Consider the following 57317-nt stretch of genomic DNA (forward strand, 5'->3'; position numbering starts at 1 on the left):
AGCGACGCATCTGACCGCACATAAAGAACTGGCCGAACAGTCCGGCATTTCCATTGTGCCGCGGGTTCGCAATGGCGACATATTGCGACTGGCTCCGGGTCCTGTAGAGGTGATCGGCGAGGCGCCGCATGGCCGTATCTTCAAGGATGGCACGCTGATCGGCGATTTCGACGAGATGGGCATTGGCGAGCGCAAGAAGCTTTCCTATGTCGGCCATGTCGCTGTGAATGTCGTGCTCGATGCCCGTTATGATATCGTCGGCGATCCCGATCTCGTTGCTATCGGCCTTCCGGCCTATGACGATGAGGGCGAGGACATGGAAGACACGCTCTTCGATGCCATCGTCAGTGCCATCGAAAGCATCCCGCGCGCCCGCCGCAAGGATATCGACATGGTGCAGGAAGCCGCGCGTCGGGCTGTGCGCGCTGCGGCCAACCATGGCTGGGGCAAGAAGCCGGTCGTGACCGTGTTCATTACCCGCGTAACTGGGCAATAGCGTTACTATCTGGTCGGGGAGGAGGGACGCCATGCTCGGGCGCATCAACCATATCGCGATTGCCGTTCCGGATATTGCCGCCGCTTCCGCCACCTATCGTGACACGCTTGGCGCCAAAGTATCGGCGCCGCAGCTCTTGCCGGAACATGGCGTCACCGTCGTCTTCATCGAATTGCCGAACACCAAGGTCGAGCTACTGGAACCGCTTGGCGACGCCTCGCCCATCTCGGCATTTCTCGCGAAGAATCCCGACGGGGGCATGCACCATATTTGCTATGAGGTGGATGATCTTATGGCTGCGCGTGACCGCCTTATCGAGGCCGGCGCTCGCGTGCTCGGCAATGGCGAACCGAAGATCGGCGCCCACGGCAAGCCGGTGCTTTTCCTGCACCCGAAGGACTTCTTCGGAACCCTCATTGAACTTGAGCAGAGCGCTGATGTCAGCACAGCAGTGTGACATTAGAGCGCTGAGCAGCACTTTGAAACGCGGAGGCTTTGGCTCTATAAGCGGGTTAGGGCGAGGAGCGCGCAGGCCGGTTTGAGGCCTGTCTTGAGGAAGCATAATGGTCCAGCAGATTTTTTCGACATGCGCTGTCTATTTCGTTGTCTGGTGGATCACGCTCTTCGCCATCCTGCCTTTCGGCATGCGCACCCAGGCTGAAGACAATCAGGTGGTCCTCGGCACCGTCGAAAGCGCGCCGACGAAATTCCGCGGTTTGAGGGTGGTGCTGATCACGACATTGGTATCCGGCGTGATCTACGCTGCGTGGTACATCAGTTCGCACTATTTGGGTTTCGGCTTCGACTCGATCCCGCCGATCATTCCGCGCTACGATGGCTGACGTTTATTTCCAAAAACTCTTTTCAACCTGTAGATGAAAATCATGCGCTATTGAATAGCGTGCAATCCGTCATACCGTTGTCATCTATTTGAGGCAAAGAGGCGGCGCGACGGTGGTGATTCCGTTACGTCAGCTTGGCTGCGGTAGAAGAAGGATTCAAAGCCTTCCCGCTTAAAAAGCTGATGGTTAAATGAGGTAGAAAAGCAAAAAAAAACAAGGCTGTAAGCCTTGTTTTTAAGTATCGCGTGATCCTTATCCGTTGCCGGGGCTGCGAACGAGCGCGCCTAAGATCTGATCCTCCCAAGACTTGACCGCGAAACGACAAGAATTAACCTTCTTGCCTCTTTTGTGAGCTAAAATTAGCTCAAAGATTGAGCTTTGTCATCTGTTTTTTTGCATTTTTGCTACAGTCGCGTAGAATTTTTCTGTTGACAGATTTCCCCGTCAAATACTTATAAACGTGCATTTTTTCGAATTTATAGAAACATATGAGGTTCGCCCGCGTTTGTGGGTGTTCGCCCGGTTTACTCGCGTTAAATGCGGGTTTCTTTCCTGCGCCGAAGCAGTTATGAACGCCTCCAGAAGTTAATTTCTAACGATTCCGCCGGTGCGGAACGTCAAACCATCTGGAATAAGCCCATGCGTCTGTCTCGTTACTTCATGCCCATTCTGAAGGAAAATCCCAAAGAGGCTGAAATTGTTTCTCATCGGCTGATGCTGCGTGCCGGCATGATCCGCCAGCAGTCGCAAGGCATCTATTCCTGGCTGCCGTTGGGCAAGCGTATCCTCAACAAGGTCAACAATATCATCCGCGAGGAACAGAACCGCGCCGGCGCCATCGAGCTCTTGATGCCGACGCTGCAGTCGGCCGAGCTCTGGCAGGAAAGCGGCCGGTATGACGCTTATGGCAAAGAGATGCTCCGCATCCAGGACCGTCAGGAGCGCCCAATGCTCTACGGCCCGACCAATGAGGAGATGGTCACCGACATCTTCCGTTCTTACGTCAAGTCCTACAAGGACCTGCCGTTGAACCTCTATCATATCCAGTTGAAGTTCCGCGACGAGATCCGTCCGCGCTTCGGCACCATGCGCTCGCGCGAATTCATGATGAAGGATGCCTATTCCTTCGATCTGACGCTCGAGGGTGCCGTACACTCCTATAATAAGATGTTCGCCGCCTATCTACGCACTTTCAATCGGCTGGGCCTTAGAGCCATTCCGATGCGCGCCGACACCGGCCCGATCGGCGGCAATCTCAGTCATGAATTCATCATTCTCGCCGACACCGGCGAATCCGAGGTCTTCTGCCACAAGGATTTCGTCAATTTCGACATCCCCGCGGAAGACACGAATTTTGACGATGTCGCGGGCATGAAAGCCGTCTTCGACAAATGGACGTCGGTTTATGCGGCGACCTCGGAGATGCACGACGAGGCGGCCTTCAACGCCATTCCGGACGGCGAGCGTCTGTCGGCCCGCGGTATCGAAGTCGGCCATATCTTCTATTTCGGCACCAAATATTCAGAGCCGATGGGCGCGAAAGTGCAGGGTCCCGACGGCAAGGAACATGCCGTCCACATGGGTTCTTACGGTATTGGCCCGACACGCCTTGTTCCCGCCATCATCGAAGCATCGCATGATGAAAACGGAATCATCTGGCCGGCCTCGGTCGCGCCCTTTGATGCCGTCGTGATCAACATGAAGGCTGGCGATCAGGCCTGCGATGCAGCTTGCGAGACGATCTATGCTGCGCTCTCGAAGGCCGGCAAGGATGTCCTGCTTGACGATACGGACGATCGCGCCGGAACGAAATTCGCCACTGCCGATCTGATCGGCGTGCCCGTGCAGATTATCGCCGGGCCGCGTTCGGTCGCGAACGGCGAAGTGGAAGTCAAGGACCGCAAGACCGGCGCCCGCGAAACGATGACCATCGAAGCGGCGATCAATCGGCTGGCAGGCTGATAAAACGATAGGATGAGAAGCGAATGGCGGCAGACGCGGCAGTGAAGCAGCAGGGTAAGGCTTTCAAGACCGGCCCGTCATCGCGTCCGTTCTCCGGCTTCGAGCGGCTTGTCGCCTGGCGCTATCTGCGCGCCCGGCGCAAGGAGGCGTCGATCTCGGTCATCGCCGGCTTCTCTTTGGTCGGCATCATGCTCGGCGTCGCGGCATTGATCATCGTCATGGCGGTCATGAATGGTTTTCGCGCCGAGCTCTTCAAGCAGATTCTCGGCTTCAACGGCCATGTCGTTGTTCAGCCCGTGGATACGCCGCTGAATGACTATGCCGTGCTGGCGCAGAAACTCGCTGCCGTTCCTGGCGTCACCATGGCCTTGCCGTTGGTTGAAGGCGAAACACTTGCCTCCGGTCGCGGCGGTTCCGGCACCGGTGCGCTCGTCCGCGGCATCCGGCCCGAAGACTTCACCAAGCTCAAGACGGTTTCGGACCATATCGTCGATGGCAACATGGTGGGCTTCACCGCCGGCCAGGGCGTCATGGTCGGTTCGCGCCTGGCACGGCAACTGGGTCTGACGGTCGGCGATCAGATTACACTGACTGCGCCGGATGGCGACGTGACGCCCTTCGGGGTTAATCCGCGTGTCAAGGCCTATACGATCTCCGGCATCTTCGAAGTCGGCATGTCGGAATATGACGCCTCCGTGGTCTTCATGCCGCTGGAGGAGGCGCAGCTCTATTTCAATGTCGAAGGGATCGTCGAGAAGATCGAGCTTTTCGTCAGCAACCCGGATGATGTCGACGAACTCAGGCCGCAGATCGAAGCGGCCGCGGGACGGCAGGTCTTTCTGACCGACTGGCGGCAGGTGAACGAGACCTTCTTCTCGGCATTGCAGGTCGAACGCAATACCATGTTCATGATCCTGACGCTGATCGTTATCGTCGCTGCGCTTAACATCATTTCCGGCCTGATCATGCTGGTGAAGGACAAGGGAAGCGATATCGCCATTTTGCGCACCATGGGCGCGACGTCGGGGGCGATCATGCGCATCTTCTTCATGACAGGGGCGGCGATCGGCGTAGTTGGCACTGTCGCCGGCGTTGCGCTTGGCGTTATTGTCTGCCTCAACATTGAATCGATCCGTCAGTTCTTCTCCTGGATTTCCGGCACGGTGATCTTCAATCCCGAGGTCTACTTCCTCAGCAAGTTGCCGGCGCAAATGAATCTCGGCGAGACCATCTCCGTGATCGTGATGGCGCTGACGCTGTCCTTCCTTGCCACGATCTTTCCGGCCTGGCGTGCCTCGCGGCTCGATCCGGTGCAGGCGCTACGGTACGAATAAGGAATTCCACATTTGATCAAACGCAACGTCGTTCTCCAGCTTACGGGCGTGGAGCGTCATTACGGGCAGGGCGAAACGCGGCTGTCGATCCTGAAGGGTGCCGATTTCGCCTTGACCAGCGGCGAGATCGTTGCGCTGGTTGCGCCGTCGGGAACGGGCAAGTCGACGCTTCTGCATGTCGCCGGCCTGCTCGAGCATCCTGATGGTGGCGAGGTGACGATCAACGGCCAGGCCTGCGAGGGTCTGTCCGATGAAAAGCGCACCGCCGTCCGTCGCAGCGAGATCGGCTTCGTCTATCAGTTCCACCATCTGCTGCCTGAGTTTTCCGCGCTGGAAAACATCATGATGCCGCAGTTGATTTCCGGCCTCTCCAAGAAAGAGGCGAGCGCTCGCGCTGCCCAGCTTCTCGACTATATGCGCATCGGTCACCGTGCCGAGCATCGCCCGGCCGAGCTTTCCGGCGGCGAGCAGCAGCGTGTCGCCATTGCCCGCGCCGTCGCCAACGCACCGCTGGTGCTTTTGGCAGACGAGCCGACCGGCAATCTCGATCCCGATACGGCGCATTATGTCTTCGACGCGCTTGAGGCGCTCGTGCGCCAGTCCGGGCTCGCAGCGCTGATCGCCACGCACAATCACGAGCTGGCGGCACGCATGGACCGTCGTGTGACTATCCAAGACGGCAAGGTCGTCGAATTCTGACGGTGTAATTACGGGACGATCAGCCCGCCGCGGTAATCCAGCTCATACGCCTTGCGCCCGTCCACCAGGATGACCTCATGGCCAATGAAATGATCGCAGCCACCGGTGCTGCGATCGACATAATGGCCAAATGAATGCGCGAATTCGTAACCGCCGAGAAAGCGTTTCTCATCCAGGTAGAGCCGCATCAGCGCCGCCTTGATGACCATCCCGGCAGCCGTGGCGTCGATCAGATCACGCTCGACGATCCGCCCGAAATAGTTCATCGCCCAGACCGGTTCGTCGTCGAGCCAGATCAGCTCCTGTCCGGCGAAATCCGTGCCGCCGAAATAACTGTCGAGATAGCGCCAGCGGCCACTGGCATAGCCGATATCATGCGAACCACTGCGGCAGGACGGCAGTCTCTCGCCATCGCCGACATAGGTTTCCGCCTTCGCGGCAACAATAAAATCGTTCAGCTCGGCAAGATCCGGCATGGTCCTCTCCATCCATGATGAGGGATCAAAATGCCACGCTTTTGATAACAAGTAAAGAACAAATAGTGAACAAATGGCGCTGCTATGGGTTTTGCCCACAACCCTTGTGGCCGATATCGTCGTTCCAGTCCTCGATCCTGATAGTCTTGGCTTCGGCCGTGAGCTCCCTGCCGCCCTTCGTCGCCTTGCCCGTCAGGACATTGTAGTCGCAGCTATAGCTCTCCTCGGCCTTGAGATTGTCTCGCAAATCATAGGTGTAGCCGGCAACGACGAAGGCATTGTTGCGGAAGGCGAGGGTGAGCGTCTGATGCCAGCGGTAGCGCCCGTACCCATCGTTCTGGGACATAACTGCGATCGAACCGTTCGGCATAGCCGCGATCGACGGTTCCTGGCCGAAGATACCGCCCGGCTCACCGCGGCCCCATACCTTGTCGGGTGCGGTCGTCACCAGCTTGAGCAGCTCATGTTCTTTGTCGCGGAGATAAATATAGATGCCGATCGTGGTCTCGTCGTCTTGCGGGGCCAACGCCAGCAATGCGAGGTCCGGCTTACCGTCCTTGTTCCAGTCGCCGACCGCTACGTCGATGATGCGGTCCGGCGTGATGGTATTTTCCGCATGAGCCGCTGATGTAACCGAAAGCAGAATGAGAGCGCAGGCAAGTGGTTTCATGGTGATCCCTTCCTTCGCGTTTTGATAGCTTAGGGTTGTGCTTCCGTCCATTGATACCCTTCAAAATACCGAGGATGAAAATTATTGATGCAGCTATTGACTCTCGAACATAAATAGAACAAATAAGAAACATAACGAGTAAGGAGCGCGTAAATGACCGATATCATTCGAGACGTTGCAGCATTCACCTCCATCGTCATGTTTGTCGCCAGCTTTTCCCTCATCGTGATGGCGATGTGAATCTTATCCCCACGGGTGTCGCGATGCGCCCGTGATTCATGAGGTCAACTTCTGGACTTTATCGTCCGCTATGCCGAGAATGCAGCCGATTCATTTGGGCATGCGGAAGGGCATATGATGGCGGATATGGTGAGCAGCGGCGCAACAGGTGCGCCGGTCGGAGATACGCCGGAATTCGTGCACCTTCGCGTCCATTCCGCCTATTCGCTGCTCGAAGGCGCGTTGCCGCTGAAGAAGATTCTCGCGAAGGCGGCCGGCGATAGCCAGCCGGCCATAGCGATCACCGATACGAACAACCTTTTCATCGCGTTGGAATTTTCCCAGAAGGCGATGGATGAGGGCCTGCAGCCGATCATCGGCTGCCAGGTGTCGATCGACATGGAAGATGGTGTCGAGGGCGAAAAGCGCGGGCCGCAACAGGCGCTTGCCAAGCTGCCGTCCATCGTGTTGCTCGCCGCCACCGAGCGTGGCTATGAGCGGCTGGTCGATCTTGTCAGCCGCGCCTATCTCGGCGGCGAAGGCAATCAGGCAGTCCATATTACCGCCTCCTGGCTGAAGGAGATCGGCACGGACGGCATGATCGCGCTTACCGGCTCGCTCGGCGGTCCGGTCGATATGGCGCTGAAGGAAGGCCACGCGCCGCAGGCGCTGTCGCGGCTGCTGACGTTGAAGAGCCTGTTCGGCGACCGCCTTTATGTCGAATTGCAGCGTCACGGCACCTACGATCGCCGCCACGAACAGAAGATGATCGCGCTCGCCTATGAGCATGAATTGCCGCTGGTCGCGACCAACGAGGCCTTCTTCCCGACGCGCGATGATTACGATGCCCATGATGCGCTCATGGCGGTCGCCCACAATGCCATCGTTTCGGACGATACCCGCTTTCGCCTGACGCCGGATCACTATTTGAAGAGCCGTGCCGATATGGCGAAGCTCTTCGCCAATCTGCCGGAAGCGTTGGAGAACACCGTCGAGATCGCACGGCGCTGCTCCTTTGTTCTGAAGACACGCAAGCCTATCCTGCCGCGCTTCACCGGGGCCACCGCCGATCCGGAGGAGGCTGAACGCGCCGAGGCGGCTGAATTGCGTGCCCAGGCGGTCGAAGGTCTCGACCGGCGTCTCGCCTCGCTCGGCATGGCGTCGGGCTATACGGAGAACGACTATCGCGAGCGGCTGGAATTCGAGCTCAGCGTCATCGAGCGCATGAAATTCCCCGGCTACTTCCTGATCGTCGCGGACTTCATCAAATGGGCCAAGCAGCATGACATTCCGGTCGGCCCAGGCCGCGGCTCGGGCGCAGGTTCGCTGGTCGCCTATGCGCTGACGATTACCGACGTCGATCCGCTGCGTTTCTCGCTGCTGTTCGAACGCTTCCTCAATCCGTCGCGCGTGTCGATGCCCGACTTCGATATCGATTTTTGCCAGGATCGCCGCGAAGAGGTGATCCGCTATGTTCAGGCCAAATATGGCCGCGAGCAGGTGGCGCAGATCATCACCTTCGGTTCTCTTCAGGCGCGCGCCGCCCTTCGCGACGTCGGCCGTGTGCTGGAAATGCCCTATGGCCAGGTCGACAAGATCTGCAAGCTGGTGCCGAACAACCCCGCCAATCCGACACCGCTCAGCAAGGCGATCGAGGAGGAGCCGCGTCTGCAGGAGGAGGCCGACAAGGAACCGGTCGTCGCCCGTCTGCTCGATATCGCCCAGAAGATCGAGGGCCTCTATCGCCATGCCTCGACGCACGCCGCTGGCATCGTGATCGGCGACCGGCCGCTGTCGAAGCTGGTGCCGATGTATCGCGACCCGCGCTCCGACATGCCGGTCACCCAGTTCAACATGAAATGGGTGGAGCAGGCCGGCCTGGTGAAGTTCGACTTCCTCGGCCTGAAGACGCTGACGGTTCTGAAGACAGCTGTCGATTTCGTCGCCAAGCGCGGTATCACGCTTGATCTCGCCAGCATTCCCCTCGACGATAAGACGACCTACGACATGCTCTCGCGCGGTGAGACGGTCGGCGTGTTCCAGGTGGAAAGTGCGGGCATGCGCAAGGCGCTGATCGGCATGCGCCCCGACTGCATCGAAGACATCATCGCGCTGGTGGCCCTCTATCGTCCGGGCCCGATGGAAAACATCCCGGTCTACAATGCTCGCAAACATGGCGAAGAAGAGATCGAATCGATCCATCCGACGATCGATTATCTCCTGAAGGAAACGCAGGGCGTTATCGTCTATCAGGAGCAGGTGATGCAGATCGCCCAGGTCCTCTCGGGCTATTCGCTCGGCGAAGCCGATCTTCTGCGCCGTGCCATGGGTAAGAAGATCAAGGCCGAGATGGATCAGCAGCGCGAACGCTTTGTCGACGGCGCCGTCAAGAATGGCGTATCGAAGGGCCAGGCGGACGTCATTTTCGACCTGCTCGCCAAGTTCGCGAACTACGGCTTCAACAAATCGCACGCCGCCGCCTACGCGATCGTCTCCTACCAGACCGCCTATATGAAGGCGCATTATCCGGTGGAGTTCCTTGCGGCCTCGATGACGCTCGATATGGCGAATACCGAAAAGGTCAACGATTTCCGCCAGGATGCCAAGCGTCTCGGCATCGAGGTCATCGCGCCGTCGGTCCAGACTTCGTTCCGCCATTTCGAGACGGGCGAGAACCGCATCTATTATGCGCTGGCCGCCATTAAAGGCGTCGGCGAATCCGCCGTCGACCACATTGTCGGGGTGCGCGGCGACCAGCCTTTTGCCGGCATTGAGGATTTCTGCCTGCGCATCGATCCGAAGCAGATCAATCGCCGTGTGCTGGAAAGCCTGATCTGCGCCGGCGCCTTCGATTGTTTCGACATCGATCGCGCCCAACTGATCGGCGGGCTGGACCGGGTCATGGGCTATGCGCAAGTTGCGCAGGAAAATAAGCGAAGCGGTCAGTCCGACATGTTCGGAAGCGCAGCCTCGGGACCTGAGAAGATCTCATTCCCGCCTTTCACCCCCTGGCTCGCCTCGGAGCGGCTGCTGCGCGAATTCCAGGTGCTGGGCTTCTACCTCACCGCCCATCCGCTCGACACCTACAAGACCGTGCTGAACAAGATGCGCGTGCAGACCTTCGCCGATTTCTCTGCGGCGGTGAAGCAGGGGGCGAGCAATGGCCGCTTGGCCGGCACGGTCATTTCCAAGCAGGAGCGCAAGACGCGCACCGGCAACAAGATGGGCATCTTCGTTTTCTCCGATGCCTCCGGTCAGTTCGAGGCCGTGCTGTTTTCGGAAGTGCTCAATCAATATCGCGACGTGCTGGAAGTCGGCAAATCCTTCGTCATCACCGCGCAGGCTGACGAGCGGCCGGAAGGCATCAGCCTGCGCCTGCAAACGGCGCAGTCGCTGGAGGAAAAGTCGCTGCAGATGCAAAAAGCGCTGCGGGTCTACGTCCGTGATTCCGGCCCGCTGAAAGCGGTCGCCGCGCACCTCAACGCCAAGGGCGACGGCCTGGTCTCCTTCATCGTCATCAAGGAGGAGGGCAAGCGCGAGGTCGAGGTGGCGCTGCCGGAGAAATACCGCATCACACCGGAAATCGCGGCCGCGCTGCGCACCGCGCCGGGCGTGATCGACGTCGAGCTGGTCTAAAGCTCGTCGCGATCTTTCAGATTCGCTCCCACGCTTTAGCTCCTTGTTTTTGCATATCGTTTTCGCAAAACCGCCGCACACTTTTGCGCGACATGCATTAGCCGTTTTTCCCAAGGGCGCCGCGGTTGGTGATGGTGATGAAATCAGTGCCGTCGCCGGTTTCCGGGCCGATGCCGGTGTCGGAAATTGTCAGCGAGGAACCTGCGGTCAGCAGGTCCTGGATCTTGCGCCTGGCGTCATCGGGTATGGTGATGCGGTCGAGCGCACGGTCGGCGGCGTCGAGTGATTCGGCTTGTTCCTCGCTGGTGATGCCGAACCGCTTTTTCGCATCCCTGGAAAGATCGTCCTCCAGCGTCACGCCGAACCAGTCCGCCTTGCCGTTCACTTTGTCGATCGTATGGGCGGTAAAGAAATGCGTGCCGAGGGCTTCCTGCGGCTCGGCGATGATGGCTGGCGCTTCAAATAGCGGTTTGAAATTCTGCCGAACCATGATTTCGCCGTTCGCCGGCTCGCCCTTGCCAGCGAGGATATAGACAGCCTTCATCAGCGCCGGGCTGACGAGGCCACCCGATGTCGTGATGTTATGGGCCTTCTTGAAATCCTCGATCGCCTGCACCGTCGCAGGTCCGAGCATGCCGTCCGGCGTGCCTGTCGCAAAGCCCATGCTGTTCAAGATGCCCTGTAGGTCGCGGACATTTTCCCGCAGGCCCCGACGGGTGATGAGGATGCCGAGCGGAGCCTGATCGGCTGATGGTGCTTGTATGGCCTTTGGCATGGGCAGGGAGGCGACATCGTTTGTGGCGACCTGCACCGATTGCGCCTGCGGCAGGAAGGCCGCCGTCGACGGGCGCAGTTCGATATCGGAGAACAGAGCAGCGGCGGGCGCGACTTCAGGCTGGAACAGCATGGCATGTTCGAAAGGTTGTGGCACCAGCGGCTGGTCGGCGATGACAACATGCACGCCGCGTTCCGTCATCTGATAGAGCATCTTGGCAAAGGCCTTGGGCATCCGCACGCAGCCATGCGAGGCGGGATAGTTCGGCACCGAATTGGATTCGTGCAGGGCGATGCCGGACCAGGTCAGCCGCTGCATGAAGGGCATCGGCGACGCCGAATAGAGGTTGGACTCGTGATAGACCTCTTTTTCCAGAATGGAAAAGATGCCGCTCGGCGTCGTATGGCCGCGCTTGCCTGTCGAAACCTTCGATGTCGCCACCACCTTGTCGCCGTCATAGACGGCAAGCGATTGCCGGTCCTTCGATACGACGATCTGCAATGTGCGGGCATCTTCCTGGCCGAAGGCAGGATGAACGAGAGCTGTGGCCGACAGCAGGCCAAGCCCGAAAAGGAAACGCGGCTTCATATACACATACCAAAACGCAATACTCGTATGGCCGGACGTTAGACTTCGAAGTTTAAGGAAGACTTGAAGACGAGCCGTCCACTTGAATTGCTCTTTTGCAGCTTCATCAGCAAAGGCCTGTCCGATAGGCGCAATTGCGACAGGAAGTATTTTATGTAAATCTTAAATTGTAGGATGCGGAGCCGGGCGGGCGTTCGACATGCATGTGGACGTGATCGAAAAGCTGGAAGATCTGCGGGGGCTGAAAGACAACTGGGATCGGATCTATGAGATCGACCCGGAAGCACATTGTTTTCTATCCTGGACCTGGATATCGAGCTGGTTTGCCTCTCGTTCCCTGGCCTGGCTCGTGCTGGCGGCAAGGGAAGATGAGGGCGGTGCCTATGTGGCCTTCCTTCCAATTCAGCTCGGTACGGGGCTCGATAGGGGCAACGGCTTCTACAATACCATCGTCCTGGGTGGCTCCTATTTCGCCCCTTATACGGGTATTCTCTGCGATCCGGCCCATGCCGGTGGTGCGGTCTCAGCCTTTGCCGATCACATTCGCACCCTTCATTGGTGCAGTCTGCATCTCGACGATATCGATCGATCGTCCACGCGCATCGAGTCCTTCCTCGACCGCTTTCCACCAGAGGACTTTGTCGGCGACAGGGTCAAGCGCCCGATACAGATATCGGATGCGGCCGAGAGGATCGATCCGGAGATCCACGTCCATGTGACGCTGCCTGCGGATTTCGATTCGTTCCTGCACGAGAAACTGCATTGGCGGGCGCGGCGCAATATCCGCCACTGCCTGCGAACGCTCGAGGACTCGGCGGCACTGCGGATGACGCATGCCGACACATCAACCATCGAAGAGAATCTTGCGACGCTGCTGAGCCTCTGGTCGAAGCAATGGGGATGTCGCAATCACGGCTATATGCGTTACATCCTTGACAATTCGCGGTCGGTTCTGCCGGATTGCTTTCGCAGCGGTGATCTTTTTCTGCCGGTTCTATGGCAGGACGGGGTAGCGATTGCCGCTTCCGCCGTTCTTCTCGATCGTCCCAGGAAGAGCCTGATCTGTTTCCTCAGCGCCCGTGATGTCTCGATCCGAGATCTGTCCCCGGGCTTGATGCTGCATGCCTATACGATCCGCTGGGCGATAGAGAACGGCTTTCGGATCTACGATCTCGGTGCCGGCGATTATCCGCACAAGTATATTTTCGGCTCCGTCAGCCGGCGCATCGAGCGCTACCGGATCAACACACGGACAGGGCGGAACCTTGGCGAGCGGCTCGACGAGCATTGCCTCCCCTTTGTGTTCGCCCGCATCAAGAACCTGTATTCCGCCGGTGATCTGAGCGATGCCGAAATCGGCTGCCGGCAGGTTCTTGCCATCGAGCCGGCACAAAGTGAGGCCCTGTCGCTCTACCGCGAAGTCGTGGCGTCGCGGACGCTCTGGCAGGCGATCTCGTCCGATGCTGCTGAGGATATCAGCTCGGACGACCAAGGAGTGATCGACCGCGCCGAGGCGGAGAAGCAATGTCGCGCTACCATCGCCGAAAACCCGGGAGATTTCGATGCTGTGCATCGGCTGAGTATACTTCTTTTGCTGCGCGGCGAGGCCAGGGAGGCGGAAGCCGAGATCGGACGGGCACTGGAGCTGCGTCCCGACTCCGCTGCAGCCCATTGCACATATGGCAATATCCTCGCCGCGGTCAGGGATTTCGAAGGCGCCGTCGTCCGCTACGAACGCGCCATCGCCTTGGAGCCAGCCCATGCGATTGCCTATAATAACAAGGGCAATGCGTTGCGCCGTTTGGGGCGCACGGAGGAAGCGCTGGCGAGCTATGAAAAGGCGATTGCGATCAGGCCGAACTACGAGCAAGCAATAGCCAATCGCACGGCACTTTTCGACGAAGAGACGGACATGCTGCCGGCCATAATTCAGCTCTCGCGCTTGCCGCCGAATGTGTAGCCGGTTTCGACCGTCTTGTTGCCGAATTTTTCCCTGAGCTTGTCCATCGCCGCTTCCGCTGCGGCGCGACGGGTCGCCTGTTCGTCGATCAGATCCGGCGGGTCGGCGCGGGCGGCGTCGCAGAGATCGGTAACGCCGATGCCGATCAGGCGGAATTTCGTACCGTCAGTCTCGTGTTCGAGCAATCGCAGGCCGGTCCGGAAAATGCGGTCGGCAAGCTGAGTCGGGTCTTCCAGACGACGGTTGCGAGTGCGGCTTTTGAAATCGGCCGATTTCAGCTTCAACACGACGGTCTGCCCGGCAATGCCGCTGCGCTTCAAGCGGCGCGACACTTTCTCCGAGAGATCGCGCAGGATCGGCACTAGATCGTCATGGCGGGAAATATCGTCGAAGAAGGTCGTCTCCGACGATACGCTCTTTGCCGCTTCGTTCGGATGCACCGTGCGATCGTCGATGCCGCGCGACAGGCGAAAGAGCCGCTGGCCGATGACGCCGTAGCGGCGCATCAGGTCGCCTTCTTCCATGGTCTGCAATTGGCCGATGGTGCGGATGCCGTCGCTTTCCAATGTCGCGGCAAAGGCCTTGCCGACGCCCCAGATGGTGGTCACCGGACGCGGCTCCAGAAACGACAGCGCCTCCTGCCGTCCGATGACGGAAAAGCCGCGCGGTTTCTGCAGGTCGGAAGCGACCTTGGCCAGGAATTTGCAATAGGAAAGGCCGACCGAAATGGTGATGCCGATTTCGCTTTCGATGCGCTTGGCGAATTTCGCCAGGATGCGGGCCGGCGGATCATGGTGCAGGCGCTGCGTGCCTTCGAGCTCCAGAAAGGCTTCGTCGATCGAAAGCGGCTGCACCAGCGGCGTCAGCTCCTGCATGAGCGCGCGCACTTCGCGGCCGACGCGGACATATTTCTCCATATTCGGGCGGATGACGATTGCTTGCGGGCAAGCCTCCAGCGCCTTGAACATCGGCATGGCCGACCGGACCCCATGAATGCGGGCGATATAGCAGGCTGTGGAGACGACGCCGCGCTTGCCGCCGCCCACGATGACCGGCTTGTCGGCCAGCTCCGGATTGTCGCGCTTTTCGATCGAGGCATAGAAGGCGTCGCAATCGATATGGGCCAACGTCAGGCCATAGAGTTCGCGATGATAGACGAGGCGTGGACTGCCGCAGGCCCGGCAACGCGTGCGCTCAGCCGATTGCTCGCTCAGGCAATCGCGGCAGAAACCGGAAACTTTGTCGGGCGCGCTGGTCATGAAAATAGAACAAAAATTGAACATCGCCACCTTATGTTTTAAGCTCGTGAGTCTCAAGACGGAAAAGAGCGGGGAGGAGATGTTGGAGGAGTTGAAAGCGGTGCCTTTGACGGCGGAACGCTGGGGCGATTTCGAAACGCTCTTCGGGCCAAGCGGTGCCTGTTATGGCTGCTGGTGCACCCATTTCCGCGTCCCGACATCCGACCGCAAAACGATGGATGGCGGAGCGAAGAAAGAATTCATGCAAGCCCGCGTCGCCGCTGGCCCGCCGCCCGGCCTTCTCGGCTATATCGGTGCGCGCCCGGTTGCCTGGACGCAGGTAGGACCGCGATCGGAACTGCCGCAATGGAATTCGCCGAAAACCGTATCGCGGCCGCTCGATCCGGACGATGCCGAAGACAGCTCGGTCTGGGCCGTTAGTTGCTTCTTCATGAATTCGCGCGACCGCGGCAAGGGGTATAGCCATCGGATGCTGTCGGAGGCGGTGAATTTCGCCAAGGCTTCCGGTGCACGCATTCTCGAGGGTTGTCCGATTGAACGGACGAAACAATCGAAATCCGTCGGCCTCTATGTCGGCTCGCTCAACATATTCGAGGCGGCAGGATTTTCCGAGGTCGCCAAACGAAAGGACGGGCGCCCTTTGATGCGCCTTGTTCTCTGATGCCGGGGCGGGCGAGCTTAGCGGGCAATATGGGCGCGGATCAATGGCGCCACCTCTGCCCAATCGTTCGCCTGGGGAATATCGGCCGCCACAGCCGGCGCCATGCTATGGACGATCGAATCCGGCCTCAGGTTGATCAGAAGGCAGCTTGCGACATGCTCGCGGACCGAATGCAGATTGTGCGCCATATCGTCGACGAAGGCGACGGGCAGGGTGCGCTTGCCATGCAATGCCTGCACAATCGGCCCCTTCGGCTGCAGCGAGGCGAGCAGCGGATAGGCAAGGCCCAGCCTGTCGAGAAGACGGCGGCGCTGCGCCCAGAACTGCGGCGGCATGGCGGTGAGAAAGACGATGTCGGCATCCCTGGAGAAGCCGTCGAGGGTATCGATGACGCGATCCAAGGGCGTCTGCCACTGCTCCTGCGCTTCGAAAAAGGCGTCGATCAGGCGATGGACCTCTTTTTCCTCCAGCGCCGCGCCACCCCTCTTCGAAATGATATTGCCGGTCAGCCGGAAGGACCGCGGCAGGAATTCATGGCCTTCACCGTCAAGAAAGATCAGGAAAGGCGCAAAGAAATGCAGCACGACATCATCGACATCGCAGACGATCAGCGGCCGGTCTCCAAGGCGGACATGCGATGTATCAAATTCGATCGGGGCATCCATCGTCAATATTCCCCCGAGGAAAGGCCGGGCGGCGAGAAATGTGCCGAGGCGGCAGCAACMGTTTCCGGCGCGATGCCGCTTGCCTGGCAGAATGCGAGCAATGTCGGCTCGTGGTTCATCAGAAAATCCAGCATGCCTGCCAGGAAAGCGGGTTCGTTKATGGCGTTGCGCACCTGTGCCGGTTCGACACCGGTCAGCGCCAGGAAGCGGCCGAACATATCAGGCTCATTGGCCAGCCAGCCAAGTACGGCGATCGCGGTTTCCTGCGGATCGGCGGCCGCCACCTTCGAGTTCTTGAAGTTACTTTGCATTTTGAGGGGTAAGTTACCTATTTTTCAACCAAATGCCGCTAGCGTCGGATTCAAGTATTTCTGGAATCGATTTCTCGCGACGTTATATTTTCATAGAATGGATGCAATACCGGATGCAGGGACAGCTCTCCATGCCTAAGCAGGTGATGATTGTAGAAGACAACGAGCTCAATATGAAGCTCTTTCGCGATCTTATCGAGGCGTCCGGCTACACCACGATCCAGACCCGGAACGGCATGGAAGCGCTTGATCTCGCTCGCAAACATCGCCCGGACCTGATCCTCATGGACATCCAGCTTCCGGAAGTTTCGGGGCTCGAGGTGACGAAGTGGCTGAAGGAGGATGACGATCTGCACGTCATTCCGGTGATCGCGGTCACCGCCTTCGCGATGAAGGGCGACGAGGAACGAATCCGTCAAGGCGGCTGCGAAGCCTATGTCTCCAAGCCGATCTCGGTCCCGAAATTCATCGAGACCATCAAGACTTATCTGGGCGACGCCTGAGCGCGGGGAAAGACTAATGACCGCGCGTATCCTGGTGGTTGACGACGTACCCGCAAACGTAAAGTTGCTCGAAGCACGGCTGCTGGCCGAATATTTCGACGTGCTGACGGCGGAGGACGGCTTGAGAGCGCTCGCCATCTGCGAAAGCACCCAGGTCGACCTCGTCCTGCTCGACATCATGATGCCCGGCATGGACGGTTTCGAAGTCTGCGAGCGGCTGAAGTCCGATCCGCGTACTTCGCATATTCCCGTGGTCATGGTCACCGCGTTGGATCAGCCGGCCGATCGCGTGCGCGGCCTGAAGGCCGGCGCCGACGATTTCCTGACCAAGCCGGTCAACGACTTGCAGCTCATTTCGCGGGTCAAAAGCCTGCTGCGCCTGAAGACGCTCAGCGATGAGCTGCGCATGCGCAACGAGACGGCGCGCAACTTCGGCATCGACGATCTCCTGCGCTTCGGTGAAGGCCGCGCCGACGAGAGCGGCCATGTGTTGCTGGTCGATGGCCGCGCCAATTCGCAGGAGCGCATCATCCGCGCCCTGAAGCCGATCGCCGAGGTGACGGTGACGTCCGATCCGCAGGCGGCCCTGTTCGAGGCTGCCGAAAAGCCGTTCGAGCTTGTCGTCGTCAATTCGAATTTCGATGACTACGACCCGCTCAGGCTTTGCTCGCAGCTCCGCTCACTGGAGCGCACTCGGTTCCTGCCGGTGCTGCTGGTGACGGAGCAGGGGGCTGACGAAATGATCGTCCGGGCGCTCGATCTCGGCATCAACGACTATATTATCCGCCCGCTCGATCCGAACGAGCTGGTTGCCCGCTGCCTGACGCAGATCCGTCGCAAGCGCTACAACGATCGTCTGCGTGCCAGCGTGCAGCACACGATCGAGCTTGCCGTGACCGATGCACTCACCGGGCTCAACAACAGGCGCTATCTCGACAATCATCTGAAGATCCTCTTCAACCGTTCGCTGACGCGCGGACGGCCGCTTTCGGTCCTGATTACCGATATCGACCGCTTCAAGCAGGTGAACGACACCTATGGCCATGACGCCGGCGATGAGGTGCTGAAGGAGTTTGCCGCCCGTATTCGCTCCACCGTGCGCGGCGCCGATCTGGCCTGCCGCTATGGCGGCGAGGAATTCGTCGTGGTCATGCCAGATACGCCGCCTGATGTTTCGGCCGCCGTTGCCGAGCGCCTGCGCGCTGCCGTCGAGACCATGCCCTTCACGCTGCGCGAGGCAGGGATTGCGCTGAATGTCACCGCCTCGTTCGGCATTTCGTCGCGTTTGGAGACAGTCGAAACACCCGAGCAGTTGATGAAGCAGGCCGATCGCGCCCTTTACGAAGCTAAACACGGTGGCCGCAACCGGGTTGTCGCGGCGGCGGCTTGATCAAAATGATGCTGTCGAGGCCCATTAATATTCATGGGCTTTTGCAAGTTTTGAACAGTGATTACAAATTTGTAATCTTTGTTCCCGGACCAGGCATGCCGATTTCCACAGGAGAATAGGCTCTATATTTGCCACAGTAAGCTCACAGAAAATACTTGTTATATTTGATAGAAAATCGATGTATAGCGTGTATTTGTTGTGATAATTTTGCCATGTATAAAGTTGAAATGGCGAAAAACTGTGAGTATTCCATGAATAACATGACTGTCATCATGGTATGAAAAGGCGCCTAAATATCTGTAGTCAAACTTTGCTATGCATACGATCATTACCTCTTTATTTTTGAGATCTACTCGCTTTCAGATTGTCGTTTTTTCAAGCCAACAAGACTGAATGACAGCAGGAATTTTAACCATTCGGGCAGACGAGAACTTTTTATCATTAAGAATTTGTTGATTTTCTTTCGATTTCGCGCAAATTTAGTCTCGTACAAGGACAGGCCCGCAAGGGCGTGGCAATACCCCATGATGCTCAGGTCCGCCGCATCTCCTGGGTCGTGGGGTCGGTCGGCTGGCAAGCAATTTTAAGCGGTTCCTCGTGCCGTTTTGCAGGCTAGCCGACCCCCAATTCGAAACGCCGCCTTCCAAAGGAAGTGCGGCGTTTTTCTTTGTTAATATCAGAAAGTTGAGTTTTAGCTTTTTCTGTTTTTCCGGCGCCTTGATGAGGTTTTGCACAGAAAAAGAAAGCCGCCAAAAGAAAAAGGCGCTAACCTTATGGTTGCGCCCTTTTGTAATCAGAAGTTTAGGAAACTTACTTGATCTTCGTTTCCTTGAATTCGACGTGCTTTTTAGCAATCGGGTCGTACTTCGTCTTCGTCATCTTATCCGTCATCGTACGGCTGTTCTTCGTCGTGACGTAGAAGAAACCGGTGTCGGCCGTCGACAGCAGCTTGATCTTGATGGTGGTAGCCTTGGCCATGGTCGTCCTGCCTTTAAGAAAAATGAAAGCCGTGGACGGCCAGTGCGGAGGTCCACGGCAAATTCTGGCGCGAAACTACAAATCGCGCCCGAAAAGTCAACCCCTGCTGCCCATGAAAAGCAGCCGTATCGCCGAAAGCAGGACATATAGTCCAAAGAAAAAGGCGATTGCCCAGGCAAAACCGCTGGGATTGACCAAATCCATGGCGGTTCCGATCGTCGGTGGACCGAGAACCATCCCGACGGCATAACAGAAAACAAAGGCGGCATTGGCGGCGACAAGGTCCGCGCCCGTCAGCCGCGTTCCGAGATGGCTGAGGCCGACCGTGTACATGCCGGAGACGCAGCCGCCCCAKAACAACAGGATGACCGCCAGAAGTATCCAATTCCAGGCCAGAGAGGGCAATAGGAGCGCTCCGACCAGCCCGATGGCGGCCATGATCGACAGCAGCGGCCGCTTGTCGCGCAGGCGGTCGGCAAGCAGCCCCAGGGGGATCTGGAAGACGAAGTTGCCGACGCCCATCACGGTCAGCAGCAATGCCGCCTGTGATTCGTTGAAACCAAGCCGGGTCGCATAGCTGGTGAACAACGACCCGCCGCCGACGGTCACGGCGCCGAATACGAAAACGGCGGCGGTCGCCGTGGGCACCAGGAAGACATAGCGGATGAAGTGCAGCTCCGGCTTTTCGTCGACGATGGGGCTTTCGTTGCGGGCAATGAAGATCGGGATTGTCGCCGCCAGAATGATGCAAGCGCCGATGATGAAGGGCATCAGCCCTTCGCTGCCGACCAGCGAGAAAAGCAGGGGACCGGCCGCGAAGCCGAGCGAGAAGACAGTGGAGTAGAGGCCGAGTACGAAACCGCGCTTGGAGGGCGGGGAGGCGGCGTTGATCCAGAATTCCGACAGGATGAAGAGGGTAGTGGTGGACCCGTGGAAGATCAGGCGCAGCGGAAACCAGAGCAGCAGGCTTTCCGCATAATAGAAGCCGAGCGAGCTCAGCGCGGAGAGCACGACGGCCCAGATCATCGTCTGCACCACACCGAATCGGTGGGCGAGCTTCGTGGTGATCAGCGCCGCTATCATCGCGGCGATCCCCATCATTGCCGTGTTGAGCCCGATCAGGCTCGAGGGAATGCCGCGTTTTTCGAGGATGATGCTGAGAAGCGGAAGGCCGAGGCCGATGGCGATGCCGACAGCGGAAACGGACGAAATGGCGGCGACGAGCGAAGGCCAATGAATTTCTTCGACATGGCCGGCCTTGCCGTTCGTCGGTTCAAACATGAATTGATCCTTAGAGCATGTGGCGAACGAATCGTTCGCAACGCGGAAGATAGAAAGGCACGGCTCGGCCAAATCCAGGTGACGGGTCGGCTTTCATGGGATCGATCATGTCCTCCACAATGCTCCTTTCGACGCCCGGCATGTTCAGACAAGAAATGCCGCCGATGTCAAGCCATTGGAGATCAAGCAATTCCCGCGAATCATGAATATATGGCGGATCGATACTGGTTCCATCCGAAGGGAGTAAGGGCGCACGCTCGCTCCTGCCGGCCGGCAAGGCTGGTGATCTCAGCTCGAGCCTTTGGATCACGACCGGCCGTTTCCCCGATCCCATTCTTCGGGACTGTCGTCATGGCCGCCGAAGCCATGCATCCGCAGCGCCCATTGCAGGCCGATGACACCGCCTTTGATCGGCTGGATTGCTGTGAGGGCAGTGATCACCGTAATCGGCGCCCAGATGGCAAGATGCGCCCAGATCGGCAAATGAAAGGCCATATCCGTCATCATGTAGCCGCCGACCACGACGTGGCCGAGCAGGAGGACCACCAGATAGGGCGGCAGGTCGTCGGCACGCTGATGGAACAGCTCCTCGTCGCAGACGGCGCAACGGTCGACTGGTTTCAAGAAGGCCCTGAAGAGCTTTCCCGTGCCGCAGCGCGGACAGCGGTTCAGCAAACCGCGGGCGATCGAGCGTCCGAGCGGACGTTCAGCCTCGTCGGGGCCGCCAAAGCGGATGATGGGATCGGACGGGCTGCTCGTCATGGTACTTTCCTTCCTGCCGGCAGCCACCGTTTTATCGGCGTCCGCGCGGCGGTCTCGTTCCAGGCGCTTTGCGCGCCGGGGTCTTGTTGCGCCGCGTCGCCTTGTGGAAGGAACGCACCGCCGTGGGCATGGCGCGGCCGTCGCTCAGCATTTCGAAGCGCAGGGCGCCGGCAAGCGGGATCGCTTCCGCAAGACGCACCGTGACGCTGTCACCGAGGCGAAAGCCTAGCCCTGTCTTTTCACCTGTCAGCGCCTGATGGGCCTCGTCATAGATGAAATAGTCGGAGCCGAGCGTTGATATAGGGATGAAGCCGTCAGCGCCATAGTCGGGCAGGGTGACAAAAAGTCCCGATTTGGTGACACCGCCAACGCGCGCCTCGAATTCCTCGCCGACGCGGCCGGCAAGATGATGCGCGATCAGCCGGTCGACGGTCTCGCGTTCGGCAGCCATGGCACGGCGCTCGAATGTGGAAATTTCGGCGGCGATATCGTCGAGCGTTGCTTCCTCGTCTGGCGTGATGCCGCCTTCGCCGAAGCCGAGCGAGCCGACGAGGGCGCGATGCACGATCAAATCCGCATAGCGGCGGATCGGCGAGGTGAAATGCGCGTATTTCATCAGGTTCAGGCCGAAATGACCGATATTGTCGGGGCTGTAGATCGCCTGGCTCTGCGAGCGCAGCACCATCTCGTTGACCATGGTTTGATGCGCCGTGCCATCAGCCTTCGCCAGGATGCCGTTGAAGCTGTTGGCGCGGACATTGCCGCCCTTGGCGAGAGAGATGCCGAGCGTTGCGAGGAATTCGCGCAGCACTTCCTGCTTGGCAAGCGTCGGGCCGTCATGGATGCGATAGATCAGCACCTGCCGCTTCTTTTCCAGCGTTTCGGCGGCGGCGACATTCGCCTGGATCATCATTTCTTCGATGAGCTTGTGGGCATCGAGACGCGCCGGCACGAAGACCCGGTCGACCGTGCCATCCGGCTTCAGCAGGATCTTGCGTTCGGGCATGTCGAGCTCGAGCGGCTGGCGCCGGTCGCGGCCGCGCCTCATGACCTCATAGGCATGCCAGAGCGGCTTCAGGATCGGCTCCAGCATCGGTCCGGTCTTGTCGTCCGGCTTGCCGTCGATTGCCGCCTGCGCCTGTTGATAGGAGAGCTTGGCGGCACTCTTCATCATGATGCGATGGAAGGTATGGCCAGCCTTGCGACCTTCTTTGGAAAAAATCATTCGCACGGCAAGGGCAGGGCGGTCGACACCTTCCTTGAGAGAGCAGAGATCGTTGGAGATGCGCTCGGGCAGCATCGGCACGACGCGATCCGGGAAGTAGACCGAATTGCCGCGCTTCAGCGCCTCGCGATCCAGCGCTGAGCCCGGGCGCACATACCAGGAGACATCGGCGATGGCGACGGTGACGATCACACCACCCGGATTGTCAGGCGAGGGATCCAGTTCGGCATAGACCGCATCGTCATGGTCCTTGGCGTCGGCCGGATCGATGGTGATCAGCGGCAGGCTGCGCCAATCCTCGCGATGCGACATGGTGGCGGCCTTGGCGGCGTCAGCCTCGGCGATCGTGGCCGCCGGAAAGACATGCGGGATGCCATGCGCATGGATGGCGATCATCGAGATCGCCTTTTCGGAAGCGACGGAGCCGACGACCGACAGCACCTTGGCGCGCGGCAGGCCGAAACGGCCGAGGCGAGCCACTTCGACTTCGACCAGATCGCCGTCCTTGGCGTCGCCGGTATAGTCCGGATCGATGACCATTTCCTCGCCGCGCCGCTCGATCGGCATCAGCCGTCCGCCGCCGCCCGGCGTCTCGCGAAAGACGCCCATGGTCGCGGCCAGACGCTTGTCGATGACCCTGATGATGCGCGCGGTATAGGCCGGGCCGCCGCGATCGACCGCCGGAAAGATCTTGGCGAGGATGCGATCGCCCATGCCGGCAACCGGAGCCTTGCCCTTGCCGTTGCGACCGGCAGGGGAAGAGGACTGCTTAATCATTACGGCCGGCGCCACGCCGTTTTCCTCCGGCCATTCGGTCGGACGGCCGATCAATCCGCCATCCTTGTCGCGCGTGGTAATGTCGAGGACGGCGATCGGCGGCAATGCTCCGGGGCGGATKAGCGATTTGCGGCTTTTCTGCACCATGCCGTCTTCTTCAAGCTCGCGCAGGAGGTTTTTGAGCTCGACACGGCTCTCGCCCTTCAACCCGAAGGCCTTGGCAAGCTCGCGCTTGGAAGCCTGCTGCGGGTGATCGGCGATGAAGCGCAGGAGGACTTCGCGCGGCGGCAATACACCGTGCACGATCGCCATCATCGGTTCCTGGTCGCCGCTGTTTTTCGCCGCACGCCCGGCCTTGCCGGGGCGTCGCTCCGACGATGAAATCCTGCCGCGCGGTTCTCTGCTCACTCTGCGCTCTTCTTTTTGGTTGCCGTCTTGGTCGCAGGCTTCTTTGTAGCAGCTTTTGGCTTGGCGGTCGTCTTCGTCGCCTTGGCGCCTGCGGCCGCAGCCTTCGCCTTGGCAGGCGTCTTCTTCGGCGCGCTGCCGCTCTTGCCGGCCTTTGCTGCGATCAGAGCCAGAGCTTCCTCGACCGTAATTGCCTGCGGGTMAGTCCCCTTCGGCAGCGTGGCGTTGACCTTGCCCCAATTGACATAGGGACCATATTTGCCATCGCGAACGGTGATTGCACCGCCGTCCGGATGCTGCCCGAGATCCTTCAGCGCCGCTGGCGTACCGCCGCGTGCCCCACCGCCGCCAGCCTTGCTCTGCTTTTCAGCGAGAACGGTGACGGCACGGTTAAGACCGACGGTGAAAACATCCTCGACCGTCTCGAGATTGGCATAGCTGCCGTCATGCAGCAGGAACGGCCCGTAGCGGCCGATGCCGGACGAGATCATCTTGCCGCTTTCCGGATGCTTGCCGATATCACGTGGAAGCGAAATCAGCGCCATGGCCTTTTCATAGTCGATATCTTCGGGCTTCCAGCCCTTCGGCAGCGACGCACGCTTGGCTTCCTTGCCGTCGCCGCGCTGGATATAAGGTCCAAAGCGGCCGGAGCGCAGCGTCAGCTCTTCGCCGGTTACCGGATCGGCGCCGAGCGCCTTCGGTTCGCTCAGCCCGCTGGCTTCGGCCTCCGTGCCGCCTTCCGAGGAAAGCTGGCGCGTGTAGTTGCATTCCGGATAGTTCGAGCAGCCGATGAAGGCGCCGTATTTGCCGAGCTTCAGCGACAGGTTGCCTGTGCCGCAGACCTGGCAGATACGCGGATCGCTGCCGTCTTCGCGCTTCGGGAAGACCAGCGGTGCGAGCGCCTCGTTCAGCGCGTCGAGCACATTGGTGACGCGCAGCTCCTTCGTATCCTCGATCTGGGCGAAAAAATCGCGCCAGAAGTCGCGCAACACGTCCTTCCAGTTCAATTCGCCGGCGGAGATGCGATCAAGCTTCTCTTCGAGATCGGCGGTGAAGTCGTATTCGACGTATTTCGTGAAGAAGCTTTCGAGGAAAGCGGTGACGAGCCGGCCCTTGGCCTGCGGCACCAGCTTGCGCTTGTCGATCGTCACATAGTCGCGGTMGCGCAGCGTCGCCAGCGTCGCCGCATAGGTCGACGGGCGGCCGATGCCGAGTTCTTCCATCTTCTTGATCAGCGATGCTTCCGAATAGCGCGGCGGCGGCTCGGTGAAGTGCTGGGTCGAATTGATCTTCTGCTTGGCGAGATTTTCGCGCGCATTGATCTCCGGCAGGCGGCCATCCTCGTCGTCGGCATCGTCGCTCTGCTCGCCGTCTTCCTTCTGGTCGGTGTAGGCAGCGATAAAGCCGTCGAAGCGGATGACCGAACCGACAGCGCGCAAGCCTGCCTTCTGGCCGGCATTGTCAGCCAGGATCTCGACGGTGGTTCGCTCGATCTCAGCCGACGCCATCTGGCTGGCGATGCCGCGCTTCCAGATGAGGTCATAAAGCCTGATCTGATCGGCATCGAGGAATTTGCGGACGCGATCCGGCGAGCGATCGAAATCGGTCGGACGGATCGCCTCGTGCGCTTCTTGAGCGTTCTTGGCCTTGGTTGAATAAAAGCGTGCTTTTTCCGGCAGGTAGCGATTGCCGAACTGATCGGCGATGGAGTGCCGCGCTGCATCGATCGCTTCCGGCGCCATCTGCACGCCGTCCGTACGCATATAGGTGATGAGGCCGACAGTCTCGCCGCCGATATCGACACCTTCATAGAGCTTCTGCGCGATCTGCATCGTGCGGGATGCCGAGAAGCCGAGCTTGGAGGAGGCGGCTTGCTGCAGGGTGGACGTGGTGAAGGGCGGGCTCGGATTACGCTTGACCGGCTTTGCCTCGACCGTGTCGACAACGTAAGCCGCGCCTTCCAGCAGCGTCTTCAGTTTACCGGCTTCTTCGCCATTGCCGATCGAACGCGGCTGCAGGCGCTTGCCGTTGGCGGCGACCAGCCGCGCTTCGAATTCGTCACCGCGCGGTGTCTTCAGGATCGCCGAGAGGTTCCAGTATTCTTCGGAGACGAAACGTTCGATCTCCGACTCGCGGTCGCAGACGAGGCGCAAGGCCACCKACTGCACGCGGCCGGCCGAACGGGCACCGGGCAGCTTGCGCCAGAGCACAGGCGACAGGTTGAAGCCGACGAGATAGTCGAGGGCGCGGCGGGCAAGATAGGCGTCGACCAGCGGCACGTCGATATCGCGCGGCTCGGCCATCGCGTCGAGCACGGCCTTCTTGGTGATGGCGTTGAAGACGACGCGCTTTACGGGCTTGCCGTTGATGACGCGCTTCTTGTTCAAGAGGTCGAGCACGTGCCAGGAAATCGCTTCGCCTTCGCGATCCGGGTCGGTCGCGAGAATCAGGCCGTCGGAGGATTTCACTGCGTCGGCAATGTCCTTGATGCGCTTTTGCGAAGCGCCGTCGACTTCCCAGAGCATTTCAAAGTCTTGATCCGGCAGAACCGAACCGTCCTTGGCAGGCAGGTCACGCACATGGCCGAAGGAAGCAAGAACCTTATATCCGGGTCCCAGATACTTATTGATTGTCTTGGCCTTGGCAGGCGATTCCACCACTACAACGTTCATCACATATCTCTGAATACGAGGTCGCGCCGGAAAACGGCGCGGGAGAGACGGGGTATTTTAGTTTCCCCGGCCTTCCGACATGGACAGGGAATTCGTCGCGGTCAAGAGGTGAAGTTGATTTTTGCAATCAGCGCGGCGATGCGATCCTGCAAGATGACATCTATGTTACAATCGCTGATAAACGCCTTCGAACGCTCTTGGCGGGGTACGGTCATCATATCGGAATGGTCGGCAACATTTTCAATCCAACATCGAGATTGACACCAGTCCGCCGGGATGCCGATGCAGCCGGCCGGCCATGTCGAGTTCCAAAAGCACGGAATGGACTGAGGATACCGATAGACCGGTATGCCGGATGATATCGTCGATCTCTACCGGCGTCGGCCCGAGCGCATCGATGATCTCCCAGCGGTCGGTATCGTCCGGCGGCAATGATATCGGTTTGTCGCTCTTTTCAGCGGGCGCTTCGGCAAGCTGCGGGCGGAAAAGATCGGGCTCGGCCAGCGGCCTCAAGGCTTCGATGACATCTTCCGGCCTGGTCACGATCATCGCACCATCCTTCAACAAGCCATTGGTGCCTTCGCAACGCGGATCGAGCGGAGAACCGGGTACGGCAAATACCAGACGGCCGAATTCGCCCGCGAGCCGCGCGGTAATCAGTGAGCCGGAGCGCGTTGCCGCCTCGATCACGACGACGCCCAGCGAGATGCCTGCTATCAGCCGGTTGCGGCGCGGGAAATCCCGTGCGCGTGGTTCCCAGCCGAAGGGCATTTCGCTGACGGCGAGTCCATTGCCATCCCATATTTCATGCAAAAGGCCGATATTTTCGGGCGGATAGGGCTGATCGAGCCMGCCGGCCATCGCGGCGATCGTGCCGGTTTCCAGGCTGGCGCGGTGAGCCGCCGTGTCGATGCCGCGGGCAAGGCCGGAGACGACGGCATAGCCGGCTTGTCCGCAGGCGCGGGCGATCATTGCGGTGAATTTGGCGCCGCTGATCGAAGCGTTGCGCGAGCCGACGAGGCCGATCGCCGGCCKGGTTGCTGTCGGCAGATTGCCTTTGACGGCGAGAAGCGGCGGCGCGCCGTCGATCTCCCTCAGCGCCTGCGGATAGTCCGGTTCGCCGATGCCGACGAAGCGTGCGCCGAAACGATGGGCGGCTTCCAGTTCACGCAACGCATCCTGCTCGCTGGCAATGCGGATCACTCGGGTCGAGCCGCCGCGCTGCGACAGCTCCGGCAACGCGGCGAGTGCGGCTTCGGCTGAGCCGTAGTGACGGATGAGGTCGCGGAAGGTGGAAGGGCCGACATTGTCGGAACGGATCAGGCGGAGCCAAGCTATCCTTTGTTTTTCCGTCAGCGCAATTCCAATTCGTCCTGCGCTGCCTCTTCCCATTACCCCTTCGCTCCGATCTTGGTTTCCGTGCCGGCCGTCAGCCGGGCAATATTTGCTCTGTGCTTATACCAGGCGATGACGGTCATCAGCGCCATGGCCGCGGCGATCTTATCGGCGCCCAATATCCATAATGCAACCGGAATGACAAGGGTTGCAACCAACGCGGAAAGAGAGGAGTAGCGGGTCGTAAAGGCGATCGCCAGCCAGACGATGGAAAAGATCAGCGCCATCAACGGCGCGAGGCCCAGGAGAATACCGAGATAGGTCGCGACGCCCTTGCCGCCCTTGAAGCCGATCCAGACCGGAAAGATATGGCCGATGAAGGCGGAAAAACCGGCGAGCACGCTCGCATCCTCACCGAAGAAATGCGAGACGATCAGCACGGCGAGCGTCCCCTTGAAGGCGTCGAGCAGCAGCGTTGCTACCGCCAACGGCTTGTTGCCGGTGCGCAGCACATTGGTCGCGCCGATATTGCCGGAGCCGATCTTGCGGACATCGCCGAGGCCGGCCATCCGCGTCAGAACCAGGCCGAAGGGAATGGACCCGAGCAGATAGCCGATGACAATAGCTGCCAGCGCCGTCGGCAGGGTGAGCTGCCATGTCCAGAAATCCGCCATCACTTTTTATTCCCCATAAGCCCGAGCTTTGCCTAGAGACTGTGAACCAGCTTGCCTGCGACATAGGTCGCGACTGCCCTGCCGGTCATTCGTGCGTCTTCGAACGGTGTATTCTTCGAGCGCGACAGAAGCATGTCTTTGGCAACAAGCCAAGGCTCGTCGAGATCGATCAAGGCGATATCCGCCTTCGCGCCAGGCTTCAGCGTGCCGGCGTCAAGACCGAAGATCTGCGCCGGCCGTGTGGACAGGGCGTCGATCAGCCGCATCAGGCTGACTTCGCCGCTGTGATGCAGGCGAAGCGCGGCGGCCAGCAGCGTCTCCAACCCGATCGCGCCGTCCTCGGCCTCGCCGAAAGGCAGGCGCTTGGTATCCACATCCTGCGGGTCGTGCGCCGAGACGATGATGTCGATGGTGCCGTCCGCAAGCGCCTCGATCATGGCCGTGCGGTCATCCTCGGAACGCAGCGGCGGATAGACCTTGAAGAAGGTGCGGTACTCCCCGATGTCGTTTTCGTTGAGCGCCAGATTGTTGATCGAGATGCCGCAGGTGACCTTCGCGCCGCGCGAACGGGCGAGACGGATGGCCTCTGCCGATTCCGGCACGGAGATCATCGCCGCGTGATAATGGCTGCGGGTCAGCGCCGCGATCCTGAGATCGCGTTCCAGCGGGATGAGTTCCGATTCCTTCGGGATACCGGATAGCCCGAGCCAGCTTGCCAGCAGCCCCTCATGCATGACGCCGTTGGCGCCGAGATATTTGTCGCGGGTTTCGCAGGAGACAACGGCGCCGAATTCGCGCGCATAGGTCATGATGCGGCGCAGGACCTGCGTGTCATAGACGCCGGAATGCGCATCGGTGAAGACCACGGCGCCAGCTTCCCGGAGGAGGCCGATTTCCGTCATCTCCTCTCCAGCAAGCCCTTTGGTAATCGCCGCTGCCGGATAAACATTGACGACGGCGGTGTCGCGCGCCGTCTTCTTGACGAATTCGACCAAGGCGATGTCGTCGACGACGGGGTCTGTGTCCGGCATCATGATGAAGGAGGTCACGCCGCCTGCTGCCGCCGCGCAGCTCGCCGACGCGATGGTCTCGCGATGTTCACCGCCGGGCTCGCCGACATGGACGCGGGCATCGACAAGACCGGGCACGGCGACGAGGCCGGTGCAATCACGCACTTCAGCCCCTTTTGGCGCCGCACGCCCGAGCGCATCCTTGCCGGCAGCGAGAATGACGCCGTTTTCGACGATGATCGTGCCGACCTCGTCGAGATTGCGCGAGGGATCGATGATACGGACGTTCTGGAGGACGATCGAGTTGCTCATGCGCCAGCTCCCTCGGTGCGCGGCCCCTGGTTTTGTGAGATCAGCAGCGCTTCCATGACCGCCATGCGCACTGCGACACCCATTTCGACCTGTTCGGCGATGACGCTTTGCGGTCCGTCGGCCACCTCGGAGGCAATCTCGACGCCGCGGTTCATCGGACCGGGATGCATGACCAGCGCATCCTCCTTGGCCGCCTTCAGCGTCTCCGCATCGAGCCCGTAGAAGTGATAATATTCGCGCACCGACGGCACGAAAGCACCGGACATACGCTCACGCTGCAGCCGCAGCATCATCACCACGTCAGCGTCCTTCAGTCCTTCCTTCATGGAATGGAAGACCTCGACCCCCATGTCGGCGATCCCGGCGGGCAGCAGCGTGGCGGGAGCCACGACCCGGACCCGGGCGCCCATGGCATTCAGCAGCAGGATGTTGGAGCGTGCGACGCGCGAATGCTGTACGTCGCCGCAGATCGCCACGATGATGCGCGACAGCTTGCCCTTGGCGCGGCGGATGGTCAGTGCGTCGAGCAGCGCCTGTGTCGGGTGCTCGTGCTGGCCGTCGCCGGCGTTGACGACGGAGCAGGAGACCTTTTGTGCCAGCAGCGAGGCGGCACCGGCGCTGGAATGGCGGATCACGAGGACATCCGGCCGCATGGCATTCAGCGTCATCGCCGTGTCGATCAGCGTTTCGCCCTTCTTCACGGAAGAATTGCCGACCGACATGTTCATCACGTCGGCTCCGAGCCGCTTGCCGGCCAGCTCGAAGGAGGCCTGTGTGCGGGTCGAGGCTTCGAAAAAGAGGTTKATCTGCGTCAACCCGCGAAGCGTCGACGTCTTCTTTTCGCGTTGCCGGCTAATCTTCACCGCCTCGTCGGCCTTGTCGAGAAGATAGGTGATATCTTGTTCGGTGAGGCCCTTGATGCCGATGAGGTGGCGGTGGGGGAAGAAGACCATGACGCTGCCCTCCGGATTTCGTCAGGGGGTCTATAAAGAGGGAGTGCCTCAGGGGCAAGCGTGGGCTTTCGTCATGCCCGCTTGTTCCCCATGCAATTTCGTTCGAATCCCGCTACAGCGGCTATGCTGTTGGGAGACGAAAGTTCCAGTTTCCTTTTGCAACCCTCTTGCTCTACAAGCGATCCATGACCCAACCGACCCGGACTGACGACACATTTGCCGAACTGAACCAGCCGAGCCTCTGGTCCGGCATCAACGCTTATCGTTCCGATCCGCTGATCGTTGATTTGACGTCCGGCCTACCGCGTTCGACGCGTGACGATCTGGAGCAGATGGGCCGTTACGTCACCTCGCATGAGGCACAGGAACTGGCGCGCATGGCGAACCAGGGAGCGCCGCAACTGCGCACCCACGGCCCGCGTGGCGAACGGCTGGATGTCGTCGAGTTTCATCCGGCTTGGCATGCGTTGATGCGCCGCTCCATGTCGTCTGGCCTGCACTCCTCGATCTGGGATCCACAGGCTGACCCGGAAGCCAAGGGCCAGTCGCATAAGGTCCGTGCCGCGCGCTTCTATCTGACCGCACAATTGGAATGCGGCCATCTCTGCCCGCTGACCATGACCAGCGCCTCGGTCGCTGCAATGATGGCGTCTCCGGCGGTGCAGAAGGATTGGGCGCCGAAGATTCTCTCGCGCAAATATGATTCGTCCAACAAGCCGGCCATGCAGAAAAGCGCCGTCACCATCGGCATGGGCATGACGGAAAAGCAGGGCGGCACGGATGTGCGCGCCAACAAGACGACCGCCGACAAGGTTAGCGATGGCATCTATCGGCTCTCGGGCCACAAATGGTTCATGTCAGCGCCGATGAGCGACGCCTTCATTATGCTGGCGCAGACCAAGGACGGCATGGGCTGCTTCCTGGTGCCGCGCCTCCTCGAAGACGGTTCGGCCAATGGCCTGCAGTTCCAGCGGCTGAAGGACAAGCTCGGCAATCGCTCAAATGCGTCCTCCGAAGTCGAGTTCAGCGACACCTTCGGCTTCCTGCTCGGGGCGCCCGATGGCGGCGTTCGCACCATTCTCGATATGGTGACGCTGACACGCCTCGATTGCGCGCTGGCGTCTGCCGGCATCATGCGGGCCTCGCTCGCCGAAGCGGTGCACCATGCCCGCGGCCGCAGCGTCTTCGGCAAGATGCTGGTCCATCAGCCGATCATGACGCGCGTGCTTGCCGACATGGCGCTCGATGTTGCCGCAGCGACTGCCCTCGCCTTCCGTCTGGCGGAAGCCTTCGACAAGGCAAGCAGCAGCAGCGAAGATGCCGCCTATGCCCGCGTCATGACGCCGGTCGCGAAATATTGGTGCTGCAAGATCGCGCCCGCGCTGATCTACGAGGCGATGGAGTGCATCGGCGGCAGCGGCTATATCGAGGAACGCCCCATCGCCCGGCATTACCGGGAGGCGCCGGTCAATGCGATCTGGGAAGGCTCCGGTAACGTCATGGCACTTGACGTGCTGCGCGTTCTGAACCGGGGCAGAGATCTGTTCGAAACCGTCTTCGCCGGTCTTGCCCGCGATCTCGGTCCGGCCGGCAAGAAGACCATCGATGTTCTGCGCGCCGCCATGGCGCTTTGCGAACAGGATGAAGGTGCCGCTCGTCTGCTGATCGAGCAGATGGCACTCGCCGCGGGTGCGGCCGAACTCTATCGCCTGGGCGCAGGCAAGATCGCCGATGCCTTCATCGAAACCCGCTTGGCAGGCGGCTGGCGCGCCACCTACGGCATGCTGGATGCTCGCTTCGATGCGAGCTACATCGTCGATCTACTCTATCCGCCGGCGACTTGAAGCTGCCATTCAACGGAGACAGCGGGTTCGCGATAGCATCCATAGTTGATGCGATACCAATAATTATTATATATTGGTATCAGCAAGGAGTTGCCTATGGCCCGCAACACATCCATTTCGCTTGGTGACCACTTTACCGACTTCATCGACAGTCAAGTGCAGACAGGTCGATATGGCTCCGCCAGCGATGTTGTCCGGGCAGGGTTGCGTCTTCTGGAAGAACACGAGGCGAAGGTCAGGGTTCTTCAGGACGCACTCATCGCAGGGGAAGAGTCAGGGAAGCCGGGTCCTTTTGACAACGCTGCGTTCCTGAAGCGGATGCGAGCTACATATGGCGAGTAAGTCCGGTAGATATGGAAGAAGTCTCCATGATCAACCTCCGCTCCGTCCAACCCGATGACATCGATCAACTCTATGTCATCTCCCTGGTTACCGGCGATGCCGGCAGGGACGCGACGGCGCTCCATCGCGATGGACGGATGATTGGGCATATTTACTCGGTACCCTATGCGGCACTCAGCCCGGAAACCGTCTTTGTCGCCGAAGATGGGGAGGGCGTCTGCGGCTATATTGCCGGCGTCTTCGACACGGTTGCTTTCGAGGAAAGACTGGAGCGCGAGTGGTGGCCGGAGCTGCGCAAACGCTATGCGGAACCATCTGGCGATGCTTCGGCCTGGAATGCGGATCAGCAGAGAAGTTTTACGATCCATCATCCGAAGCGAGCGCCCGCCGCTCTCACCGATCCGTTCCCGGCGCATATTCATATGAATCTCCTGGCGCGCACGCAGGGGCAGGGCATCGGCAGTGCGCTTCTCGATCGATGGCTCTCGCATGCCCGCGCCCGTGGCGTCAGAGGCGTGCATCTCGGGGCAAATGTTGGCAACCACAATGGCATACGCTTCTGGGCATCGCGCGGATTTTCCCGGCTCGAACTGCCGCCGGAGCTGACGTCCGGAAACACCGTCTGGTTCGGCCAATCTCTCTAATCTGTGGATTCCACAGTTTTAAATCTATCGAATCTCATCGCCTCGTTGTTCACTTGTATGCGGCTTGCTATTCACCGGCTGGTGACAAGTTGGGGCCGAGATGATGTCAAGCGCAAACGCCGTTCTGAGAAAACCGATCGAAACGCCGGCTGAGCCGGAGAAGCGGGTGCGCAATCGCGCCGCCACCGAGCAGGCGATCCTGGATGCTGCGAAACGGCTGTTGGCGGAAGAGGGATTCCAGAATTTCGGCATCAACGCCGTCGCCCGCGGCGCCGGTTGCGATAAGCAACTGATCTATCGCTACTATGGCGGTCTCGATGGCCTGGTCGAGGCGATCGGCACTGATCTCGGCGGTTGGGTGCAGGATCGCATCCCCGACGATACCGGCGGCATGTTCCTACTGACCTATGGCGACCTGATGGAACGGCTGGCCCTGCTTTTCCTCGATGCATTGCGCGCCGATCCGCTGATGCGTCGCATCGTCGCTTGGGAGGTGTCCGAAAATACAGAGCAGGTGCGCCGGCTATCGGAAGCCCGCTCAAAGGCGCTTGCCGGCTGGATCGAGCGCATGCGCGGTTCGCTCACCCCGCCCAAGGGGATAGATACGGTCGCCGTCAATGCCATGATCTTTGCCGCTATTCAGCATCTCGTTCTTTCGGCGACCATCAGCGGCCAATGCGCCGGTCTTGCCCTGAAAACGGCGAAGGATTGGGAGAAGGCCGCGACCGCGCTGAAGCGGATCGTGCGCGGCGTCTACGGCTGACATCGCCGCCGCGCAGAAGATATCCACAGCCCCGTCTGGCCGTTAACCTTAACAATTGGTTTACGTTGCGCAGCACCGGTTAAATGGCCACTCTATGTGGACCGATTGTTAACCATTAAGCGTGCAGCCATGGGGCCCAGACCCGCAAAAATAGTGCTTCTTGTCGCGGCGATGATGTTCTTCGCCGTGCTGGCACTAGATATAACGCTACCGGCACTGGTGCTGAGCGCCATGGCATTGTCGAACTGGCTGGTCCTTTCGACTGAAGCGGCGCAATACCAGCGTCGAAGGGGAACCGCATGAAGTGGTTGCTGATATTCTGGGCCGCGCCGGTCTCGTTTCTCGGGGCTTGGTACTACCTGTCCTACTACGACATGAGTTTCGGCATCTTCATGTTCACGCGGCAGACGCACGACCTCGTCTTCCAGATCTACGGCAAGATCCTCGGCATCCCACCGGAAAGCATTCCGCCGCTGGTCGCCCGCGCCATCGCCTTCGACAGCCTGCTGGTTTTCGCCATCTTCGGCTTTCGCAAGCGCGCCGTCATTCTGGAATGGTGGAACCGCCGTCAAGTCTCGAGGTCGGGAAAGACCGGCCTGCCAAGCGCTGAAAGCCTATCCAAAGCTCCCTGAAGAATGAAGCTCGCGGCGGCCGAGTCGATCCGCTCGGCACGCTTGGCGCGCGACACATCCATTTCCAGCAGCGCCCGTTCGGCGGCGACCGTCGACAGCCGCTCATCCCAGAAGACGAAGGGCAGGGCGGTCTTGTCGGCCATGCTGCGCACGAAGGCCCGCGTMGCCTGCACGCGAGGCCCTGCCGAACCGTCCATGTTCATCGGCAGGCCGATGACGAAGGCCGCGACTTTTTCCTTTTCGGCGAAGGCAACCAGCACCTGGGCATCCTGGGTGAATTTCACCCGCTTGATCACCGGGCGAGGCGTGGCGAACCGCCGGCCGAGATCGGACATGGCGAGCCCGATCGTCTTGGTGCCGAGATCGAGCCCGGCKATCGGCTGACCGGGCAGGAGCATCACGGCGAGGTCTTCGATGGTCAGCGTCGTCATCAGCTCTCGTCCCCCGTCAAAACAAATTGAAGTCCGCGCCGCTTTTCTTTGTGGCGGTTTCGGATATGTCCTAAGACACCAGTCTTGCATTAGAAATCAAGTATTAAGGAGAAAATCCATGAAGATCACTTGGCTCGGCCATGCAGCCTTTCGCATCGAAACGGCTAGCGCCAAAATCCTTATCGACCCTTTCCTGAGCTACAATCCATCCTTCGCCGGCACGGGGCTAAATATCAAGGATGTAGCCGCCGGCATCACCCACATTCTCTTGACCCACGGTCACGGCGACCATGTCGGCGACACCGTTCAGATTGCCAAGGACACGGGCGCGGTTGTTCTCGCCAATGCCGATCTTGCTGCCTGGCTTAGCAGCAAGGGTGTCGAGAAGCTGGAAATGGGCAATACCGGCGGCACGGTCGGTCTCGGCGGTTTCTCTGCCACCTTCACGAATGCGCTGCACTCCTCCGCCCAACTCACCGAGGACGGTGTTTCGCATTCTCTCGGCAACGCGAACGGCCTGATGCTGCATTTCGACGACGAGCCGACGCTGTTCCACATGGGCGACACGGACATCTTCTCCGACATGGGCCTGATCAACGAACTGCATCAGCCTGATATCGGCATTGTGCCGATCGGCGACCGCTTCACCATGGGCGGCGCCGTTGCCGCGCTCGCCTGCCAGCGCTTCTTCAACTTCAAGACCGCCATTCCGGGCCACTACGGCACGTTCCCGATCATCGACCAGACCGCGGAAAAGTTCATCGCCGGCCTGGAAGGCTCGAAGACGGCGGTCGCGGCTCCGAAGCCCGGTGAGACCATCTCGGCGTAACGATACCCGTTGCGTATAGCGGACATGGCCTTTATAGCGTGAGGAAAATCCACTGTTGGTGGATATCAACTATCCGGAGAATGCCATGTCCGTCGATCTCGCCACCGTCAAACGCGTCGCCCATCTTGCGCGTATCGCCGTCAATGAGGACGAAGCGCAGAGAATGATGGGCGAACTGAACGGCATTCTGGGCTTCGTCGAGCAGCTTTCCGAAGTGAATGTCGATGGTATCGAGGCCATGACCTCCGTCACGCCGATGGCGATGAAGAAGCGGACTGATGGTGTCACCGATGGCAGCAAGGCCTCCGACATCGTCGCCAATGCGCCGAATACCGACCAGAATTTCTTCCTGGTTCCCAAAGTTGTTGAATAACGGCCGGACGAGCCTGTTCCGACCCATTGCCCTCATTAGACCTGAAGCGAAACAAGATGAGTGAACTGACCAGCCTGACCATTGCCGAAGCCCGCGACAAGCTGCGCGCCAAGGACATCACCGCCACCGAATTGACCGAGGCCTATCTTTCGGCGATCGAGGCGGCCAATGCTCAGTTCAATGCCTATGTGAAGGTGACGCCGCAAAAGGCGCTCGCAATGGCCAAGGTGTCGGACGCCCGCCTTGCGGAAGGCAAAGCCGGCGCGCTGGAAGGCATTCCACTCGGGATCAAGGACCTGTTTGGCACCGAAGGCATTCATACCCAGGCCTGCAGCCACATCCTGGACGGTTTCGAGCCGCACTACGAATCGACCGTCACGCAGAACCTTTGGAACGACGGCGCCGTCATGTTGGGCAAGCTCAACATGGATGAGTTCGCCATGGGTTCCTCCAACGAGACCTCCTATTACGGCCCGGTGATCAACCCCTGGCGCGCCGCCGGTTCCAACCAGCAGCTCGTTCCCGGCGGTTCCTCGGGCGGTTCGGCCGCTGCCGTCGCCGCGCATCTCTGCGCCGGCGCCACGGCTACCGACACCGGCGGCTCCATCCGCCAGCCGGCCGCCTTCACCGGCACGGTCGGTATCAAGCCGACCTATGGCCGTTGCTCGCGTTGGGGCATTGTCGCCTTCGCCTCGTCGCTCGACCAGGCCGGCCCGATTGCTCGCGATGTTCGCGACGCAGCCATCCTCCTGAAGTCGATGGCAAGCGTCGACGCCAAGGACACKACCTCGGTCGATCTGCCCGTGCCGGATTACGAAGCCTCGCTCGGCAAGTCGCTCAAGGGCATGAAGATCGGTATCCCGAACGAATACCGTGTCGACGGCATGCCGGAAGAGATCGAAACCCTTTGGCAGCAGGGCATTGCCTGGCTGAAGGATGCAGGCGCAGAGATCGTCAACATCTCGCTGCCGCACACGAAATATGCCCTGCCGGCCTATTACATCGTCGCGCCTGCCGAAGCGTCCTCGAACCTCGCCCGTTACGACGGCGTGCGCTACGGCCTGCGCGTCGATGGCAAGGACATCGTCGACATGTATGAAAAGACGCGCGCTGCCGGCTTCGGCCAGGAAGTGAAGCGCCGCATCATGATTGGCACCTACGTTCTGTCGGCCGGCTACTACGACGCCTATTACCTGCGCGCCCAGAAGGTTCGCACGCTGATCAAGCGCGATTTCGAACTCGCCTTCAACGCCGGCGTCGACGCCATCCTGACGCCCGCCACGCCGTCCTCGGCCTTCGGCATCGCCGACGAAAACCTCGCTTCCGATCCGGTCAAGATGTACCTCAACGACATCTTCACGGTAACGGTCAACATGGCCGGTCTCCCCGGCATCGCCGTTCCCGCCGGCCTCGACCCGAAGGGCCTGCCGCTCGGCCTGCAGCTCATCGGCAAGCCATTCGACGAGGAAACCCTGTTCAAGACCGCCCACGTCATCGAACAGGCCGCCGGCAAGTTCACGCCGGCGAAGTGGTGGTAAGTAGCATATCCGGAAAGGTCGATAGCTGAAAGTGACGGGCCAGACCTCGTGGTTCGAGGCCCTGTCACCTTCGCTATCGCTTCGGTGCCAGAGCACCTCACCATGAGGTCTGGAGCGGCCGAATATCTGACGGCAAGCGAGGGGAGTAGCCCTCATGGTGAGGTTTGAAGCCCTTTGAGCATAGCGAAATGGCGGAGCCTCGAACCACGAGGGCGGATGATGCGGCCTACCTATTATCCAACTGCGCCCTCACCAGCCGCAATCCGTGCTCGGTAATCCGATACGGATGACCGTCGGAGGATTTGATGGCTCTTAGGCGTTTGAGTTTGCGGAAGAGATCGAGGCCGAAGCCGGGATAAAGCCAGCCGTCGCGTGTAAAGCAACGGACGGTCTCGATCTTCTTGTTTTCGGAGCGATTGATTTCAATGCGGCCGCCTTGGGCGAGCAGATGCAGAATGCGCTGTTCGGCGCGGGAAATATCCATGGTTTTCAAGATCCGGAAAGCGCCGTAAGGCGCGACAAAACGATCCGACATTCCCTTGGGGAATTCGGGGCTTCGTTTCGGGCCCAGCGCGCAAGAAAGACTTGCGGGCAGGGCCTTTACCGGGTMTGAGAAAAGGTGGACATCAAGACTCCATTGATGCCTAACATCTAAAGCAGGTTGTATTCTCGGTCAAGTTTCACTCCTGTTAGCCATCCTGCGCCTGTTCTCATTTGGCGGCTGGAAAAAGCCCTTTTCCGGTGTTTTACTGCTGAAAACGGCGGGGGCCTGATGATCCATATTCGCAATGCCCACGAGGGAGAGACGGAGATATTAGTCAATATCGGCCTGCGGTCGTGGCAAACGGCCATGCGGTCGATCGGTGGCACGGATGCTCTGCTCGAAAGTGCCAGAGAAGCCTTCTCGAATTTCACCCGCAGGTCATGGCTGACTATCACGATTGTGGAGCTGAACGGACTTGTTGCCGGCTGGGCTGCTCGCGAGGCGTTAGACGAGAATATCTCCGATTTCTGGATCGATCCCGATCACCTGCGGCAGGGGCTTGGTTCGGCACTGCTGGCGCAGATCGAGAAGGATGTTCTGGAGCAGGGGCTGGAGAAGGTCGCGGTGCAGACCCACGCAGGCAATACCGACGCGATCGAGTTCTTCAAAGCACACGGCTATGCCATCCATTGGCTCTCCGTTGACTATTCCCCGAAGCTCGATCGCGACGTGCCGACGGTCGGCCTTTCGAAACCGCTGCTCGATAGTAGCGAAGGGACATATGGCACGGGCATATAACGGCAGCGGGGTGCTGAAAGTCTTGCGCCGCACCGCCAATTGCTCTACCTCACAAAGTTCAGAAGAACAGCATTTCAAGAGCCTCTCATGACCATTGTCGACGTCCGCACGCCAGATCCGAAGCGTTTCATTCCCGGTGCCACCGGCGATTGGGAAGTTGTTGTCGGGATGGAAGTCCATGCCCAGGTGTTGAGCAAATCCAAGCTCTTCTCCGGCGCTTCGACAGAGTTTGGCAAGCCGCAGAATTCCAACGTGTCGCTGGTCGACGCCGCCATGCCCGGCATGCTGCCCGTCATCAATGAGGAATGCGTCAGGCAGGCGGTCCGCACCGGCCTCGGTCTGAAGGCTCAAATCAACAAGCGCTCGGTCTTCGACCGCAAGAACTATTTCTATCCCGACCTGCCGCAGGGCTACCAGATCTCGCAGTACAAGGATCCGATCGTCGGCGAAGGCAAGATCGTCATTTCGCTCGGTCCGGATCGCCAGGGCCAGTTCGAGGACATCGAGATCGGCATCGAGCGCCTGCACCTGGAGCAGGACGCCGGCAAGTCGATGCACGACCAGCACGCCACCATGTCCTACGTCGACCTCAACCGTTCCGGCGTGGCGCTGATGGAAATCGTCTCCAAGCCGGACATGCGCTCGTCGGACGAGGCGAAGGCCTATATGACCAAGCTGCGCTCGATCGTGCGTTATCTCGGCACTTGCGACGGCAACATGGACGAAGGCTCCATGCGCGCCGACGTCAACGTCTCCGTCCGCCGTCCGGGTGGAGAGTTCGGCACGCGCTGCGAGATCAAGAACGTCAACTCGATCCGTTTCATCGGCCAGGCGATCGAATACGAAGCCCGCCGCCAGATTGCGATCCTCGAGGACGGTGGCACGATCGATCAGGAAACCCGGCTGTTCGATCCGAACAAGGGCGAAACGCGATCCATGCGCTCCAAGGAAGACGCGCATGATTACCGCTATTTCCCCGATCCGGACCTGCTGCCGCTCGAATTCGACGACGCATTTATCGATGCCTTGAGAGCCAATCTGACGGAACTGCCCGACGACAAGAAGGAGCGTTTCGTTCGTGAAATGGGCCTGTCGATCTATGACGCCTCCGTGCTCGTCTCGGAAAAGGCGATTGCCGATTATTTCGAAACGGTCTCTGCCGGCCGCGACGGCAAGATCGCKGCAAACTGGGTGATCAACGACCTCTTGGGTGCCTTGAACAAAACCGGCAAAACCATTGAAGAGACTCCGGTTTCGCCCGCCCAGCTCGGCGCCATCATCGACCTGATCAAGGCCGAAACCATCTCCGGCAAGATCGCCAAGGACCTGTTCGAAATCGTGCTCAACGAGGGCGGCGATCCTGCCGAGATCGTCGAAGCCCGCGGCATGAAGCAGGTCACCGACACTGGCGCCATCGAGAAGGCGGTCGACGAGATCATCGCCGCCAATCCGGATCAGGTCGCCAAGGTCAAGGCTAAGCCGACGCTTGCTGGCTGGTTCGTCGGTCAGGTAATGAAGTCGACCGGTGGCAAGGCCAATCCGCAGGCGGTACAAGGTCTCGTCAAGGCCAAGCTCGGCATCGAAGAGGAATAGGCTCCGTGTATTTCGTCCGCACGGCCGGCGAGAAGGATCTCGGGAAGGTCCGCGACCTTCTCGTCGAGACTTGGCATGCGGCTTACGACCGGCACTTTGGCGCGGCGAAGGTCGATGAACTGATCGAGTTTCTGCTCTCGCCGGCCAAGCTGAAGGCGCGGTTGGCGAAGCGGCAATCGGAGTTCCTGGTCGCCGACAATGGCGAGGATATCGGCGGCATGGGTTATGCCGTCATGTCCGAGCAGATGACCAAGACCGTTCTCCTACATATGCTCTATGTCCGTCCCTCACTGCAACGCAACGGCATCGGCCGCGACATCTTCGCCGAGCTGGAAACCTGCTTTCCGGACGCCGAAGTCATGCGCCTCGACGTCGAACCCAAAAACGCCGAAGCGATCGCCTTCTACAAAGCCCACGGCTTCACCGAGGTCGGCCGCAACGAGAATGCGGGGCAGGGACAGTCGGGCATTCCGGCGTTGGTGTTTGAGAAGCGGCTGACTACGTAACTGGCGTGGCGGGTGCAGCGCTCGCATACTGCTTGTGGAACGCCAGCATGAGATCAAGAAGTTCCTTCCTTGAAACCGAAAGGTTTGCCATCGCGATGTAAACGCGCTGTGTACCGTCTTTGTTGTCTTTTATCCGAAGTCTCGCAGCAGGCGTCGTTTGCTCCAAGTGTACGCCAGAGCGCAACCAAAACTTGATGTTACGCCTATCCCTATATTTGGACAGGCTGAGATCGCTTGGAATTGTCAATTTCCCATACAGTCCAGACATGGCCAAGAGGCGCAGAGTACCACGGGAGATGAAACGGAGGATCTCCGCATTAGGAGAATTGGGCTCGAATTTCAGTGCGTCCACATCGATGTGCTCTATGGCGGACCACGGAATGAAACCCAGCCCAAATCGGCTATCCAATATGCCTTCCGGGCCGATAGTCACGATCGCGCTATTGGATTGAGAGGTTATTGTTCGAAGCGCGACAACGACATAGAAGGATACAGGCAGCAAAAGTAAAATTAAAAGAAGCTTAAATGCCGCGTCGGTGTTTGGCACTACGAGCAAAAATAAAAGCAGCCCCATCAGGGATATTTGCAGGACTGTTTTTAGGTGCAGTTCGGGCATGAAGTATTGAAATGAGTGTGTTTCGCTCGCAGACATACGGCCTTCCAGAGTCACAGCGTTGCCGTTCAGTTAGACGTAGGTAGAAAACATTGCCGCCACAAGATCTACTTATCCGCGCAGCCAGAGAAGCTGACCTTCCTTCCTTGATCGCCCTCTTCGCCGCCGATGCTCTCGGCGGTCACGGCGACACGACCGATCCCGCCGCATATGAAGACTACCTCCGCGCCTTTCGCACGATCCAATCCTCGCCAGATCAAACACTCTATGTCGCCGAGTTCCGCGGCGAGGTCGTCGGTACATTCCAGACCATGATCACGACATCGCTGACCGGCCGCGGTTCTTCCTCGATGATCATCGAGGCGGTTCAGACGCGCTCGGATCTGCGCGGACAGGGGATTGGTGCCGCGATGATCAATTTTTGCATTGCCGAGGCAAAAAGCCGCGGCATGCGGTTGGTGCAACTGACGTCGAATGCTCTTCGCAAGGATGCCCATCGCTTCTATGAGAGATTGGGTTTCAAGCCGAGCCATCTTGGCTTCAAGATGGCTTTGAAATGACCGCTTTTCCCGCTGGAATCACTGGACAAGGCGGCATAGTGGCGGCATAAGCGAGGGATCGAATTCTGGTTTCGCACGCACTCCCAGCGGGCATAAGGAAAAGACATGTGGAATTTACTCGTACAAACCTTCACCTGGTGGAATGGTCAGACGATGGGCACCCGCTTTGCGACCTGGCGGTTCGGCAAGCGCGTCGGCGAGGATGAATTCGGCAATGTCTACTATGAGGGCGGCACGTCGTCCTACGGTCTTCCGAAGCGCTGGGTGATCTACAAGGGTTATGCCGAAGCTTCCGCCATTCCTCCGGGCTGGCACGGCTGGATGCACCACCGCACCGACGTTCCGCCGACCAAGGACAACTACGTTGCCAAGGAATGGCAGAAGGCGCATCGCGCCAATCCGACTGGCTCGCCGCAGGCCTATCGCCCGCCGGGCTCGTTGGCCGTTGCCGGCGAACGTCCGCGCGTGACCGGCGACTACGACGCCTGGACGCCGGGCAACTGAGCACGGAAGGCCGGCCCGTCCTTTGGCCACAATTGGCCTTTAGAGTAGTTCCAGGAAAAGTGCGAAGCGGTTTTCCGTCCGGAATGCGTAAAAAAACAAAAAGATAGAGCGGGGAAAGCGATTCCAGGGAACGCTGATCCGCTCTTGGCGCAGAACATGCCGGCTCGTGCTCGGCGCTTTGACCGAGACCAAGCGGAGATTGGCGGATATGACGTTTTTCACGCGGAGCGCTTCTTTGCGTGCGATATCGGGAGTGGCGCTTGCCCTTGCTGCGGGCGCTGTCTTGCCGCCGTCTGCAGAGGCTGCCCGCATCTCCAACCCCGTCGCCGTTTTCTCCGGCCTCGACAAGATCACCGGCCGCATCACCACGTTCGATGTCTACATCAACGAGACCGTGCAGTTCGGCGCGCTGCAGGTGACGCCGAAGGCCTGCTATTCGCGTGACGATACCGAGCAGCAGAAGGTCGACGGTTTCGTCGAGGTGGACGAGATCACCCTCGACCGCCGCATCCGCCGCATCTTCACCGGCTGGATGTTTGCCGACAGCCCAGGCCTCAACGCCGTCGAACATCCGATCTATGACGTCTGGCTGAAAGAGTGCAAGCAGAAGTCGGATATCCCGCCGCCGGACAGCGCCGGCGCCAAGTAAAACGCTTCTCTCCAAATATCGCAAAGCGGCAAGATTGGCTCACGAAGGCAACACCGTCGCGAGCAATCCTGTGGCAATCCGCTCAGCCGTCCTTCCTGCCCAAAGCAGCTACTTTCCAAATCGAATGCCGGTCGGTGTCGTCGGAGAGATCGATGACGATGCGCGAGCCGTCTTTGATCCTTCGCCGCATGGCATCGGCGCGATCCGGATGGATCAGAAGTTTTGCGCCGTGGTTCAGCGCCTGTAGCCGGGAGCGTGAGATGCTGAGTTCGGACGCAAGCAAGCGGTCGAGGCGGGAGTTGAAAGGAAGCGCAACCGCCAGACCAATTTCCAGCATCGTCCAGCCATCCGGTTCGTTCAACGCCTCTTTCTCGATATCTGCATCGGCAAATTCGTCGACGCGTTGAGCCTTGCGCCGCAGCCCGTTGAGATCGAATTCCCAGGCCCGTATCCAGTCGGGATCGTTGCCCTGCAGTGCTTCCAGAACAAGAGGATTGAGATCACGAATCGCCTGACGCTCAAAGAGCGTTCGGTTCCATGTCTTATCGCAATCCACGCATTTATAGACGAGCCAGGCATCGAGCTTCTTGCCGTTGGCGTTGAGCCGGACCCTGCCGCTCGACTTAAAAGGCTTGAGGCATCCGCATCCGCTGCAGGCGATCCATGGCTGAGGGGCAGTTCGAGGATTGATGGTCCATCGGACCTGGAGAATATTGCACATACCGTCTTGGTCTTCCGTTCGGAAGTTCACCAAGTTGGCGGTAAGACAAGCCCACTACGGGCGCGGCGTGGCGATGTTTCGGACGGCTGAAGAACTGAGACAGCAATGGCTGCGCATGGCGCATTTCAACAATGCCAAACCGGTCTCAGGCCACCACCCGATGAACATGATCATACGTCCGGCAGCGATGACGCTGGCCTGACATACAGGGTGAAACTGGATGAGACCGGTATTTACGACGGCAAAGTGGAACCTCGATGCACCAACGCTCTTCAGGCGAGCATTAGCAGATAAAAACGCGGATTTGAAGCCGTTGGCGCCCCGGAAAGCCTATGGCGCTTTCAGCGCGCGCCAGACGGCCGGAGCCGTTCTCAGGCGTCGGTACTTTTATCCCGGCGAAACGCACCAAGGATCTTTCGCCCTATGGCAGCAATCCCGGCGACAACGACGATCAGCCCTTTTTTCAACGCCAGCAGCGCTACGCCGAAGCTCTTGAAGAAGCCGAGGACGACCGCCAGGAAGCCGAGCTTTGCGGCGATCTTCACGCCGGCGCCGGCGGCGATCATACCCGCCATGCTGTAGGCAGCGATCTTGTCGCCGTTGACAAAGTCGGCATAGCGCTTGCCGCTGTCATATTGCACGGCGTTGATGACATTCGGGATGGCATTGTTGATGTCTTGCAACTGGTTGAGGCCGGCCACGAAATCGAGTTCCATGACGCCTTCGCGACCGAGCACGCGCACCGAATAGTTCAGCGTATGCAGACCATTGGTGTCCTTGCCGAAGACAAGGTCGCGGGCCCAGTGAAGCGCATGGGTCGCCTTGTCGTAGTGCGGCGGCTCGGCCCAGCCGACCAGAGTGATCGGAGCGTAGCCTTGCTGCTCGCGTTCGGGATTTTGTTCCTTGATCCCATCCTGGATTTGCTTCAGCAGGGCGTTATAGTCTGTCGACGCGGCGTCATCGTCGGAGACATGGCCGCTGCCATCATATTCGACGACCGCACCCCAGGTGCGCGGATCAATCGGCGCATATTTCGCTGGGAAGATCATGCCGAGCGTACCTTCGGCCGCGCTGGCCGGATTACCCCAGAGCTGAACCAGCACTTTGCGCGTATCTTCCGGATTGAGATAGTAGAGCTGGTCAGAGACATTCAGCATCGCGTCGGCGCCGGGCAATTTGATCGGTCCCTGCTGAAAATCGATGGTCTTCAGCACGGCTCCTCTGCCGCTCTCCGGAGCGTCGGTGCCGAACATGTCGTGAAAGGATTTGGCGTTGGCCTGCGTTGCGGCCAATGCGGCGAGAAATACGATTGCAAGATATTTTTTCAAGATACTACCCCCGGCTGTTGTGCCGAACGTAGCGGATTCTTGATTTAAATCAATGTATGTATGGGGGTTCTCAACTGCCGGTGAAGCTCAGATTGGGCGATTCCATCGCTTTCTCAAGCATCCTGGCATATTGATCCTTCGGCACGTCGATTGCGCCGAATGTCCTCAAATGCTCGGTGGTGAATTGAGTATCGAGGAGAGTGAAGCCACGCTGCTTGAGGCGCTCGACGAGATAGACGAGACAGATCTTCGAGGCGTCCGTGCGGCGTGAGAACATGCTCTCCCCGAAGAAGGCCGAACCCAGCGATACGCCGTAGAGCCCGCCAACCAGTTTGCTACCCTCCCAGGCCTCGACGGAGTGGGCGTGGCCGATATGGTTCAGGGTCGAATAGAGCGACTTGATGGTCTTGTTGATCCAGGTGCTTGGCCGACCGCTGGTCTGCTCGGCACAGGCGGCAATGACCGCGTCGAAATCCGTGTTGAACCTGATATCGAAGGGCTTGTGGCGGATGGTCTTCGCCAGGCTTTTCGAAACGTGGAAGGTGTTGAGCGGCAGCACGCCGCGCAGTTCCGGTTCGACCCAGAAGATTTCCGGATCGTCAGCCGATTCCGCCATCGGGAAGAGACCGATGGAATAGGCGCGCAGCAGAATCTCAGGAGTAATGCCCGGATTTCTGCCGCGCGGTCCTGCCATAGGTCAAGCCGAGCCTTTCGCCAGATAGTCTTCCAGCCAATGGATATCATAGTCGCCATTGGCGATATCCTGATTGGAAACCAGATCCTGGAACAGAGGCAGAGTGGTTTTGATGCCATCGACCACGAACTCATCGAGCGCGCGGCGCAGGCGCATCATGCATTCGACGCGGGTGCGGCCATGCACGATCAGCTTGCCGATCAGGCTGTCGTAGTAGGGCGGAATTCTGTAGCCCTGATAGGCGCCAGAATCGATGCGCACGCCAAGGCCACCCGGCGCATGGAAATGCGTGATCGTACCGGGGGAGGGCACGAAAGTGCGTGCGTCCTCGGCATTGATGCGGCATTCGATGGCGTGGCCGTGGAAATGCACGTCCTCTTGTGTCACGGAAAGACCGCCGCCCGAGGCGACGCGAATCTGCTCATGCACGAGATCGATGCCGGTGATCGCTTCCGTGACCGGATGCTCGACCTGCAGGCGGGTGTTCATTTCGATGAAATAGAACTCGCCGTTTTCATAGAGGAACTCGATCGTGCCGGCGCCGCGATACTTGAGCTTCCTCATGGCGTCGGCGCAGATCTGGCCGATCTTCATGCGTTGCTCGACGTTGAGCGCCGGTGAATTGGCTTCTTCCCAGACCTTCTGGTGGCGGCGCTGCAGCGAGCAGTCGCGCTCTCCGAGATGCACGGCATTGCCTTCGCCATCGCCGAACACCTGGATTTCGATGTGGCGCGGCTTGCCGAGATATTTTTCCATATAGACGGATTCATTGCCGAAGGCGGCTGCGGCTTCGGTGCGTGCCGTCGACCAGGCTTCGAGGACATCCGCTTCCGTACGTGCCACTTTCATGCCGCGTCCGCCGCCGCCAGCGGTTGCCTTGATCAGCACGGGATAGCCGATTTCCTTGGCGGTCCTCAGCGCGTCCGCCTCGGTCTTCACTTCGCCGTCCGAGCCGGGAACGACGGGAATACCGAGCTGCTGCGCAGTCGTCTTGGCGGTGATCTTGTCGCCCATGATGCGGATATGATCCGCCGTCGGGCCGATGAAGGTGATGCCATGTGCTTCGAGAATGTCGGCGAACTTGGCGTTCTCCGACAGGAACCCATAGCCCGGATGAACGGCGTCGGCACCGGTGATCTCGCAGGCCGCGACGATCTGGTGGATGTTGAGATAGCTTTCGCGCGACGGCGGCGGGCCGATGCACACGCTTTCATCCGCCAGGCGCACATGCATAGCGTCGGCGTCGGCGGTCGAATGCACCGCAACACTCGCAATGCCGAGCTCCTTGCAGGCGCGCAGCACACGAAGGGCGATCTCTCCGCGATTGGCTATGAGAATCTTCGAAATCATGGGCATAGGGTTTACTCGATGACGACCAGGGCTTCGCCGTATTCGACCGGGCGTCCGTCCTGAATGAGGATTTCGGTCACAATACCGGACTTTGGCGCGGGAATCTGGTTCATCGTCTTCATCGCTTCGATGATGAGCAGCGTCTGGCCTTCCTTGACGGAGGCGCCGATCTCGATGAAAGCGGCAGCGCCTGGAGCGGGTGCCATGTAGACCGTACCCACCATCGGTGCGCTGACGACGTTATCCGGATTGCGCGACTTGCCGGCAGGCGCGGCGGCTGCAGCGGGAGCGGCGGCGACAGGAGCTGCTGCGGCATAGGCAGGTGCTGCGATCGGTGCCTGAACATATTGAGTCGTGCCGGCGCGCGATACGCGGATGCGCAGATCTTCCTGCTCGACTTCGATCTCGGTCAGATCGGTCTCATTGAGAATATTGGCGAGGTCGCGGATCAGCGCCTGGTCGATACCCATTTTCTTATCAGCCATGGATGTTTTGCCCTGTATTCTTGTTATTGGGTGATGGATTTCAGCGCGTGCAGCGCCAGGATGTAACTGTAGGGTCCAAAACCGCAGATCATGCCCTTGGCGGCGGGCGCGATCATCGATTTGTGCCGGAATTCTTCGCGTGCGTGGATATTGGAGATGTGAACCTCCACCACCGGAATGGAAATGGCGCGGATCGCGTCATGAAGCGCGATCGACGTATGGCCATAGGCGCCGGGGTTTATCGCGATGCCGGCAGCGACGTCTGCCGCTTCGTGCATCCAATCGACAAGCACGCCTTCATGGTTGCTCTGCCGAAAGTCGATCACAAAGCCAAGGCTTTCGCCCACGGTTTTGCAGTCGGCTTCGATATCCTTGAGCGTCTTGCCGCCATAGATGCCCGGCTCGCGCTTGCCGAGGGCATTCAAATTGGGTCCATTCAGGACAAAAATGGTTTGCGCCATCAGAGGTTCCGTCAAAGTGCAGCGCAACCTATAGACTCCCGAGGGCCTATAGGAAAGCCCCCAGGACGTAGGTTGCGCGTGTCTAGGTGTGGAAACGCCCGGATTTTGGCGATTTTACGCATAACCCCAAAATCGGTTCGGCTTCGAAAAGGCTTGTGCAGCTTCCGAAGCGCCACTGTGTCCCTTACGCGTCCGGAAAGATGCGCGCCTCAGTGATCGCCACTATTTAGCAGGTGGTCTTGCCGCAACTGCGGACATTGGAGATCTTCTGCTGAATGGCCTCGAGGCCGATCGCGCCGGAGATTGTCTCGTTGCCGATGACATAGGCCGGCGTGCCGGTGACGTTGAGATCGGAGGCGAGTTGGTACGTGGCCTTGACCGAATCATTGTTCGGGCTCTTGGCCATTTCGGCGCGGATTGCCGCTTCGGTGACGCCAAGCGAGGTCGCAACTTCGATGGCGCTGTCTTCCGAGGCGCGGCCGTCGCTGCCAAGCAGCGTATGATGGAATTCGGCATATTTTTCCGGCGCCAGCTTGCGGAAAGCGTCGGAGACCCTAGCCGCGGCAACCGAATCCGGTCCGAGGATCGGGAATTCCTTCAGCACGAAACGCACGTTTGAGTCTTGCTTCAGCAGCGCGTCCATGTCGGGGAGTGCATGGCGGCAATAGGTGCAATTATAATCGAAGAACTCGACGACGGTGACATCGCCCTTCGGATTGCCGATCGTGACGTCATCCTTGGAATTGAAGATGGCATCCTTGTTTTGGGCGACAGCCTGGGCGGACTGAGCGATGCGCTGCTCATCCTGCTTCTTCTCAAGTGCCGCCTGTGCGTCCAAGAGAACTTCCGGATGCGCGACGAGATATTCCTTGATGAACTCTCCGAATTCCTTTTTCTGCTGGTCATCCAGCGCGGCGGCGGGCTGGACCATGGCGAGCGACGCGGCAATGGCGATCGCTGAAGCCGCCAGCAGGGTTTTGGAAAAAAGGGTCATCGGGTCCTCGTTTAAGTAGGTGCTGAGACTCATCGTCCGGTTCGGGATATCACCGCGAGGTTAAAATCCACAAATGTGTTTCGGCAATTTACGGTGCATGTGTATTTCCAGAAACAGGAATTTTCACGACAAAGCCGCAATCGCGGGATTGTGAACACGCTAATATTACGGCAATTGTCTGGCTCCAATCCGATCCGAGAAAGAATTGACCTTGTTTTCCTTATCCAAACGCAGTGATGTCGAACCCTTCCACGCCATGGATGTGCTGGCGGAGGCAACGCGTCGGCGTCAGGCGGGAAATGCCGTCATCTCGATGGCGGTCGGTCAGCCGTCGCATCCCGCGCCGCAGGCAGCCCTTGAGGCAGCGCGCACGGCACTAGGTCACGGTCGCATCGGTTACACGGAGGCACTTGGCACGCTGGCGCTGAAGCAAGCGCTTGCCGGTCATTACCTTGCTCGTCATGGGCTGACCATCGATCCCATGCGGATCGCGATCACCACCGGTTCGTCCGCCGGCTTCAATCTTGCCTTTCTGACGCTATTCGACCCCGGCGACAGCGTCGCCATCGCAAGGCCCGGCTATCCTGCCTATCGCAATATTCTTGCCGCTCTCGGGCTTGATGTCGTCGAAGTGCCTGTGACCGCCGAGACGCAATTCACGCTGACGCCCGAAAGCCTGGAGGCGGCGCAAGCAGCGAGCGGCAAGCGGCTGAAGGGCGTGTTGCTTGCAAGCCCTGCCAACCCGACCGGCACGGTGACCGGTAGGGCGGCGCTGAAGGCGCTCGCCGACTATTGCGCCGACCGTTCGATCGCCTTCATCTCCGACGAGATCTATCACGGACTGACTTTCGTCGGCGAGGAGACGAGCGCGCTGGAGCTAACCGACGAGGCGATCGTCATCAATTCCTTCTCGAAATATTATTGCATGACTGGCTGGCGCATCGGCTGGATGGTGCTGCCGGGGCGCCTGGTGCGTCCGATCGAGCGCGTCGCCCAGAGCCTTTATATTTCAGCGCCGGAACTCTCGCAGATCGCCGCCACCGCAGCGCTTGGGGCAGGGGCAGAACTGGACGTCTACCGCGAAAGCTATCGCCGCAACCGCGATTTCCTGATGCGCCGTCTGCCCGAAATCGGCTTCTCCATCGCTTCGCCGATGGACGGCGCTTTCTACGCCTATGTCGATGTCAGCCGTTTTACCAACGACAGCATGGCTTTCGCCCGTAAGATGCTGGCCGAAATCAACGTTGCCGCCACACCGGGCCTCGATTTCGATCCGATCGAGGGGCACCGCGTGATGCGTATCTCCTATGCCGGCTCGAACGCAGAGATCGAGGAAGCAGTGGAGCGCATGGCGGCGTGGTTGAAATAGACTCTTAGATCAGAGGTTTGCGGCGGGTTTTGAAAGTATTTTGGAGAGTTGTGGACAAGGTTCGAGGGCGACCGAACCGGGCCGCCCCGTCCTTCGAGGGTCGCTTCGCTCCCGCCTCAGGATGAGGCGGAGCCGGCTTCACGACTTGCTGTAAAGCACCGTAAAGCAAAGGATAACTCGCGGTCGGATGCGAAGGGTTAGCCCTCATCCTGAGGCGGGAGCAAAGCGACCCTCGAAGGACGAGGGCGGGTGTGAGCACCGAAACTCGCGAGAAGGATAAACGACGGAAGAGAAATACCGGTCGTCGACCATACCAGCCTGCGGTMTTCCCAAACAAAAATCCGGCCGCGTTACCACGGCCGGATTTTGTTATTTCGTTCCGAACAGCAGCGTTCAGAAGAAGCCGCGGCGCTGCCACCAACCGGCCTTCTTCGGCTTGGTCGGCTCGCCATCACCATCGCCGCCCTCGCTGGTGCGGGTGGACTTGACCACCGGCTCGGAGGAGGAGACGTTCGACTCGCGGTTGGCGCGAGCCKGCTTGGCTGCTGCCTCGACCGCTTCGGGTTCGGCAGCCGCTACCGGTTCGGCGGCCTTGTCGAGATCGCCGACGACTTCGGCAACTGTTTCGGCTTCGGCTACGGGCGCCTCTTCGGCGATCGGCGCTTCGACAGGCGATGCTTCAGCCTTCGGTTTGCGGCGGCTACGGCTCTTGGCGGGCTTCACGTCTTCGGCGACGACGGCTGCGGTTTCGACAGCCGCCATAGCCGGCTGGCTTTCGACGGCCGCTTCACCTTCGGCGACTGCGATGTCAGCGACGGTCACTGCGACATCGTTTTCGCCGTCATCCTCATCGTCAGCGCCTTCGTCGGAACCGGCTTCACTGCCGGCTGCCAATTCATTGCCTTCGCCGTCGCGATTGCGACGCCCGCCACGCTTGCCGCGGCGACGGCGCTTGCGCTTCTGCTGGCCATCATCGCTGGACGCGGCCGCAGCTTCACTGCTGCCGCTTGCCTCATCCTCTTCGCCCTCATCCGCCTCTTCGTCACCATCTTCGCTGGACGCATCGCCTGACTCGGAAGCAGCCTGGGCGTCACCGCCACGGCCACGACGGCGACGGCGACGCTTGCGCTTGCGGCCACCTTCATTGTTCTCGGAGCGGGCGGTGGGCTGCTGTTCGACAGCAGCGGCCTTTTCCTCGAGCTCTTCATCTTCGTCCTCATCGGCCTCGATGACGATATCATCGTCCTCGTCTTCCGGAATGGCGGCGAAGTTGAACAGGGATTCGATCTTGACCGGATTTTCCACCGGCTCGCCGCGGTCGATCGCGAAATGCTGCGTACCGACGGCGTTGTCCGCACCGATGACGATGGCGACGCCGAAACGGTTTTCGTAGTCGACGATCGTCTGGCGCTTGTGGTTGAGCAGGTAAAGCGCAATGTCCGGCGTCGTCCGCACGGTGATGTCGTGCGTCGTGTTCTTCAGCAGATATTCCTCGATGCCGCGCAGAACATGCAGCGCAACGGAAGACTGCGAGCGCACATGGCCGGTGCCGCCGCAATGCGAGCAGATCTGCGTCGTGCTTTCGAGAACCGAGGCGCGGATGCGCTGGCGCGACATCTCCAGCAGGCCGAAATGCGAGATGCGGCCAACCTGGATGCGAGCCCGGTCGTTCTTCAGGCATTCCTTCAGCTTCTTCTCGACAGCGCGGTTGTTGCGCTTTTCTTCCATGTCGATGAAGTCGATGACGATCAGGCCGGCAAGGTCGCGCAGGCGAAGCTGGCGGGCGATTTCTTCCGCCGCTTCCAGATTGGTCTGCAGCGCGGTGTCTTCGATMGAATGCTCGCGCGTCGAGCGGCCGGAGTTGACATCGATCGAAACCAGAGCTTCCGTCTGGTTCATGATCAGGTAGCCCCCGGAACGCAGCGTCACCTGCGGCTGCAGCATGCGGTCAAGCTGCGCTTCGATGCCGGAGCGCGAGAAGATCGGATGGATGTCGCGATAGGGCTGAACCACCTTGGCATGACTCGGCATCAGCATCTTCATGAAGTCTTTCGCTTCACGATAGCCTTCTTCGCCGGCAACGATGATCTCGCCGATATCCTTATTGTAGAGGTCGCGGATCGAGCGCTTGATCAGGCTGCCTTCTTCGTAGACGAGGCAAGGCGCGGTCGAAGCGAGCGTCAGCGTGCGGACGTTTTCCCACAGGCGCATCAGATATTCGAAGTCGCGCTTGACTTCGACCTTGGTGCGGTTGGCGCCGGCGGTGCGAAGGATGACGCCCATGCCCTGCGGCACTTCGAGCATCTTGGCGATTTCCTTCAGGCGCTTGCGGTCCTGCGGATTGGTGATCTTGCGGGAAATGCCGCCGCCGCGCGCCGTGTTCGGCATCAGAACCGAGTAGCGGCCTGCGAGCGAAAGATAGGTGGTCAGCGCTGCGCCCTTGTTGCCGCGCTCTTCCTTGGCGACCTGCACCAGCAGAATCTGCCGACGCTTGATGACTTCCTGGATGCGATATTGCTTGCGCGGCTTACGCTGCGTGCGGTCCGGAACCTCTTCCATCGCGTCTTCGGCGCCGACGGATTCGATCACTTCTTCTTCCTGGTCGTGATCATCGTCGTCGTCATCGTCATGACGGCGCTTGGAAACATCGACATCCTCGGAGATCGAATCGCTTTCGACCATCGCGGCCATTTCGCCGGACGGTCCTTCTTCATCTTCGCTGGGCGCATCGACCGTTGCGATCGCTTCGGGCGCAGATGCCTCGTCGGCCGGCGCTTCCGCGACAACCTTCTTGCGGCTGCGGCGCGGCTTGGCCTTCTTTGCCGGAGCTTCTTCGGCAGCGGGAGCGGCTACCTCGGAGGCAGCAGCTTCTTCCGCTACAGCGGGTTCTGCTTCAGCCTCGTCCTTGTGGACGATGCCGATGTCGGGCTGTTCCTGCTGGGAAAGATCGAGCGCCGTTTCGACATGTTCGACATCATCGTCGCGGCGATGCTCTTCGGCTTCCGCCTTCAAGAGCGCCTGCCGGTCGGCGAGCGGGATCTGGTAGTAGTCGGGATGGATTTCGGCAAAGGCCAGGAAGCCGTGGCGGTTGCCGCCGTAATCCACAAAAGCCGCCTGCAGCGAGGGCTCAACCCTCGTCACCTTGGCGAGATAGATGTTGCCGCGGATTTGCTTCTTGTGCTGCGACTCGAAGTCAAATTCTTCTATGCGGTTCCCACGAACCACAACGACACGCGTCTCTTCCTCGTGAGACGCATCGATAAGCATTTTGTCTGCCATGTAAGCTGTGCTCCTCGGCGCCGGCATGCGGAAAGGCGCCGACCTGTCGCTAGAACAGGCTGGTTGCACTCCGCCATTGCTGCACCGGATAATGAAAGTCGCGATTGGTTGTTTTGCGATGACAGTGACAGCAGCCAGACAGCAGCCGGGACGTTAGTTCCCCGGGGTCTGTTCACTTCCTGAAAAAGCTGCTGCGGTACCATCCGTAACCAAGCGAGATCGACAATGCCTTAGACCCAACGAACGGGTCCGATGAATGTGCTCTCTAAAGAGCGTTTGGTGGCTCTCCACCGATGAATTTCCCGCGCAAAACCGGAAATTCAGATATCCAGTATAGGGAGCAGAAGTACTGGAGACGGCGGATGACGGCCGCTTATGGCGCCTAGTACTCGAGGCGGCTGCCTTTGCGGCGACTCTATCCCGTCAACACTTCTACCCTAATATGCGTTGTATGTTTTATCTGTCACAATAGCAAGGGGAAAGCCAAGTGTGCCATAATATTGATGGATTCGTCGTATGATGAAGGTGCGGGGACGGCGTTTCCGATTCTTCTCCCGGCACGCCATCACATCAGCACTATCGCGTCATTCGTGGTTTTCCCGTTATTTTTGGACTTCAAAAACAACGTTCAAACCAATATGGGGCGCGATGGACAGTTGTTAAAGGGATTGCGGCATGCGACGGAGAATGGCGTGAGGGCTTTGCGAATTGCAGCGGTGGCCCTCGCAGTGATGGCGCTTCCGATTCTTTCGCCGCTTGCTGCGACTTTGGCCGCAGCCGACCCGTTGCTCGCCTATGGCGCACGCATCGCCGGCGACGATGCCCGCACCCGCATCGTCATCGATATGGATCGTGAGCCGACGTTCTCGGTTCACTATCTCGATAACCCCGTACGTATCATCGTCGATCTTCCGGCAACCGCTTTCGGCTTCCCGGCTGCCGATCTGAAGCCGATCGGCCTCTTCAAGGATATCCGCTACGGCACCATGGAAGAGGATAGCGCCCGCATCGTGCTGACGGCGACCAAGCCGGTGAAGCTGGTCATGGCCAAGGTGCAGCCCGACGAGAACGGCAAGGGGCATCGCCTCGTCCTCGATGCCGAGATGCTGCCTGCCGGGCAATTCGCCGATCTTATCAAGCAGCAAAGCTGGACCAACGATGACACCGCAAAGGATGTCGGTCCGGTGGCGCCGATCGAAAAACCTGATCCAAGCACCTTCCTGGTGGCTGTCGACGCGGGTCACGGCGGTATCGACGCCGGCGCGACCGCCAGCGATGGCGTCACGCAGGAAAAGGATATCACGCTCGCCTTCGCCAAGCTTCTGGCTGACAAGCTGAACGCCCAGCCGGGCATCAAAGCCTTTCTGACGCGCGACAATGATGAATATCTGTCGCTGTCGCAGCGGGTGACCATCGCCCGGCAGAATCATGCGTCATTATTCATCTCGCTGCATGCTGACACGCTGAAGCAGAAGGATATCCGAGGCGCCACGGTCTATACGATCTCGGACAAGGCCTCCGACAAGCTTGCCAGTGAAGTCGCCGACCGAGAAAACAATTCCGACCAGCTCGCCGGCGCCGAGACGCAGGTGCAGCCCGCCGCCGTCGCCGATATTCTGATGGACCTGACACGGCGCGAGACGCAGGCGTTTTCCATCTCGCTGGCGCAGGATGTGCTGAGCTCGTTCAACGGCCAGATCTCCATGATCAACAATCCGCATCGCCATGCCGGCTTCCGCGTGCTGCAGGCGCCGGATGTTCCCTCTATTCTCCTCGAGCTCGGCTTCCTCTCGAACAAGGATGATGAGAAGCTTCTGCTCGATCTCGATTGGCGGCAGAAATTGGCGGATCGGCTGACCGACGCCGTCAAGCAATACCGCGTTTCAACCATTGCGAATGGCGGCTGAAACCATGGATGGCGGGCGCCGTTCGTGTCTTCCATGTAACAGACGCTGCTAATGGGCGGGGATGAAGTGAGGAATACAGGCGGTGGGCCCTATTTTGCTCACATTCCCGTCTTTACACCAAAGTATAGTTTACCGCGGTCGGCATGCACGGCTTTGTGCTGTTGCCGTCTTGCATTAACGCCGTGAGCGTGCAAAACGCCCGTGAATGTGCGATGGTCTCGCACATGCGCCGCAGGAAAAAGAAGCACCGGTAGCATCATATGGTCAGACTGATTGGATATTTCTTTGGGCTGGGCTGCATCCTGTTCCTGGGTGCGGCGGCTGCGGCAGCTATTTATCTGAGCGTCGTTTCCAAGGATCTGCCGGACTACGAGGTCCTTGCCAAATATGCGCCGCCGGTGACGACCCGCATTCATGCGGGCAACGGTGCACTGATGAAGGAATATTCGCGGGAGAACCGGCTGTTCCTGCCGATCCAGGCTATTCCCGATCGCGTCAAGGCCGCTTTCCTCTCGGCTGAAGACAAGAATTTCTACAATCATCCGGGCGTCGATGTCGGCGGCCTGATGCGCGCCGTCGCCGTCAACCTTCAGAATATCGGTTCCGGCCGCCGTTTTGTCGGCGCATCGACCATCACCCAGCAGGTCGCCAAGAATTTCCTGCTTTCGGCTGACCAGACGTTCGATCGCAAGATCAAGGAAGCGATCCTCTCCTTCCGCATCGAACAGGCCTATAGCAAGGACAAGATCCTCGAGCTCTATCTGAACGAGATCTATTTCGGCCTGAATTCCTATGG

The 57317-nt window shown here is 59.6% G+C and carries 56 protein-coding genes (2 of these 56 cut by a window edge); 30 read left to right on the forward strand and 26 right to left on the reverse strand.

Annotation, left to right across the window (positions count from 1 at the left end; translation table 11 throughout):
* The 6 genes from QD357_RS24770 to QD357_RS24795 all read left to right on the forward strand — a co-directional run.
* Positions 1-496, forward strand: the 3' portion of a protein-coding gene (locus QD357_RS24770) for a ribonuclease J (protein WP_414125237.1). The gene continues 1181 nt to the left of window position 1, outside the view; only the last 496 of its 1677 coding nucleotides appear in the window; its start codon lies beyond the left edge, outside the window; the stop codon is at positions 494-496.
* A 31-nt stretch (positions 497-527) separates the two neighbouring features.
* On the forward strand, positions 528-953 hold the full coding sequence (gene mce / locus QD357_RS24775; protein ID WP_107107747.1) for a methylmalonyl-CoA epimerase: 426 nt from the start codon (positions 528-530) through the stop codon (positions 951-953).
* A gap of 106 nt (positions 954-1059) precedes the next feature.
* The gene (locus QD357_RS24780) at positions 1060-1338 is read left to right on the forward strand and encodes a DUF1467 family protein (protein WP_107107748.1); all 279 of its coding nucleotides are present in this window, start codon (positions 1060-1062) and stop codon (positions 1336-1338) included.
* 639 nt (positions 1339-1977) lie between these two features.
* Positions 1978-3300 carry a proline--tRNA ligase gene (proS, locus tag QD357_RS24785; RefSeq protein ID WP_107107749.1) on the forward strand — a complete coding sequence of 441 codons (1323 nt, stop codon included), beginning with the start codon at positions 1978-1980 and terminating at the stop codon, positions 3298-3300.
* Positions 3301-3323: 23 nt separating this feature from the next.
* Positions 3324-4634 carry a lipoprotein-releasing ABC transporter permease subunit gene (locus tag QD357_RS24790; protein ID WP_107107750.1) on the forward strand — a complete coding sequence of 437 codons (1311 nt, stop codon included), beginning with the start codon at positions 3324-3326 and terminating at the stop codon, positions 4632-4634.
* A gap of 15 nt (positions 4635-4649) precedes the next feature.
* Positions 4650-5333, forward strand: a complete 684-nt coding sequence (locus tag QD357_RS24795) for an ABC transporter ATP-binding protein (RefSeq protein ID WP_107108116.1) — start codon at positions 4650-4652, stop codon at positions 5331-5333.
* An 8-nt stretch (positions 5334-5341) separates the two neighbouring features.
* Here QD357_RS24795 and QD357_RS24800 read toward each other — a convergent pair whose 3' ends face one another.
* On the reverse strand, positions 5342-5809 hold the full coding sequence (locus QD357_RS24800) for a DUF5680 domain-containing protein (RefSeq protein ID WP_107107751.1): 468 nt from the start codon (positions 5807-5809) through the stop codon (positions 5342-5344).
* Between the two features lie 82 nt (positions 5810-5891).
* On the reverse strand, positions 5892-6479 hold the full coding sequence (locus QD357_RS24805) for a hypothetical protein (RefSeq protein ID WP_107107752.1): 588 nt from the start codon (positions 6477-6479) through the stop codon (positions 5892-5894).
* A 357-nt stretch (positions 6480-6836) separates the two neighbouring features.
* Between QD357_RS24805 and dnaE the strand changes: the two genes are divergently transcribed.
* On the forward strand, positions 6837-10334 hold the full coding sequence (gene dnaE, locus QD357_RS24810) for a DNA polymerase III subunit alpha (RefSeq protein ID WP_107108117.1): 3498 nt from the start codon (positions 6837-6839) through the stop codon (positions 10332-10334).
* A gap of 97 nt (positions 10335-10431) precedes the next feature.
* On the opposite strand, the gene QD357_RS24815 is transcribed toward dnaE, so the two are convergent.
* Complete coding sequence (locus QD357_RS24815; RefSeq protein WP_107107753.1) at positions 10432-11697, reverse strand: L,D-transpeptidase family protein; 1266 nt, start codon at positions 11695-11697, stop codon at positions 10432-10434.
* A 199-nt stretch (positions 11698-11896) separates the two neighbouring features.
* Here QD357_RS24815 and QD357_RS24820 point away from each other — a divergent pair, with 199 nt between their 5' ends.
* Positions 11897-13657 carry a GNAT family N-acetyltransferase gene (locus tag QD357_RS24820; RefSeq protein WP_107107754.1) on the forward strand — a complete coding sequence of 587 codons (1761 nt, stop codon included), beginning with the start codon at positions 11897-11899 and terminating at the stop codon, positions 13655-13657.
* Here the strand turns inward: QD357_RS24820 and QD357_RS24825 are convergent.
* Positions 13627-14916 carry a DNA polymerase IV gene (locus QD357_RS24825; RefSeq protein WP_107108118.1) on the reverse strand — a complete coding sequence of 430 codons (1290 nt, stop codon included), beginning with the start codon at positions 14914-14916 and terminating at the stop codon, positions 13627-13629. The two genes, QD357_RS24820 and QD357_RS24825, sit on opposite strands and share 31 nt — an antisense overlap.
* A 79-nt stretch (positions 14917-14995) precedes the next feature.
* Here QD357_RS24825 and QD357_RS24830 point away from each other — a divergent pair, with 79 nt between their 5' ends.
* Complete coding sequence (locus QD357_RS24830) at positions 14996-15577, forward strand: GNAT family N-acetyltransferase (RefSeq protein ID WP_107107755.1); 582 nt, start codon at positions 14996-14998, stop codon at positions 15575-15577.
* A 17-nt stretch (positions 15578-15594) separates the two neighbouring features.
* Here QD357_RS24830 and QD357_RS24835 read toward each other — a convergent pair whose 3' ends face one another.
* Entirely contained in the window at positions 15595-16242 is a 648-nt protein-coding gene (locus QD357_RS24835) for a hypothetical protein (protein ID WP_107107756.1), read from the reverse strand.
* 2 nt (positions 16243-16244) lie between these two features.
* Positions 16245-16553, reverse strand: coding sequence for a DUF3572 domain-containing protein (locus tag QD357_RS24840; RefSeq protein ID WP_107107757.1), 309 nt, complete (start codon positions 16551-16553; stop codon positions 16245-16247).
* A 131-nt stretch (positions 16554-16684) separates the two neighbouring features.
* Between QD357_RS24840 and QD357_RS24845 the strand changes: the two genes are divergently transcribed.
* Positions 16685-17056: a response regulator gene (locus QD357_RS24845; protein WP_028754034.1), complete on the forward strand. Its 372-nt coding sequence runs from the start codon at positions 16685-16687 to the stop codon at positions 17054-17056.
* Positions 17057-17072: 16 nt separating this feature from the next.
* Positions 17073-18446 carry a PleD family two-component system response regulator gene (locus QD357_RS24850; protein WP_107107758.1) on the forward strand — a complete coding sequence of 458 codons (1374 nt, stop codon included), beginning with the start codon at positions 17073-17075 and terminating at the stop codon, positions 18444-18446.
* 810 nt (positions 18447-19256) lie between these two features.
* Here the strand turns inward: QD357_RS24850 and rpmG are convergent.
* From rpmG to QD357_RS24895, 9 genes are all read right to left on the reverse strand, one after another.
* Positions 19257-19424: a 50S ribosomal protein L33 gene (gene rpmG, locus QD357_RS24855; protein ID WP_003587245.1), complete on the reverse strand. Its 168-nt coding sequence runs from the start codon at positions 19422-19424 to the stop codon at positions 19257-19259.
* 96 nt (positions 19425-19520) lie between these two features.
* On the reverse strand, positions 19521-20705 hold the full coding sequence (locus QD357_RS24860; protein ID WP_414125238.1) for an MFS transporter: 1185 nt from the start codon (positions 20703-20705) through the stop codon (positions 19521-19523).
* A gap of 306 nt (positions 20706-21011) precedes the next feature.
* Positions 21012-21467, reverse strand: coding sequence for a DUF983 domain-containing protein (locus tag QD357_RS24865; protein ID WP_107107761.1), 456 nt, complete (start codon positions 21465-21467; stop codon positions 21012-21014).
* A gap of 31 nt (positions 21468-21498) precedes the next feature.
* Positions 21499-23877 (reverse strand): ribonuclease R, encoded by a 2379-nt coding sequence (gene rnr, locus QD357_RS24870; RefSeq protein WP_107107762.1) that lies wholly within the window; start codon positions 23875-23877, stop codon positions 21499-21501.
* On the reverse strand, positions 23874-26546 hold the full coding sequence (gene topA, locus QD357_RS24875; RefSeq protein ID WP_414125239.1) for a type I DNA topoisomerase: 2673 nt from the start codon (positions 26544-26546) through the stop codon (positions 23874-23876). The genes rnr and topA overlap by 4 nt, the downstream gene beginning before the upstream one ends.
* A 240-nt stretch (positions 26547-26786) precedes the next feature.
* Positions 26787-27938, reverse strand: coding sequence for a DNA-processing protein DprA (dprA, locus tag QD357_RS24880; RefSeq protein ID WP_414125240.1), 1152 nt, complete (start codon positions 27936-27938; stop codon positions 26787-26789).
* A complete protein-coding gene (plsY, locus tag QD357_RS24885) occupies positions 27938-28555 on the reverse strand; it encodes a glycerol-3-phosphate 1-O-acyltransferase PlsY (RefSeq protein WP_107107765.1) in 618 nt (205 codons plus the stop codon). The genes dprA and plsY overlap by 1 nt, the downstream gene beginning before the upstream one ends.
* A gap of 32 nt (positions 28556-28587) precedes the next feature.
* The gene (locus tag QD357_RS24890) at positions 28588-29877 is read right to left on the reverse strand and encodes a dihydroorotase (protein WP_107107766.1); all 1290 of its coding nucleotides are present in this window, start codon (positions 29875-29877) and stop codon (positions 28588-28590) included.
* Positions 29874-30830: an aspartate carbamoyltransferase catalytic subunit gene (locus QD357_RS24895; RefSeq protein ID WP_107107767.1), complete on the reverse strand. Its 957-nt coding sequence runs from the start codon at positions 30828-30830 to the stop codon at positions 29874-29876. Before QD357_RS24895 ends, QD357_RS24890 begins: the two co-directional genes overlap by 4 nt.
* A gap of 185 nt (positions 30831-31015) precedes the next feature.
* Here QD357_RS24895 and QD357_RS24900 point away from each other — a divergent pair, with 185 nt between their 5' ends.
* From QD357_RS24900 to QD357_RS24925, 6 genes are all read left to right on the forward strand, one after another.
* On the forward strand, positions 31016-32674 hold the full coding sequence (locus QD357_RS24900) for an acyl-CoA dehydrogenase family protein (protein ID WP_107108119.1): 1659 nt from the start codon (positions 31016-31018) through the stop codon (positions 32672-32674).
* 96 nt (positions 32675-32770) lie between these two features.
* On the forward strand, positions 32771-33016 hold the full coding sequence (locus QD357_RS24905) for a type II toxin-antitoxin system ParD family antitoxin (protein ID WP_107107768.1): 246 nt from the start codon (positions 32771-32773) through the stop codon (positions 33014-33016).
* Between the two features lie 26 nt (positions 33017-33042).
* On the forward strand, positions 33043-33660 hold the full coding sequence (locus tag QD357_RS24910; RefSeq protein ID WP_107108120.1) for a GNAT family N-acetyltransferase: 618 nt from the start codon (positions 33043-33045) through the stop codon (positions 33658-33660).
* Positions 33661-33763: 103 nt separating this feature from the next.
* Positions 33764-34423, forward strand: coding sequence for a TetR/AcrR family transcriptional regulator (locus QD357_RS24915; RefSeq protein WP_107107769.1), 660 nt, complete (start codon positions 33764-33766; stop codon positions 34421-34423).
* Positions 34424-34552: 129 nt separating this feature from the next.
* Positions 34553-34726, forward strand: coding sequence for a hypothetical protein (locus tag QD357_RS24920; RefSeq protein WP_181316033.1), 174 nt, complete (start codon positions 34553-34555; stop codon positions 34724-34726).
* On the forward strand, positions 34723-35055 hold the full coding sequence (locus QD357_RS24925; RefSeq protein WP_107107770.1) for a DUF6105 family protein: 333 nt from the start codon (positions 34723-34725) through the stop codon (positions 35053-35055). The genes QD357_RS24920 and QD357_RS24925 overlap by 4 nt, the downstream gene beginning before the upstream one ends.
* Here the strand turns inward: QD357_RS24925 and ruvX are convergent.
* On the reverse strand, positions 34992-35486 hold the full coding sequence (gene ruvX, locus QD357_RS24930) for a Holliday junction resolvase RuvX (RefSeq protein ID WP_107107771.1): 495 nt from the start codon (positions 35484-35486) through the stop codon (positions 34992-34994). The two genes, QD357_RS24925 and ruvX, sit on opposite strands and share 64 nt — an antisense overlap.
* Before the next feature lie 118 nt (positions 35487-35604).
* Here ruvX and QD357_RS24935 point away from each other — a divergent pair, with 118 nt between their 5' ends.
* The 3 genes from QD357_RS24935 to gatA all read left to right on the forward strand — a co-directional run bounded on the left by QD357_RS24935 (position 35605) and on the right by gatA (position 38226).
* Positions 35605-36315, forward strand: coding sequence for a metal-dependent hydrolase (locus QD357_RS24935; RefSeq protein WP_107107772.1), 711 nt, complete (start codon positions 35605-35607; stop codon positions 36313-36315).
* An 85-nt stretch (positions 36316-36400) separates the two neighbouring features.
* Complete coding sequence (gatC, locus tag QD357_RS24940; RefSeq protein WP_107108121.1) at positions 36401-36688, forward strand: Asp-tRNA(Asn)/Glu-tRNA(Gln) amidotransferase subunit GatC; 288 nt, start codon at positions 36401-36403, stop codon at positions 36686-36688.
* Between the two features lie 56 nt (positions 36689-36744).
* The gene (gene gatA, locus QD357_RS24945) at positions 36745-38226 is read left to right on the forward strand and encodes an Asp-tRNA(Asn)/Glu-tRNA(Gln) amidotransferase subunit GatA (RefSeq protein WP_107107773.1); all 1482 of its coding nucleotides are present in this window, start codon (positions 36745-36747) and stop codon (positions 38224-38226) included.
* Between the two features lie 226 nt (positions 38227-38452).
* On the opposite strand, the gene QD357_RS24950 is transcribed toward gatA, so the two are convergent.
* On the reverse strand, positions 38453-38710 hold the full coding sequence (locus QD357_RS24950) for a YjhX family toxin (protein WP_107108122.1): 258 nt from the start codon (positions 38708-38710) through the stop codon (positions 38453-38455).
* A 288-nt stretch (positions 38711-38998) separates the two neighbouring features.
* Between QD357_RS24950 and QD357_RS24955 the strand changes: the two genes are divergently transcribed.
* The 3 genes from QD357_RS24955 to QD357_RS24965 all read left to right on the forward strand — a co-directional run bounded on the left by QD357_RS24955 (position 38999) and on the right by QD357_RS24965 (position 41607).
* Positions 38999-39508 (forward strand): GNAT family N-acetyltransferase, encoded by a 510-nt coding sequence (locus tag QD357_RS24955; protein ID WP_107107774.1) that lies wholly within the window; start codon positions 38999-39001, stop codon positions 39506-39508.
* Positions 39509-39595: 87 nt separating this feature from the next.
* Positions 39596-41101 carry an Asp-tRNA(Asn)/Glu-tRNA(Gln) amidotransferase subunit GatB gene (gene gatB / locus QD357_RS24960; protein WP_107107775.1) on the forward strand — a complete coding sequence of 502 codons (1506 nt, stop codon included), beginning with the start codon at positions 39596-39598 and terminating at the stop codon, positions 41099-41101.
* A gap of 5 nt (positions 41102-41106) precedes the next feature.
* A complete protein-coding gene (locus tag QD357_RS24965) occupies positions 41107-41607 on the forward strand; it encodes a GNAT family N-acetyltransferase (protein ID WP_107107776.1) in 501 nt (166 codons plus the stop codon).
* Here QD357_RS24965 and QD357_RS24970 read toward each other — a convergent pair.
* A complete protein-coding gene (locus QD357_RS24970; protein ID WP_107107777.1) occupies positions 41600-42259 on the reverse strand; it encodes a hypothetical protein in 660 nt (219 codons plus the stop codon). The genes QD357_RS24965 and QD357_RS24970 overlap by 8 nt on opposite strands.
* Positions 42260-42312: 53 nt before the next feature.
* Between QD357_RS24970 and QD357_RS24975 the strand changes: the two genes are divergently transcribed.
* From QD357_RS24975 to QD357_RS24985, 3 genes are all read left to right on the forward strand, one after another.
* Positions 42313-42780, forward strand: coding sequence for a GNAT family N-acetyltransferase (locus QD357_RS24975; RefSeq protein WP_107107778.1), 468 nt, complete (start codon positions 42313-42315; stop codon positions 42778-42780).
* Positions 42781-42885: 105 nt separating this feature from the next.
* Positions 42886-43284, forward strand: coding sequence for an NADH:ubiquinone oxidoreductase subunit NDUFA12 (locus tag QD357_RS24980; protein WP_107107779.1), 399 nt, complete (start codon positions 42886-42888; stop codon positions 43282-43284).
* Positions 43285-43492: 208 nt separating this feature from the next.
* Positions 43493-43933, forward strand: a complete 441-nt coding sequence (locus QD357_RS24985; protein ID WP_107107780.1) for a DUF2155 domain-containing protein — start codon at positions 43493-43495, stop codon at positions 43931-43933.
* A gap of 82 nt (positions 43934-44015) precedes the next feature.
* Here the strand turns inward: QD357_RS24985 and QD357_RS24990 are convergent, their stop codons facing one another.
* Complete coding sequence (locus tag QD357_RS24990; RefSeq protein WP_181316034.1) at positions 44016-44654, reverse strand: DUF1062 domain-containing protein; 639 nt, start codon at positions 44652-44654, stop codon at positions 44016-44018.
* A gap of 34 nt (positions 44655-44688) precedes the next feature.
* Between QD357_RS24990 and QD357_RS24995 the strand changes: the two genes are divergently transcribed.
* A complete protein-coding gene (locus QD357_RS24995; RefSeq protein WP_181316035.1) occupies positions 44689-44856 on the forward strand; it encodes a hypothetical protein in 168 nt (55 codons plus the stop codon).
* Between the two features lie 169 nt (positions 44857-45025).
* Here the strand turns inward: QD357_RS24995 and QD357_RS25000 are convergent, their stop codons facing one another.
* The 6 genes from QD357_RS25000 to QD357_RS25025 all read right to left on the reverse strand — a co-directional run bounded on the left by QD357_RS25000 (position 45026) and on the right by QD357_RS25025 (position 49966).
* Positions 45026-45982, reverse strand: a complete 957-nt coding sequence (locus QD357_RS25000) for a DUF2167 domain-containing protein (protein ID WP_107107781.1) — start codon at positions 45980-45982, stop codon at positions 45026-45028.
* Between the two features lie 70 nt (positions 45983-46052).
* On the reverse strand, positions 46053-46676 hold the full coding sequence (gene aat, locus QD357_RS25005; RefSeq protein ID WP_107107782.1) for a leucyl/phenylalanyl-tRNA--protein transferase: 624 nt from the start codon (positions 46674-46676) through the stop codon (positions 46053-46055).
* A gap of 3 nt (positions 46677-46679) precedes the next feature.
* Positions 46680-48032 carry an acetyl-CoA carboxylase biotin carboxylase subunit gene (gene accC, locus QD357_RS25010; protein ID WP_181316036.1) on the reverse strand — a complete coding sequence of 451 codons (1353 nt, stop codon included), beginning with the start codon at positions 48030-48032 and terminating at the stop codon, positions 46680-46682.
* Positions 48033-48037: 5 nt separating this feature from the next.
* Positions 48038-48511, reverse strand: coding sequence for an acetyl-CoA carboxylase biotin carboxyl carrier protein (gene accB / locus QD357_RS25015; protein ID WP_107107783.1), 474 nt, complete (start codon positions 48509-48511; stop codon positions 48038-48040).
* Between the two features lie 23 nt (positions 48512-48534).
* Complete coding sequence (gene aroQ, locus QD357_RS25020) at positions 48535-48972, reverse strand: type II 3-dehydroquinate dehydratase (protein WP_107107784.1); 438 nt, start codon at positions 48970-48972, stop codon at positions 48535-48537.
* Positions 48973-49198: 226 nt separating this feature from the next.
* Positions 49199-49966, reverse strand: a complete 768-nt coding sequence (locus QD357_RS25025) for a DsbA family protein (protein ID WP_414125241.1) — start codon at positions 49964-49966, stop codon at positions 49199-49201.
* 211 nt (positions 49967-50177) lie between these two features.
* On the opposite strand from QD357_RS25025, the gene QD357_RS25030 reads away from it, so the two are divergent.
* Entirely contained in the window at positions 50178-51335 is a 1158-nt protein-coding gene (locus tag QD357_RS25030; RefSeq protein WP_414125242.1) for a pyridoxal phosphate-dependent aminotransferase, read from the forward strand.
* A 393-nt stretch (positions 51336-51728) separates the two neighbouring features.
* Here QD357_RS25030 and QD357_RS25035 read toward each other — a convergent pair whose 3' ends face one another.
* Positions 51729-54614, reverse strand: a complete 2886-nt coding sequence (locus tag QD357_RS25035) for an Rne/Rng family ribonuclease (RefSeq protein ID WP_414125243.1) — start codon at positions 54612-54614, stop codon at positions 51729-51731.
* A 731-nt stretch (positions 54615-55345) separates the two neighbouring features.
* Between QD357_RS25035 and QD357_RS25040 the strand changes: the two genes are divergently transcribed.
* Together QD357_RS25040 and QD357_RS25045 are read left to right on the forward strand one after the other, a co-directional pair.
* Entirely contained in the window at positions 55346-56521 is a 1176-nt protein-coding gene (locus tag QD357_RS25040) for an N-acetylmuramoyl-L-alanine amidase (RefSeq protein WP_210318753.1), read from the forward strand.
* A 260-nt stretch (positions 56522-56781) separates the two neighbouring features.
* A protein-coding gene (locus QD357_RS25045) for a penicillin-binding protein 1A (protein ID WP_107107788.1) crosses the window boundary here: on the forward strand, positions 56782-57317 show its beginning. It continues 1930 nt past the right edge of the window; the window shows 536 of its 2466 coding nt (coding positions 1-536); the start codon lies at positions 56782-56784; its stop codon lies beyond the right edge, outside the window.

Source organism: Rhizobium sp. BR 317 (genome assembly GCF_047445835.1).
GTDB classification, from domain to species: Bacteria; Pseudomonadota; Alphaproteobacteria; order Rhizobiales; family Rhizobiaceae; genus Rhizobium; species Rhizobium paranaense.

Bases quoted from the DNA above. Each gene is read 5' to 3' on its own strand.
- mce (WP_107107747.1), top strand. From the start codon at position 528: ATGCTCGGGCGCATCAACCATATCGCGATTGCCGTTCCGGATATTGCC.
- QD357_RS24780 (WP_107107748.1), top strand. From the start codon at position 1,060: ATGGTCCAGCAGATTTTTTCGACATGCGCTGTCTATTTCGTTGTCTGG.
- proS (WP_107107749.1), top strand. From the start codon at position 1,978: ATGCGTCTGTCTCGTTACTTCATGCCCATTCTGAAGGAAAATCCCAAA.
- QD357_RS24790 (WP_107107750.1), top strand. From the start codon at position 3,324: ATGGCGGCAGACGCGGCAGTGAAGCAGCAGGGTAAGGCTTTCAAGACC.
- QD357_RS24800 (WP_107107751.1), bottom strand. From the start codon at position 5,809: ATGCCGGATCTTGCCGAGCTGAACGATTTTATTGTTGCCGCGAAGGCG.
- QD357_RS24805 (WP_107107752.1), bottom strand. From the start codon at position 6,479: ATGAAACCACTTGCCTGCGCTCTCATTCTGCTTTCGGTTACATCAGCG.
- dnaE (WP_107108117.1), top strand. From the start codon at position 6,837: ATGGCGGATATGGTGAGCAGCGGCGCAACAGGTGCGCCGGTCGGAGAT.
- QD357_RS24815 (WP_107107753.1), bottom strand. From the start codon at position 11,697: ATGAAGCCGCGTTTCCTTTTCGGGCTTGGCCTGCTGTCGGCCACAGCT.
- QD357_RS24820 (WP_107107754.1), top strand. From the start codon at position 11,897: ATGCATGTGGACGTGATCGAAAAGCTGGAAGATCTGCGGGGGCTGAAA.
- QD357_RS24825 (WP_107108118.1), bottom strand. From the start codon at position 14,916: ATGACCAGCGCGCCCGACAAAGTTTCCGGTTTCTGCCGCGATTGCCTG.
- QD357_RS24830 (WP_107107755.1), top strand. From the start codon at position 14,996: ATGTTGGAGGAGTTGAAAGCGGTGCCTTTGACGGCGGAACGCTGGGGC.
- QD357_RS24835 (WP_107107756.1), bottom strand. From the start codon at position 16,242: ATGGATGCCCCGATCGAATTTGATACATCGCATGTCCGCCTTGGAGAC.
- QD357_RS24845 (WP_028754034.1), top strand. From the start codon at position 16,685: ATGCCTAAGCAGGTGATGATTGTAGAAGACAACGAGCTCAATATGAAG.
- QD357_RS24850 (WP_107107758.1), top strand. From the start codon at position 17,073: ATGACCGCGCGTATCCTGGTGGTTGACGACGTACCCGCAAACGTAAAG.
- rpmG (WP_003587245.1), bottom strand. From the start codon at position 19,424: ATGGCCAAGGCTACCACCATCAAGATCAAGCTGCTGTCGACGGCCGAC.
- QD357_RS24865 (WP_107107761.1), bottom strand. From the start codon at position 21,467: ATGACGAGCAGCCCGTCCGATCCCATCATCCGCTTTGGCGGCCCCGAC.
- plsY (WP_107107765.1), bottom strand. From the start codon at position 28,555: ATGGCGGATTTCTGGACATGGCAGCTCACCCTGCCGACGGCGCTGGCA.
- QD357_RS24890 (WP_107107766.1), bottom strand. From the start codon at position 29,877: ATGAGCAACTCGATCGTCCTCCAGAACGTCCGTATCATCGATCCCTCG.
- QD357_RS24900 (WP_107108119.1), top strand. From the start codon at position 31,016: ATGACCCAACCGACCCGGACTGACGACACATTTGCCGAACTGAACCAG.
- QD357_RS24905 (WP_107107768.1), top strand. From the start codon at position 32,771: ATGGCCCGCAACACATCCATTTCGCTTGGTGACCACTTTACCGACTTC.
- QD357_RS24910 (WP_107108120.1), top strand. From the start codon at position 33,043: ATGATCAACCTCCGCTCCGTCCAACCCGATGACATCGATCAACTCTAT.
- QD357_RS24915 (WP_107107769.1), top strand. From the start codon at position 33,764: ATGTCAAGCGCAAACGCCGTTCTGAGAAAACCGATCGAAACGCCGGCT.
- QD357_RS24920 (WP_181316033.1), top strand. From the start codon at position 34,553: ATGGGGCCCAGACCCGCAAAAATAGTGCTTCTTGTCGCGGCGATGATG.
- QD357_RS24925 (WP_107107770.1), top strand. From the start codon at position 34,723: ATGAAGTGGTTGCTGATATTCTGGGCCGCGCCGGTCTCGTTTCTCGGG.
- QD357_RS24935 (WP_107107772.1), top strand. From the start codon at position 35,605: ATGAAGATCACTTGGCTCGGCCATGCAGCCTTTCGCATCGAAACGGCT.
- gatC (WP_107108121.1), top strand. From the start codon at position 36,401: ATGTCCGTCGATCTCGCCACCGTCAAACGCGTCGCCCATCTTGCGCGT.
- QD357_RS24950 (WP_107108122.1), bottom strand. From the start codon at position 38,710: ATGGATATTTCCCGCGCCGAACAGCGCATTCTGCATCTGCTCGCCCAA.
- QD357_RS24955 (WP_107107774.1), top strand. From the start codon at position 38,999: ATGATCCATATTCGCAATGCCCACGAGGGAGAGACGGAGATATTAGTC.
- QD357_RS24970 (WP_107107777.1), bottom strand. From the start codon at position 42,259: ATGTCTGCGAGCGAAACACACTCATTTCAATACTTCATGCCCGAACTG.
- QD357_RS24980 (WP_107107779.1), top strand. From the start codon at position 42,886: ATGTGGAATTTACTCGTACAAACCTTCACCTGGTGGAATGGTCAGACG.
- QD357_RS24985 (WP_107107780.1), top strand. From the start codon at position 43,493: ATGACGTTTTTCACGCGGAGCGCTTCTTTGCGTGCGATATCGGGAGTG.
- QD357_RS24990 (WP_181316034.1), bottom strand. From the start codon at position 44,654: ATGTGCAATATTCTCCAGGTCCGATGGACCATCAATCCTCGAACTGCC.
- aat (WP_107107782.1), bottom strand. From the start codon at position 46,676: ATGGCAGGACCGCGCGGCAGAAATCCGGGCATTACTCCTGAGATTCTG.
- accC (WP_181316036.1), bottom strand. From the start codon at position 48,032: ATGCCCATGATTTCGAAGATTCTCATAGCCAATCGCGGAGAGATCGCC.
- accB (WP_107107783.1), bottom strand. From the start codon at position 48,511: ATGGCTGATAAGAAAATGGGTATCGACCAGGCGCTGATCCGCGACCTC.
- aroQ (WP_107107784.1), bottom strand. From the start codon at position 48,972: ATGGCGCAAACCATTTTTGTCCTGAATGGACCCAATTTGAATGCCCTC.
- QD357_RS25025 (WP_414125241.1), bottom strand. From the start codon at position 49,966: ATGACCCTTTTTTCCAAAACCCTGCTGGCGGCTTCAGCGATCGCCATT.
- QD357_RS25040 (WP_210318753.1), top strand. From the start codon at position 55,346: ATGGCGCTTCCGATTCTTTCGCCGCTTGCTGCGACTTTGGCCGCAGCC.